General features: G+C 50.5%; 49 protein-coding genes, 1 tRNA gene, 1 rRNA gene and 1 pseudogene (1 of these 52 running past the window's edge). 27 read left to right on the top strand and 25 right to left on the bottom strand.

Features of this window, described 5'->3' with window-relative positions; translation table 11 throughout:
- Positions 1-28 precede the first annotated feature (28 nt).
- Positions 29-104: transfer RNA gene (locus D6029_RS10125), tRNA-Thr, on the top strand.
- Positions 105-143: 39 nt separating this feature from the next.
- A 5S ribosomal RNA gene (rrf, locus tag D6029_RS10120) occupies positions 144-259 on the top strand.
- Positions 260-356: 97 nt separating this feature from the next.
- On the opposite strand, the gene D6029_RS10115 is transcribed toward rrf, so the two are convergent.
- The 5 genes from D6029_RS10115 to D6029_RS10095 form a co-directional block, all read right to left on the bottom strand.
- Positions 357-1,115 (bottom strand): amino acid ABC transporter ATP-binding protein, encoded by a 759-nt coding sequence (locus tag D6029_RS10115; protein WP_120064640.1) that lies wholly within the window; start codon positions 1,113-1,115, stop codon positions 357-359.
- Positions 1,116-1,125: 10 nt separating this feature from the next.
- Positions 1,126-2,226 carry an amino acid ABC transporter permease gene (locus tag D6029_RS10110; RefSeq protein WP_120064639.1) on the bottom strand — a complete coding sequence of 367 codons (1,101 nt, stop codon included), beginning with the start codon at positions 2,224-2,226 and terminating at the stop codon, positions 1,126-1,128.
- Between the two features lie 9 nt (positions 2,227-2,235).
- Positions 2,236-3,417, bottom strand: a complete 1,182-nt coding sequence (locus tag D6029_RS10105) for an amino acid ABC transporter permease (protein ID WP_120064638.1) — start codon at positions 3,415-3,417, stop codon at positions 2,236-2,238.
- A gap of 69 nt (positions 3,418-3,486) precedes the next feature.
- Complete coding sequence (locus tag D6029_RS10100) at positions 3,487-4,512, bottom strand: amino acid ABC transporter substrate-binding protein (RefSeq protein WP_120064637.1); 1,026 nt, start codon at positions 4,510-4,512, stop codon at positions 3,487-3,489.
- Positions 4,513-5,007: 495 nt separating this feature from the next.
- Positions 5,008-5,229, bottom strand: a complete 222-nt coding sequence (locus D6029_RS10095; RefSeq protein WP_034498932.1) for a hypothetical protein — start codon at positions 5,227-5,229, stop codon at positions 5,008-5,010.
- Positions 5,230-5,651: 422 nt separating this feature from the next.
- On the opposite strand from D6029_RS10095, the gene D6029_RS10090 reads away from it, so the two are divergent.
- Complete coding sequence (locus tag D6029_RS10090; RefSeq protein WP_120064636.1) at positions 5,652-5,951, top strand: DUF1889 family protein; 300 nt, start codon at positions 5,652-5,654, stop codon at positions 5,949-5,951.
- 89 nt (positions 5,952-6,040) lie between these two features.
- Here the strand turns inward: D6029_RS10090 and fis are convergent, their stop codons facing one another.
- From fis to msrP, 11 genes and pseudogenes are all read right to left on the bottom strand, one after another.
- Positions 6,041-6,337, bottom strand: coding sequence for a DNA-binding transcriptional regulator Fis (gene fis, locus D6029_RS10085; RefSeq protein ID WP_003855228.1), 297 nt, complete (start codon positions 6,335-6,337; stop codon positions 6,041-6,043).
- Positions 6,338-6,362: 25 nt separating this feature from the next.
- Complete coding sequence (gene dusB / locus D6029_RS10080; protein WP_120064635.1) at positions 6,363-7,328, bottom strand: tRNA dihydrouridine synthase DusB; 966 nt, start codon at positions 7,326-7,328, stop codon at positions 6,363-6,365.
- Positions 7,329-7,701: 373 nt separating this feature from the next.
- Positions 7,702-7,842: pseudogene (locus D6029_RS10075) on the bottom strand (carbonic anhydrase family protein); the annotation flags it as partial.
- A 42-nt stretch (positions 7,843-7,884) separates the two neighbouring features.
- On the bottom strand, positions 7,885-8,766 hold the full coding sequence (gene prmA, locus D6029_RS10070; protein ID WP_120064634.1) for a 50S ribosomal protein L11 methyltransferase: 882 nt from the start codon (positions 8,764-8,766) through the stop codon (positions 7,885-7,887).
- An 11-nt stretch (positions 8,767-8,777) separates the two neighbouring features.
- Positions 8,778-10,232, bottom strand: coding sequence for a sodium/pantothenate symporter (gene panF, locus D6029_RS10065; protein WP_120064633.1), 1,455 nt, complete (start codon positions 10,230-10,232; stop codon positions 8,778-8,780).
- Entirely contained in the window at positions 10,222-10,464 is a 243-nt protein-coding gene (locus D6029_RS10060) for a YhdT family protein (RefSeq protein WP_120064632.1), read from the bottom strand. The genes panF and D6029_RS10060 overlap by 11 nt, the downstream gene beginning before the upstream one ends.
- A gap of 99 nt (positions 10,465-10,563) precedes the next feature.
- Positions 10,564-11,910 carry an acetyl-CoA carboxylase biotin carboxylase subunit gene (gene accC, locus D6029_RS10055; protein ID WP_120064631.1) on the bottom strand — a complete coding sequence of 449 codons (1,347 nt, stop codon included), beginning with the start codon at positions 11,908-11,910 and terminating at the stop codon, positions 10,564-10,566.
- A gap of 10 nt (positions 11,911-11,920) precedes the next feature.
- On the bottom strand, positions 11,921-12,394 hold the full coding sequence (accB, locus tag D6029_RS10050) for an acetyl-CoA carboxylase biotin carboxyl carrier protein (protein ID WP_120064630.1): 474 nt from the start codon (positions 12,392-12,394) through the stop codon (positions 11,921-11,923).
- A gap of 21 nt (positions 12,395-12,415) precedes the next feature.
- Positions 12,416-12,868 carry a type II 3-dehydroquinate dehydratase gene (gene aroQ, locus D6029_RS10045; RefSeq protein ID WP_034459855.1) on the bottom strand — a complete coding sequence of 151 codons (453 nt, stop codon included), beginning with the start codon at positions 12,866-12,868 and terminating at the stop codon, positions 12,416-12,418.
- 231 nt (positions 12,869-13,099) lie between these two features.
- Positions 13,100-13,699 carry a protein-methionine-sulfoxide reductase heme-binding subunit MsrQ gene (gene msrQ / locus D6029_RS10040; RefSeq protein ID WP_120064629.1) on the bottom strand — a complete coding sequence of 200 codons (600 nt, stop codon included), beginning with the start codon at positions 13,697-13,699 and terminating at the stop codon, positions 13,100-13,102.
- Position 13,700: 1 nt separating this feature from the next.
- Positions 13,701-14,705 carry a protein-methionine-sulfoxide reductase catalytic subunit MsrP gene (gene msrP, locus D6029_RS10035; protein WP_120064628.1) on the bottom strand — a complete coding sequence of 335 codons (1,005 nt, stop codon included), beginning with the start codon at positions 14,703-14,705 and terminating at the stop codon, positions 13,701-13,703.
- Positions 14,706-15,004: 299 nt separating this feature from the next.
- On the opposite strand from msrP, the gene csrD reads away from it, so the two are divergent.
- The 8 genes from csrD to tldD all read left to right on the top strand — a co-directional run bounded on the left by csrD (position 15,005) and on the right by tldD (position 27,328).
- Positions 15,005-16,945, top strand: coding sequence for an RNase E specificity factor CsrD (csrD, locus tag D6029_RS10030; RefSeq protein ID WP_120064627.1), 1,941 nt, complete (start codon positions 15,005-15,007; stop codon positions 16,943-16,945).
- A 306-nt stretch (positions 16,946-17,251) separates the two neighbouring features.
- Complete coding sequence (mreB, locus tag D6029_RS10025; protein WP_120064626.1) at positions 17,252-18,295, top strand: rod shape-determining protein MreB; 1,044 nt, start codon at positions 17,252-17,254, stop codon at positions 18,293-18,295.
- 66 nt (positions 18,296-18,361) lie between these two features.
- Positions 18,362-19,387 carry a rod shape-determining protein MreC gene (mreC, locus tag D6029_RS10020; protein ID WP_120064625.1) on the top strand — a complete coding sequence of 342 codons (1,026 nt, stop codon included), beginning with the start codon at positions 18,362-18,364 and terminating at the stop codon, positions 19,385-19,387.
- Positions 19,387-19,875: a rod shape-determining protein MreD gene (gene mreD, locus D6029_RS10015; protein WP_120064624.1), complete on the top strand. Its 489-nt coding sequence runs from the start codon at positions 19,387-19,389 to the stop codon at positions 19,873-19,875. Before mreC ends, mreD begins: the two co-directional genes overlap by 1 nt.
- Before the next feature lie 8 nt (positions 19,876-19,883).
- Complete coding sequence (locus D6029_RS10010; RefSeq protein ID WP_120064623.1) at positions 19,884-20,477, top strand: Maf family protein; 594 nt, start codon at positions 19,884-19,886, stop codon at positions 20,475-20,477.
- Positions 20,467-21,936: a ribonuclease G gene (gene rng / locus D6029_RS10005; RefSeq protein WP_120064622.1), complete on the top strand. Its 1,470-nt coding sequence runs from the start codon at positions 20,467-20,469 to the stop codon at positions 21,934-21,936. The genes D6029_RS10010 and rng overlap by 11 nt, the downstream gene beginning before the upstream one ends.
- A 71-nt stretch (positions 21,937-22,007) precedes the next feature.
- Complete coding sequence (gene yhdP, locus D6029_RS10000; RefSeq protein ID WP_120064621.1) at positions 22,008-25,808, top strand: AsmA2 domain-containing protein YhdP; 3,801 nt, start codon at positions 22,008-22,010, stop codon at positions 25,806-25,808.
- 74 nt (positions 25,809-25,882) lie between these two features.
- Positions 25,883-27,328 carry a metalloprotease TldD gene (gene tldD / locus D6029_RS09995; RefSeq protein ID WP_120064620.1) on the top strand — a complete coding sequence of 482 codons (1,446 nt, stop codon included), beginning with the start codon at positions 25,883-25,885 and terminating at the stop codon, positions 27,326-27,328.
- Between the two features lie 65 nt (positions 27,329-27,393).
- Here tldD and aaeR read toward each other — a convergent pair whose 3' ends face one another.
- Positions 27,394-28,335, bottom strand: a complete 942-nt coding sequence (aaeR, locus tag D6029_RS09990) for an HTH-type transcriptional activator AaeR (protein ID WP_120064619.1) — start codon at positions 28,333-28,335, stop codon at positions 27,394-27,396.
- 159 nt (positions 28,336-28,494) lie between these two features.
- On the opposite strand from aaeR, the gene aaeX reads away from it, so the two are divergent.
- From aaeX to D6029_RS09965, 5 genes are all read left to right on the top strand, one after another.
- The gene (aaeX, locus tag D6029_RS09985) at positions 28,495-28,698 is read left to right on the top strand and encodes a p-hydroxybenzoic acid efflux pump operon protein AaeX (RefSeq protein ID WP_034498893.1); all 204 of its coding nucleotides are present in this window, start codon (positions 28,495-28,497) and stop codon (positions 28,696-28,698) included.
- Between the two features lie 28 nt (positions 28,699-28,726).
- Positions 28,727-29,638, top strand: coding sequence for a p-hydroxybenzoic acid efflux pump subunit AaeA (gene aaeA / locus D6029_RS09980; protein ID WP_418230256.1), 912 nt, complete (start codon positions 28,727-28,729; stop codon positions 29,636-29,638).
- 12 nt (positions 29,639-29,650) lie between these two features.
- Positions 29,651-31,612, top strand: coding sequence for a p-hydroxybenzoic acid efflux pump subunit AaeB (gene aaeB / locus D6029_RS09975; protein WP_120064618.1), 1,962 nt, complete (start codon positions 29,651-29,653; stop codon positions 31,610-31,612).
- A 200-nt stretch (positions 31,613-31,812) separates the two neighbouring features.
- Positions 31,813-33,267, top strand: a complete 1,455-nt coding sequence (locus D6029_RS09970) for an NAD-dependent succinate-semialdehyde dehydrogenase (RefSeq protein ID WP_120064617.1) — start codon at positions 31,813-31,815, stop codon at positions 33,265-33,267.
- A 34-nt stretch (positions 33,268-33,301) separates the two neighbouring features.
- A complete protein-coding gene (locus tag D6029_RS09965) occupies positions 33,302-33,574 on the top strand; it encodes a barstar family protein (RefSeq protein ID WP_120064616.1) in 273 nt (90 codons plus the stop codon).
- Between the two features lie 67 nt (positions 33,575-33,641).
- Here D6029_RS09965 and yhcN (D6029_RS09960) read toward each other — a convergent pair whose 3' ends face one another.
- The 3 genes from yhcN (D6029_RS09960) to argR form a co-directional block, all read right to left on the bottom strand.
- A complete protein-coding gene (yhcN, locus tag D6029_RS09960) occupies positions 33,642-33,908 on the bottom strand; it encodes a peroxide/acid stress response protein YhcN (protein ID WP_120064615.1) in 267 nt (88 codons plus the stop codon).
- 116 nt (positions 33,909-34,024) lie between these two features.
- Entirely contained in the window at positions 34,025-34,288 is a 264-nt protein-coding gene (gene yhcN / locus D6029_RS09955; protein ID WP_120064614.1) for a peroxide/acid stress response protein YhcN, read from the bottom strand.
- Between the two features lie 384 nt (positions 34,289-34,672).
- Complete coding sequence (gene argR / locus D6029_RS09950; RefSeq protein ID WP_120064613.1) at positions 34,673-35,143, bottom strand: transcriptional regulator ArgR; 471 nt, start codon at positions 35,141-35,143, stop codon at positions 34,673-34,675.
- A gap of 433 nt (positions 35,144-35,576) precedes the next feature.
- On the opposite strand from argR, the gene mdh reads away from it, so the two are divergent.
- On the top strand, positions 35,577-36,515 hold the full coding sequence (mdh, locus tag D6029_RS09945; protein ID WP_120064612.1) for a malate dehydrogenase: 939 nt from the start codon (positions 35,577-35,579) through the stop codon (positions 36,513-36,515).
- 70 nt (positions 36,516-36,585) lie between these two features.
- On the opposite strand, the gene degS is transcribed toward mdh, so the two are convergent.
- The 3 genes from degS to zapG form a co-directional block, all read right to left on the bottom strand.
- Positions 36,586-37,653, bottom strand: coding sequence for an outer membrane-stress sensor serine endopeptidase DegS (gene degS / locus D6029_RS09940; protein ID WP_120064611.1), 1,068 nt, complete (start codon positions 37,651-37,653; stop codon positions 36,586-36,588).
- A gap of 86 nt (positions 37,654-37,739) precedes the next feature.
- The gene (gene degQ / locus D6029_RS09935; protein ID WP_120064610.1) at positions 37,740-39,110 is read right to left on the bottom strand and encodes a serine endoprotease DegQ; all 1,371 of its coding nucleotides are present in this window, start codon (positions 39,108-39,110) and stop codon (positions 37,740-37,742) included.
- Positions 39,111-39,286: 176 nt separating this feature from the next.
- Positions 39,287-39,688: a Z-ring associated protein ZapG gene (gene zapG, locus D6029_RS09930; protein WP_034459804.1), complete on the bottom strand. Its 402-nt coding sequence runs from the start codon at positions 39,686-39,688 to the stop codon at positions 39,287-39,289.
- A 180-nt stretch (positions 39,689-39,868) separates the two neighbouring features.
- On the opposite strand from zapG, the gene zapE reads away from it, so the two are divergent.
- The 8 genes from zapE (at position 39,869) to D6029_RS09885 (ending at position 47,167) form a co-directional block, all read left to right on the top strand.
- Positions 39,869-40,987: a cell division protein ZapE gene (gene zapE, locus D6029_RS09925; RefSeq protein WP_120064609.1), complete on the top strand. Its 1,119-nt coding sequence runs from the start codon at positions 39,869-39,871 to the stop codon at positions 40,985-40,987.
- Positions 40,988-41,236: 249 nt separating this feature from the next.
- Complete coding sequence (rplM, locus tag D6029_RS09915) at positions 41,237-41,665, top strand: 50S ribosomal protein L13 (protein ID WP_034459800.1); 429 nt, start codon at positions 41,237-41,239, stop codon at positions 41,663-41,665.
- A gap of 14 nt (positions 41,666-41,679) precedes the next feature.
- Positions 41,680-42,072 carry a 30S ribosomal protein S9 gene (gene rpsI, locus D6029_RS09910; protein WP_034459799.1) on the top strand — a complete coding sequence of 131 codons (393 nt, stop codon included), beginning with the start codon at positions 41,680-41,682 and terminating at the stop codon, positions 42,070-42,072.
- A gap of 323 nt (positions 42,073-42,395) precedes the next feature.
- Entirely contained in the window at positions 42,396-43,037 is a 642-nt protein-coding gene (gene sspA, locus D6029_RS09905; RefSeq protein ID WP_034498882.1) for a stringent starvation protein SspA, read from the top strand.
- Positions 43,038-43,040: 3 nt separating this feature from the next.
- Positions 43,041-43,538: a ClpXP protease specificity-enhancing factor gene (sspB, locus tag D6029_RS09900; protein WP_120064608.1), complete on the top strand. Its 498-nt coding sequence runs from the start codon at positions 43,041-43,043 to the stop codon at positions 43,536-43,538.
- 182 nt (positions 43,539-43,720) lie between these two features.
- Complete coding sequence (locus tag D6029_RS09895) at positions 43,721-44,503, top strand: transcriptional regulator NanR (RefSeq protein WP_120064607.1); 783 nt, start codon at positions 43,721-43,723, stop codon at positions 44,501-44,503.
- A gap of 180 nt (positions 44,504-44,683) precedes the next feature.
- Positions 44,684-45,583, top strand: coding sequence for an N-acetylneuraminate lyase (nanA, locus tag D6029_RS09890; RefSeq protein WP_120064606.1), 900 nt, complete (start codon positions 44,684-44,686; stop codon positions 45,581-45,583).
- 90 nt (positions 45,584-45,673) lie between these two features.
- Complete coding sequence (locus D6029_RS09885) at positions 45,674-47,167, top strand: MFS transporter (RefSeq protein WP_120064605.1); 1,494 nt, start codon at positions 45,674-45,676, stop codon at positions 47,165-47,167.
- A gap of 70 nt (positions 47,168-47,237) precedes the next feature.
- Here the strand turns inward: D6029_RS09885 and D6029_RS09880 are convergent, their stop codons facing one another.
- Together D6029_RS09880 and gltB are read right to left on the bottom strand one after the other, a co-directional pair.
- Complete coding sequence (locus tag D6029_RS09880) at positions 47,238-48,656, bottom strand: glutamate synthase small subunit (RefSeq protein WP_120064604.1); 1,419 nt, start codon at positions 48,654-48,656, stop codon at positions 47,238-47,240.
- Between the two features lie 9 nt (positions 48,657-48,665).
- Positions 48,666-53,123: a glutamate synthase large subunit gene (gene gltB / locus D6029_RS09875; RefSeq protein ID WP_120064603.1), complete on the bottom strand. Its 4,458-nt coding sequence runs from the start codon at positions 53,121-53,123 to the stop codon at positions 48,666-48,668.
- A gap of 680 nt (positions 53,124-53,803) precedes the next feature.
- Here gltB and mnmL point away from each other — a divergent pair.
- Both mnmL and arcB read left to right on the top strand, forming a co-directional pair.
- On the top strand, positions 53,804-54,736 hold the full coding sequence (mnmL, locus tag D6029_RS09870; RefSeq protein WP_120064602.1) for a tRNA modification radical SAM protein MnmL/YtqA: 933 nt from the start codon (positions 53,804-53,806) through the stop codon (positions 54,734-54,736).
- Positions 54,737-54,797: 61 nt separating this feature from the next.
- Positions 54,798-57,118, top strand: the 5' portion of a protein-coding gene (gene arcB, locus D6029_RS09865; RefSeq protein ID WP_120064601.1) for an aerobic respiration two-component sensor histidine kinase ArcB. Its footprint extends 28 nt past the window's final position; only the first 2,321 of its 2,349 coding nucleotides appear in the window; it begins with the start codon at positions 54,798-54,800; the stop codon falls past the right edge of the window.

Genomic DNA, 57,118 nt, shown 5'->3' with positions numbered 1-57,118 from the left:
GGAACTGCCAGGCTCCAAATTAAAGTGTGCTGATATGGCTCAGTTGGTAGAGCGCACCCTTGGTAAGGGTGAGGTCCCCAGTTCGACTCTGGGTATCAGCACCAGTTTTTAGGTTAATGTTCGGCGGCTTGATAAAGAATTTGCCTGGCGGCAGTAGCGCGGTGGTCCCACCTGACCCCATGCCGAACTCAGAAGTGAAACGCCGTAGCGCCGATGGTAGTGTGGGGTCTCCCCATGCGAGAGTAGGGAACTGCCAGGCTTCAAATAAACAAAAAGGCCATCCGCAAGGATGGCCTTTTTGTTATGGATTTTTGTCAGAAAAATAAGGCCACTCAAGTGGCCTTTAGCTTTTAATATCAATGAATAACCTGCGATAAGAAAGCTCGTGTACGTTCTGATTTCGGGTGAGCAAAGAACTCATCCGGTGGAGCTTGTTCAACAATTTCGCCACGATCCATAAAGATAACCCTGTCGGCCACGGTTCTAGCAAAGCCCATTTCGTGCGTGACGCACAACATCGTCATACCCGATTCAGCCAGCCCAATCATCGTATCCAGCACTTCTTTAACCATCTCTGGGTCAAGTGCCGAAGTCGGTTCGTCAAACAGCATGATCTTAGGTTTCATGCATAGGGAACGTGCAATCGCCACGCGTTGCTGTTGACCACCGGATATTTGCCCAGGGAATTTATGAGCATGCTCAGCAATACGTACTCTTTCCAGATAATGCATAGCTAACGCTTCAGCTTCTTTCTTAGGCATCTTTCGTACCCAAATCGGAGCCAATGTGCAGTTTTGCAAAACGGTCAGATGTGGGAAAAGATTAAAGTGCTGAAACACCATCCCAACTTCCGTCCGCACCTTTTCTATATTGCGTAAGTCATCGTTCAACTCGGTTCCATCAACGACAATACGTCCCTGTTGATGCTCTTCCAGATGGTTAATGCAGCGAATCGTTGTTGATTTACCTGAACCGGAAGGGCCGCACAGAACAATGCGTTCTCCTTGCTTGACCTTAAGATTGATATCTTTCAGTACGTGAAACTGCCCGTACCATTTATTCACATTCTCCAGCATGATCATCGCATCAGCGGGTTGCATAGTAATTTGACTCATTTATTCATCCTCAATGCGGTGTTCTTCCGGTGTTAAAACGTTTTTCAAGATGCTGGCTGTAGCGCGACATGCTGAAACAGAAAATCCAGTAGATAAGTGCGGCAAAAACATACCCTTCGGTCGACATGCCTAGCCATGCGGGATCCACGGTGGCTTGTTGCACGCTGCTGAATAGATCAAACAGGCCAATAATGATCACCAGGCTGGTGTCTTTAAAGAGAGCAATGATGGTGTTAACCAAACCTGGAATGACCATCTTTAATGCCTGCGGAAGGATCACCAATCCCTGAGTTTTCCAGTATCCCAGCGCCAGAGATTCAGCTGCTTCATATTGCCCTTTTGGAAGTGCCTGTAAGCCGCCACGTACCACTTCTGCGACATAAGCTGACTGGAACAAAATCACGCCAACCAATGCACGGATGAGTTTGTCGATGCTTGTTCCTTCTGATAGAAACAGCGGCAGCATGACGGATGACATAAACAACACGGTAATGAGCGGCACACCGCGCCAGAACTCAATAAATACGACTGACAAAATTCTGACGACGGGCATTGTTGAACGACGCCCTAATGCCAATAAGATCCCCAGCGGTAATGCTCCGGCTATCCCAACGGAGGCAATGATCAACGTTAGCGTTAACCCGCCCCACTGGCGTGTTTCGACACGATCCAGCCCCAAAAAACCACCGTACAATAATCCCCAGACAACCAACGGATAGACGACTGCCCATACCGCGATATATCGCCCCCTGCGTGGCATTGCATTCCAGAACATCGGAACAATGGAAGCCAGGCCAATCAGCAGCGCCAGATTAATGCGCCAGCGCTGATCGTGCGGATAAAGCCCATACATAAATTGCCCAAAACGTGCATGGATAAACACCCAGCAAGCGCCTTCTTTGGTGCAATCAGCTCGGCTATCACCGACCCAGTTTGCCTGGAAAATCGTCCAGTTTAACAATGGTGGGATCAGCTCCCACATCATCCACAAACAGAAAATGGTCAATAAGCTATTAGACCAGCTGGAAAATAGATTTTTACGAGCCCATTGCACTGCCCCAGAACGAACGGCTACTGGGCGCGTGTGATGTGACGTTAATGCTTTAGTCATCATGATTCCTTAGCGCTCAATCAGGGCAATTCGCCGGTTATAGATATTCATCAGAAGTGAAATCGTCAGGCTGATAATCAGGTAAACCGACATCGTTATAGCAATGGTTTCAATGGCCTGGCCAGTCTGGTTGAGCACCGTTCCGGCAAATAAAGAAACCATATCCGGATAGCCAATAGCGGCTGCCAGCGATGAGTTTTTCACGATGTTGAGATACTGGCTGGTCAGCGGTGGAATGATCACGCGCATTGCCTGAGGAATGATGACCTGGCGTAATGTGACCGGGTTTGGGATCCCTAACGAGCGTGCTGCTTCATGCTGGCCATATGGCACAGACTGAATCCCGGCACGAATGATCTCGGCAATAAACGCTGATGTATAAACAGATAATGCCAGGGTTAATGCTGCAAGCTCAGGAATGAGCACCATCCCGCCACGGAAATTAAAACCGCGCAAAGCCGGAACGTCCCAATGTAGCGCTGCGCCGAAGAGCCATTGAGCAATAAGCGGCAGCAGTACCAACAAACCCAAAGCAATAGGCCATGTACGGCGCAACTGCCCGGTTTTAATCTGGTGCATTTTGTTATAGCGATAGAGACATGCAGAAAGGATCAAGGCAGCCGCAATAGCAGCAATAAAGGCCAGAGCACCTTCACCAATTTGTGGCGACGGAATATAAAGCCCACGGTTACTCAGAAAGAGTAAATCGAATGCGTTAACCGCCTGACGAGGACCTGGTAAGTTACGCAGCACCGCAAAATACCAGAAGAAAATCTGCAACAATGGCGGGATATTACGGAACGTCTCGATATAAAAAGTCGAAAGCTTGCGCAGCAGCCAGTTATCGGAAAGCCTGGCTAACCCGAGAAAGAAACCGAGAAATGAAGCAAATACTATGCACAACGCGGAAACCAACAGCGTGTTCAGCAAGCCGACAACAAACACCCGTCCATAGGTATCACCCTGCTCATAATCAATAAGATGCTGAACGATACCGAAGCCTGCGCTGCGATCAAGAAATGCAAAACCGGAGGTAATGCCACGGTTGCTAAGGTTGGTGACGGTGTTGTGTACCAGATAAATAGCGATGCCCGCGACGATGATGACCGCGATAATCTGGTACAGCCACGCACGAACCGCAGGATTTGAAAAGGAGATATCCCCTTTTACGAGTGGGCGGCGATGGGACATAAGCGAACCTCAATAACATAAACTCAAACCCTGGGCACTACCGCAGTAGTGCCCATTTTGACGTCTCGCTTAGCGAACCGGTGGTGCGTACTGAATGCCACCTTTGTTCCACAGATTATTTTGCCCACGTTTGATCTTCAACGGGCTATCAGAACCCACGTTGTGTTCAAAGATTTCAGCGTAGTTACCCACCTGTTTAACGATGTTGTATGCCCATTTATTATCGAGCTTCAGGTCCTTACCGAAATCACCTTCTTTACCTAACAAGTGCGCCATATCCGGCGTTGTCGGGTTGGCAGCCATCTGATCGACGTTTTTAGAATCCACGCCCATTTCTTCGGCGTTCAGCATTGCAAACAGCGTCCAGCGCACAATTGAGAACCACTCTTCATCACCACGGCGCACGACCGGACCCAGCGGTTCTTTGGAAATCACTTCAGGAAGAACGATCCACTCGCCAGGCGTGCTTAATTTGATGCGCAGGGCATAAAGCTGGGACTGGTCAGAAGCCAGGGTATCGCAGCGGCCTGATTCCAGCGCTTTAGCGGATTCATCAGAGCGGTCAAATGTGACCGGGGTATACTTCATATTGTTCGCTTTGAAGTAGTCCGCGACGTTCAATTCAGTATCCGTACCTGCCTGAATACATACCGTTGCGCCATCGAGTTCTTTCGCGCTCTTCAGGCCTGCTTTATTGTGCGTCAGGAAGCCGATGCCGTCGTAATAAGTGACGCCAGTAAACATCATGCCCATGCCCGCATCACGCGAGGAGGTCCATGTGGTGTTACGCGACAGAATGTCCACTTCGCCAGATTGCAGTGCAGTAAAGCGCTCTTTGGCGGTCAGCGGGGTGTATTTAACTTTCGATGCATCACCAAATACCGCAGCCGCAACACCGCGACAAACGTCCACATCAATGCCGGTAAACTTGCCATTGGCATCAGCATAGGAAAACCCAGGCAGGCCATCGCTGATTCCGCATTGCACAAAACCTTTCTTTTTAACCGCTTCAAACGAGGTACCAGCGTGAGCTTGGCCGACGATCGCGAATAATGCACCGGCTGCGACCAGAGTGGAGAGTATTGTCTTTTTCATAATGCATCCTGTGTGGCGAAATTATCGTTATAAGTATTGGTGCTTGCGTGGCACCGTTTTCCTGTCTGTGGCATCTGCCAGTCTGGATAAAGCAAAGGGAGTGCCAAGATTGCGAGTCGTGATATGCGTGTACCACGCGTCGCAGTTAGCAGAGTGTAGACAGGAAAAATCGCTCGCAGCGCCCTGAAACGGTGCAAAAATGAAACCTACGCCACATTTCGGCACAAAAAAGTTTCAGTTTTAGATCATATGAAAATTAGTAATTTCTGACGTTAATATTAGCGAGGGTGCTATTGGTGCTGGGATGTGAGAAGCATCACGGCGCGTGATGCAATAAAACAAAAGAACATGAAACTGAGTGATTTGTTTCACGCTTCAAAAGCAGAGGGTGAGACTAAAAAATGAAGTGTTTGCACTCAAACGATGCAGCCAAATCATTCCCAATAAAAAAGCGCACCTTTCAAAGGCGCGCTTTTTCTAAATCGAATGGAATGCTTATTTGGTTAACGCAACGATACCCAGCGTCAAACCAGCAATCGCAGCGGCACCACCGGCGATTGCGCCTGCGGTTTCCCAGTTATCCTGCGTTGTCCCTTTCATGCAGGTATTAGTGTGCACCAGACGGCCCTGATCGTCATAAACAGGTACACAAGGTGACTCGGTTGCACAACCCGCCAGAAGTGTTGAAAGCAACGCAGCAGCAATTAACTTTTTCATTTGGAACCTCATTGAAGCAAACCCCGGTGAGGGATAACTCGCGCCCGAAGGCTACGGGATATCTACAAACCTGAACCAGAGTGAATGTGGTGATTTTATCACCGCTGCATGCTTTGCGAGGAGAAGGGAATAATTGCAATTCATGTGCTGTGTAAACAAAGTGGAGAAAAGGGAGCGAAAGCATCAAAAATATGGAGAGATAATGAAGTCAGGCGTTGATCATTTTCTGGAATTAAACGCTTAAAAAAAGCACATCCTTCGTATTCAAAGGCATCCAATACCTCAGGAAGTGTTCGGTACATCACAACTATGAAAAGGGTACTTTTCCAGGAATGGTAAGCTTTCAAATCACATGGTTAACTGAGGGTGTCAGTGTGTAGTACAGACTCGTTTAATACAGGGTTAATTTTAAGGATAAGAATATGCCAGCTGTTATTGAAAAAGCATTGGACTACATTAGCGGTATGAATACCTCCGCTTCAACGCCACAACCGATGGACGAAAGTACAGTTAAGGGAATGTTTAAGTATCTGAAAGAGTTAGGGGTACCAGCCAGCGCAACCTATGTTAAGGAAAGAGGGGCGCAGGAGGGATGGAGCCCTGAATTTACAGCAAAAGTTGCTGGGTGGGCTGAAAAAATTGAGTCCGGTAACCGTATAGTAATAAAAAACCCTGAATACTTTTCTTCTTACATGAAGGAACAGCTCCGAGAGCTGGTCTAAGTTTATCACTCGGTATATCACGAGCATTAAAAAAGGCGCTTCCCCATGCCGAGTAGCGCCTTTTTAAACAACAAGTTAACTGATTAGTATCAGTTCATGCCGTATTTTTTCAATTTTTTACGCAGCGTGCCACGGTTGATGCCCATCATCAGGGCAGCGCGGGTTTGGTTGCCACGGGTGTATTGCATCACCATGTCCAACAATGGCTGCTCTACTTCAGCCAATACCAGCTCATACAGATCACTAACATCTTGACCATTCAGTTGAGCAAAATAGTTCTTCAGTGCCTGTTTCACAGAGTCACGCAGAGGTTTTTGGGTAACCTGATCTTGTGAGTTAACGGTTGAAACGGTTAGTACGTCAGAATTTACGCGTTGTTCGAACATAGTTCTGTCAGCTCTTTATTTCTAATTACGCAAGATTTTCGAAGTATGCCTCCAACGCCTCAAGCTGTTCGCTTGCATCCTCAATGGCGTTGAATGTGCGCCGAAACTGGTCATTTGGAGCGTGTTCCTGTAAGTACCAGGAGACGTGTTTACGAGCAATTCGGTATCCCTTTGCATGACCATAAAAGTCATGAAGTTCGCGAATGTGCCCGCAAAGTAAGCGCTTCACCTCTGCCAGAGGCAGTGGAGGAAGCAGCTCTCCAGTGTCCAGATAATACTGGATTTCCCGAAAGATCCAGGGTCTTCCCTGAGCCGCGCGTCCTATCATAAGAGCATCAGCCCCTGTGTAGTCCAGCACAGCTCTGGCTTTAAGCGGGTCAGTAATGTCACCATTCGCGATTACCGGAATGGAAACTTTCTGCTTAACTGCCCGAATGCTGTCGTATTCAGCATCTCCCTGAAATAAACAGGCGCGGGTGCGTCCATGAATTGTCAGAGCCTGAATGCCACAGTCTTCAGCCAGTTGGGCAATCTCTTCACAGTTACGGTGCGCCGTATCCCAGCCAGTGCGAATCTTCAGTGTGACAGGAACATCAACTGCGTTAATAACCGTTGTCAGGATAGACTTCACCAGACTCGGGTATTGCAGAAGAGCGGAACCCGCAAGCTTACGATTCACTTTCTTTGCTGGGCATCCCATATTGATATCAATAATCTGGGCGCCATTAGCCACGTTAATGCGTGCGGCCTCTGCCATCTCGTCAGGGTCACTACCGGCAATTTGCACGGTGCGAATACCTGGTTCATTCACGTGAACCATCCGTAAACGTGACTTATCACTCGCCCAAACTTCAGGGTTAGAGGACATCATCTCGGAAACGGTTAGCCCGGCCCCCATCTCGTAACACAGCGTTCTGAATGGTCTGTCAGTGATGCCAGCCATAGGTGCTGCAATCAGTCGATTTCTGAGCTGGTGTTGTCCAATGCGCATGAGTTAAGAAATGACCATACTTGCCTGCAAGGCGGCGTATATTACGCATTTTTGACCTCAGATGAAAGGCCAAACTTTGAACAATCAGCTGTCGTAGATCAATGAATCCGCATACATAATAGTGACCAATTAAAATTAATTATAATTATCATTATGTTAGGTGGTTTTGGTTTATTTATGCTCTTTTTGAATTTTGTAAAACTGAGAAGCGAAGTGCACCAATTCAAGCGACTGTCACCCTATAAACTGCTGCTTTGTTCATCTATTTATGCATTTTTGTGTGAGTGGAATCTCATTTTTCTGCAACGAATAGCTAACATGTAATGGGCTGAGTCCAAATGAAAACGGGGTCGAAACCCCGTCAGTAGACTATTTATTCAACAACAACGCGGCCATGTAACGGCTGTACAGGGCGGTTATTATCGTGATGCATAACTGAGGTGAATTGTTTCAATTGTTGCTCAGACAGGGTTACAGGGTGTTTCATCACCAGCCAACGGACACCTTCCGAACAGCGTTTAGAAAAGTGGCCAGATGGCCACTTTAGAGGAAATATTTAACGTTTGAAGCCTGTGATGCGGCACCATTCTTCTTTTTCAGCGACCGGATCTAAAGTGAATTTGTCCTGATACGCTTCGCAAACGCTCTCAGCCTGGCTCGCCAGAATGCCAGAAAGCCCCAGGAAACCGCCCTGAACCGGCAGCACGCTGATTAATGGCGCTAACTCACGTAATGGGCCTGCCAGGATGTTAGCGACCACGACATCGGCGCTCATGGCTTCTGGCTGGTCTTGCGGTAAATACAGCTCCAGGCGGTCAGAAACACCGTTGCGCTCTGCATTATCACGGCTGGCTTGAATCGCTTGCGGGTCGATATCGATACCAATGGCATTAGCCGCACCCAATTTCAATGCAGCGATGGCGAGGATGCCGGAGCCGCAACCGAAATCAATGATGGTTTTGCCTGCCAAATCTAAACTATCAAGCCACTCAAGACACAGCGATGTGGTCGGATGCGTGCCAGTACCAAACGCCAGACCCGGGTCGAGCATCACGTTCACGGCGTTAGGGTCTGGCACATCGCGCCAGCTCGGGCAAATCCACAGACGCTGGCCAAAACGCATCGGGTGGAAGTTATCCATCCATTCACGTTCCCAGTCTTTGTCTTCAAGTTGCTCGATTTTATGTGGGAAACCGACACTCAGCAGCGGGCAGTTCTCTAGAATTGCCACCACTTCTTTCATGTCTGATTCAGCGTCGTACAGGCCAATCACATCGGTATCGCCCCACAAACGGGTTTCGCCTGGTAATGGCTCGAATACTGGCGTGTCATGAGTATCCTGAAAGGTCACGGAAACCGCGCCGCTTTCAATCAGCGCATCGCCGAGTTCTTCAGCGTTCCCGCCCGAGGTATTAATTTTCAGTTGAATCCATGGCATAGCGAAACTCTTTATTTATCAGTAGTTGAAACGAGTGCTGGAACAGGAACGGGCTGACCGAAACGGTTGCCCACCAGGAACGCCAGCAAACTTAGTAATAACGATGGCACAATCGGGTGGAAGCCAAATAGCTGGATTTTGAAGCTCGCCAGCACTGCGTACAGGCCGCCACCGACAATCATTGCGCTCAGTGCGCCTGCCGCATTGGCACGCTCCCAATACAAGCCCAATACTAACGGCCACAGGAACACGGCTTCGAGTCCACCGAACGCCAGTAAATTCAGCCAGATGATCATCTCTGGTGGACGCCATGCGGCAAGCAGCAACAGCGCACCCAGAATCAGCGTGATAACCGATGACATTCTTTTCAGGCGCGTCTCGTTGTGGATCTGTTCCGGATGCATATTCAAATACAGATCTTTAACGATCGTAGCCGATGATTGCAGCAATTGGGCGTTAATTGTCGACATGATCGCAGCCATCGGTGCAGCAAGGAAGATCCCGGCGGCGAAGGGTGGTAACACAGTCACCATCAACGTTGGGATAACCAGATCCGGCACTTTCAAATCGGGTATGACTGCGCGGCCTAAAGCGCCCGCCAGATGCATACCAAACATCAGAATCGCCACCACAATGGTGCCGAGAATAATGCCACGGTGTACGGCTTTGCTGTCTTTATAAGAGATGCAACGCACCGCCGTGTGCGGCAGGCCAATCACCCCGAAACAAACCAGAACCCAGAACGACGTCATAAACGTTGGTGAAAGAATGTCGTCTGCGCCCTGCGGTGAAACGAGTTTAGGGTCAATATGCTGGAGCGTATCTACCGCGTTGTGCAAACCACCCGCAGCGTGAACGATGCCCACTAACAGTAAAATCGTGCCGACCAGCATCACCATGCCTTGCATTGCGTCATTAAGCACGCTGGCACGGAAGCCGCCAAAAGCGGTGTAAAGCGCGATACTGATGCCAAAAATCAGCAAGCCTGTTTCGTAAGGAATACCGGCTGCGGTTTCCAGCAGGCGGGCACCGCCGATGAACTGCACGGTCATGGCACCGACAAAAGCCACTAACAGGCTAATACTGGCGAGCCAGACGAGCAGGCGGCTTTGATAACGCGCGTAAAGCATGTCGTTCAGGGTCACGGCGTTATAACGGCGAGCCAAAATAGCGAACTTCTTACCCAGAATTCCCAGTGACAACCACACCGCTGGAAGCTGGATCATCGCCAGCAAAACCCAGCCGAGGCCATATTTATAGGCCGCGCCAGGGCCGCCAATAAACGAACTGGCGCTAATGTAGGTCGCGGTGAGCGTCATCGCTAACACGAACCCGCCCATTGAACGACTGCCGAGGAAATATTCGTTGAGGAAGTTACCCGTGGTGCGTCGCTTCATGGCATACATCGAAATGCCAAAAACCACTAATAAATACGCCACCAGCGGCAAAATGACTTCAAGCTGCATGATCATCCTCCAGCGGAATATCACGGAAGATGAGTTTTACCATCGCCCAGCACAGCAGAATGAAAAGCAGAGGCACTAACAGGCACGCCATTTCAAACCAGTGCGGGAGACCGGTTAGGCCGATTTCGTTACCAGGTAAGTAAGCAGCCACTAACCATGCTGCAAGATAGAGAAGGGTGAGCCAAAGTGCCCAGCGGGCTTCTTTATGGGCCTGAACAAAACGCGCGTCCATTGTTGTCCCTTGAGTTGGCGGAAAGCGGCGATTGTAACGCATAGCCAAAAAAGAAAAAGGCCGGATATCCGGCCTTTTAGCGATGTTGACTGCGGAAACTTAGTCCTGAAGACCCAGTTTCTTCTCCAGATAGTGGATGTTAGTCCCACCGTGCTGGAAGTTTTCATCGTTCATGATGCGAGTCTGCAAATCAACGTTGGTTTTGATGCCATCGATGATCAGTTCCGCCAGGGCGTTCTTCATACGAGCGATTGCCACTTCACGAGTTTCACCGTAACAGATGAGCTTCGCGATCATTGAATCGTAGTATGGAGGAACGGTGTAGCCGGAATAAATATGCGATTCCCAACGTACACCAAAACCACCCGGCACATGGCAGCGAGTAATTTTACCAGGGCTTGGCAGGAAGGTATTCGGGTCTTCGGCGTTGATACGGCATTCAACCGCATGGCCACGAACCTGAACGTCTTCTTGCTTGATAGACAGTGGCTGCCCAGCTGCAATGCGAAGTTGTTCTTTGATCAAGTCAACGCCGGTGATCATTTCTGTTACCGGGTGCTCAACCTGAATACGGGTGTTCATCTCAATGAAGTAGAACTCACCGTTTTCGAACAGGAACTCGAAAGTACCCGCGCCGCGATAGTTGATGTCGATACACGCTTTAGAGCAGCGTTCACCGATGAATTTACGCAGTTCAGGCGTGATGCCTGGTGCTGGCGCTTCTTCAACAACTTTCTGGTGACGACGCTGCATAGAGCAGTCACGTTCCGCCAGATAAATCGCTTTACCCTGGCCATCAGCAAGAACTTGAATCTCGATGTGACGTGGGTTTTCGAGGTACTTCTCCATATAGACCATGTCGTTGTTGAAAGCAGCTTTTGCTTCCGCACGGGTCATATTAATGGATTGTTCCAGGTCTGCATCGCCACGTACAACGCGCATACCACGACCGCCGCCGCCGCCAGACGCTTTGATAATAACCGGATAACCGATGCGTTTCGCATGGGCACGGTTTTTATCCATATCGCCGTCCAGTGGGCCGTCAGAACCTGGTACGCAAGGTACGCCAGCTTTCTTCATGGCATTGATTGCAGAAACTTTATCGCCCATCAGGCGAATAGTTTCAGCACGTGGGCCGATGAAGATAAAGCCTGAACGCTCAACTTGCTCAGCAAAGTTGGCGTTTTCAGACAGGAAGCCGTAACCCGGGTGAATCGCCACCGCGCCAGTAATTTCTGCCGCAGAGATGATAGCCGGGATATTCAGATAGCTTTTTACGGACGGAGCAGGACCGATACAAACAGTCTCATCCGCCAGCAAAACGTGTTTTAAATCGCGGTCCGCGGTGGAGTGCACAGCGACAGTCTTGATGCCCAGTTCTTTACAGGCACGAAGAATACGCAGAGCAATCTCGCCACGGTTTGCGATGACAATTTTATCCAGCATGTTCGCCTCGTTACTCGATGACGACCAGCGGCTCGTCAAATTCAACCGGTTGACCGTTTTCAACCAGGATGGCTTTCACCACACCGGCTTTGTCAGCTTCGATCTGGTTCATCATTTTCATCGCTTCAACGATGCAAAGAGTGTCGCCAACGTTCACTTTCTGGCCAACTTCAACAAATGACTTAGCATCCGGGCTTGGTGTGCGGTAGAAAGTACCGACCATTGGGGAACGCACGATGTGACCACTGACTTCAGCAGCCGCTGGCGCTTCCATTACCGGTGATGCGGCAGGAGCAACAGCGCCAGCCAGGCTTGGCTGCGGCTGGTACATTGGAGCTGCATAAGCCTGTTGCATCATCGGGTAACCAGCGTTTGCCGGTGCACGACTGATACGAACAGACTCTTCGCCTTCAGAAATTTCCAGTTCGGAGATGCCTGATTCTTCAACCAGCTCGATCAGTTTTTTAATCTTACGAATATCCATGAGTGGGTTCCGTACTCTTGTTTAGATGGATTTTGACAAGCGTTTTACCGCCGTCTGTAGTGCATATGAATAGCCGTCAGCGCCTAATCCGCAGATGACACCAACCGCTTTATCAGAAAGATATGAATGATGGCGGAACGGCTCACGCGCATGAACATTGCTGAGGTGGATCTCGATAAACGGGATATCCACGGCCAACAAGGCGTCACGCAACGCAACACTGGTATGGGTAAACGCGGCCGGATTAATCAGAATAAAATCGACAGTGTCTTTAGCCTGATGAATTCGGTCGATCAACTCATATTCCGCATTTGATTGCAGGTGGCTGAACGAGACATTTAACGTTTTCGCTTCTTCTTCGAGCGAGTTAACAATTTGCGCTAAAGTCAGCGTGCCGTACTTCTCAGGCTCGCGTGTTCCCAGCATGTTAAGGTTCGGACCGTTCAAAAGCAAAATGTGAAAGTTAGCCGACATCGTGCTGCCATCTCCTGCAATTTGTAGGTATTTTACAAAATATACCTAAGTTGCTCGGTTGTCACCTTCAGAGCCAGAAAATGGCCTGTCAGAAAAACCAAAGTCGCACATTATAACGATTTCGTAGCATTTGGCAGCTAAATACTGGTCTTATCAGGGAAGATGATCAACTCATATCCTTTTTAAGCGGCGAGTTGATCACTTTTTGCAGGCAGGAGCACGTTTCAGTTATTAACGCAGCCACAGCTTAAATTTCTTGTAGCGCAAGGCCAGCAGGACGATAGCACCCAAAGTATAGAGCAGTGGCTGCGGGGAAATCACCTTCACCGACCAAAGATAATGAACAGGTGCGAGGATGGCGACAAGATAGACGAAGTTGTGCAGCTTTTGCCAACGCGGCCCCAATTTTCGTTGTAAAGCCTGGGTCGATGTTGCGGCCAATAATAACAGCACCAGCCAGCATATTATTCCTAAAGTTAAATAGGGACGCGTCACCAGCTCCCGGCCAAGCAGTCCAAGATTGTTGATGCCCAACTCGAGCATCGCGTAGCTGGTTAAATGAAGCGTCGCCCAGGCAAAGCACCATAATCCCAACAGACGGCGGGTACGAATCAGCAGCGGCTGTTTACCGTAGCGGGCCAGCGGTGTGACCAAAAGCGTTGCCAGCAATAATTTCAGCGCCATCCTGCCGGTAAAATGCTGAATGTCTTTTGCCGGGTCAGCGCTCAAAAGCCCCTGGCTCGCCGCATAAAAAAGCCACATGAAAGGCAAGAAGGCGGCGAGATGCAGCACCACTTTAAGCCACGTAATTTGCTTCGCCGTTAATCTCACCTTAGAAATTCTCCTTCAGATTTAAGCCGCGATACAATGAAGCGACCTGATCGGCATACCCGTTAAACAGCAGCGTTGGCTGGCGTTTAACGTCTAACACGCCACCTGAACCGATGAATCGTTCACTGGCCTGCGACCAGCGCGGGTGATCGACGTTTGGATTAACGTTGGCATAAAAACCATATTCGTTGGGCGCGATCATATTCCAGGTTGTCGGCGGTAACTCGCTCACCAGTTTGATACTGACAATCGACTTAATCCCTTTAAATCCATATTTCCACGGCACGGTGAGGCGAATCGGCGCCCCGTTTTGTGGCGGCAGCGCTTTGCCATACACGCCAACGGTCAATAGAGTCAGCGGATTCATCGCTTCATCCAGGCGCAGACCTTCGACATAGGGATATTTCAACCCGCCGCCAATAAAACGGTCTTTTTGCCCTGGCATTTGTTCCGGATCGTAAAGCGTTTCGAATGCGACATACTTCGCATTGCTGGTGGGTTCAACCATCGCCAGTAATTTGCTAAGTGGGAAACCAATCCACGGCACCACCATCGACCACGCTTCGACGCAGCGCATGCGATAGATGCGTTCCTCAAGGGTGAGTTTTTTGTAGAGATCGTCCAAATCCAGCGTCATGGGTTTGGCAACTTCACCACTAATCGTGACTTTCCACGGATCGGTTTTGAGGCTACCGGCGTTGGCCGCAGGGTCGGCTTTGTCGAGGCCGAACTCGTAGAAATTGTTGTATCCGGTGACTTTATCTTCCGGCGTCATGGCGAGCTTGGCCTGCCATTGCTCAGGTTGGCTGAATTGCAGCGGTTTTCCCGACAGAGCGGGTGGCCTGTCGTTTCCTTTAAACCAGGAGAGAATATCCGCATGTGCAGTTTGAGGAAGGGAGAGAGCCGCCGCACTTATGCCCAGTGCTTTGAGCACCTGGCGGCGTTTCATCATGAAAACGGATTCAGCTGTGACATCGGCTTCAGTTAAGCGCGTGACTTTTTTCATCTTATTCTCCAGCGTTTCTTTATTAAGTTAAGCATGACGGAGAACGCACGAGCCTGCGAATATGTCACAAAAAATTGAAAATTAGACATTCCCTGGAAGCGCTGAATCCGCATACATGGGAAAAAGAGGGTTGAAGGCTATACTTGAAATCTGATGTGTAAAGCATGCCGTGTGCAACAAAGGGTGAATATCTGTTCACTGCGTTTGCCAGGCTAGCGCTTTTACTATGTAATGCCGCATCAGGTCAGGCCTTAGGGTGTTATGGCGGGTTTTTTTCACCAGACGGAGTTAACACAAGGATGCGATTAACGACGAAACTTTCTGCTTTTATGACGCTGCTAACCGGCCTCGCGATTTTTGTGACGCTGGTGGGGTGCTCATTAAGCTTCTTTAATGCGATGCATTATAAAGTGCATCAACGCGTGGCTGCGGTTGCCACCATCATTGATAATGAACTGGTTTCAAATTCCCCAGAGGCTTTAATCAAACGCCTCAACGAAGTCATGGTTCCCATAGATATCACTGAAGTCGATTTTAAAATTGGCGATAAAACGGTTTATCAGCACCAACTGACTCAAACTTATCGCTTGTTGGGAAACAGCTACAGCTTTCGCACCGTCAGCGTTGAATTAATGAAGCATCCGGGGATGTTTCTGAGCCTGACGTATCGCGATCCGGTGGCGAATTACTACAACTCTTTATTTACGACGGTGCCGCTTTCAATCACGGTCGGCTTGATGCTTATCGTGCTGTTCTTTGCTATTCGCTGGATGAAAAAGCAACTTGCCGGGCAAGAATTACTTGAAGACAGAGCGCGCCGTATTCTCAATGGCGAGCGTGGCGTTGGGGCGCGTGGTTCGGTGCTGGAGTGGCCGCCTCAAGCCAGCAGCGCGCTTGATTTGCTGCTCTCCGACCTGCAAAACGCCAGCGATCAACGCAGCAGAATGGATACGCTTATTCGTGCCTTTGCTGCGCAAGATGCGAAAACTGGCCTCAATAATCGCCTGTTCTTTGATAACCAGTTAGCCACGTTACTTGATGAACAAGAACAAGTTGGCGCGCACGGCGTGGTGATGATCATTCGTCTGCCTGATTTCGACACCCTGCATGAAACATGGGGTAGAAGTGCCGTAGAAGAGTATCTGTTTACCATTATTAATATGTTATCGACATTCGTGATGCGCTATCCGGGGGCTTTACTGGCACGCTACTTCCGCAGCGATTTTGCCGTTCTGTTGCCGCATCGCACATTAAAAGAAGCCGACAGCATCGCAGGCCAGTTGTTAAAAGCCGTTGATTCATTGCCGCCAACGCGGATGCTCGACCGCAATGACATGATGCACATCGGGATTTGTGCCTGGCGTAGTGGGCAAACTAAAGAGCAAGTGATGGAGAATGCGGAGGTCGCGACTCGAAACGCTTCTTTGCAGGGAACCAACGCCTGGTCGGTATATGACGATAGTTTGCCGGAAAAAGGGCGCGGCAACGTTAAATGGCGTACGCTAATTGAGCAAGTCTTGCAGCGTGGCGGCCCGCGTTTTTACCAAAAACCGTCGGTGAAGCGTGATGGTTATGTGCACCATCGGGAAATAATGTGTCGGATTTTCGACGGTGAGCAAGAAGTGCTGGCGGCGGAATACTTGCCGATGGTGAAGCAGTTTGGTTTATCAGAGCAATACGACCGACAAACTATTGCGCGTTTGTTAGCGTTAGTTGGTTTCTGGCCAGAAGAAACGCTGGCAATTCAGGTATCTGTTGAATCATTAATCCGCGTGCCTTTTCAGCGTTGGCTGCGTGATGCACTGATGCAATCTGAAAAATCTTTGCGACGACGTATTCTTTTTGAACTTGCAGAGGCAGATGTTTGTCAACACATCAGCCGTTTACAACCTGTGGTTCGTTTGATTAAAGCGCTGGGTGCCAGAGTCGCGGTTTCCCAGGCGGGTTTGACTGTCGTAGGCACCTCTTATATTAAAGAGTTGGATGTCGAGTTGATAAAACTGCACCCAGGACTTGTGCGAAACATAGAGAAACGAACCGAAAATCAGCTGTTTGTTCAAAGCCTGGTTGAGGCATGTAACGGGACTCAAACACAAGTTTTTGCGGTCGGTGTTAGAACTCGCGGCGAATGGCAGACACTGGTGGAGAAAGGCGTGGCGGGTGCTCAGGGGGATTTTTTTGCGGCCTCTCAACCACTCGACAGCAACGTGAAAAAATATTCGCAAAGATACTCGGTTTAACCTGCCGTTTATAAATATTTCACGTAGAATAACGCGCGCTGCATCTCAAGGGGGCGAGTACGCCTGCTGACCAGATTGTTAAAGCACTAATGAACCCAGTTTGCTTCCTTGCACTGTTCGTTTAACCTACAGCGTTTGTTTATTTCCTCTGCGTTTGAGGATGAACGTGTCGAAAGTGTAACGGTCGTAGTAAACTGCACAATTTTTCACCATTGCAGAACATTTATGCGCCTTGTCGCTGCAATGAGTGGTTGGTAAAGTAAGCGGATTTTGTTTCCGCCCCAGCTTTCAGGATTATCCCTTAGTATGTTGAAAAAATTTCGTGGCATGTTTTCCAATGACCTGTCCATTGACCTGGGTACCGCGAATACCCTGATTTATGTAAAAGGACAAGGCATCGTACTGAATGAGCCATCGGTCGTGGCCATTCGCCAGGATCGTGCCGGTTCACCTAAAAGTGTTGCGGCCGTAGGTCATGACGCTAAACAGATGCTGGGTCGTACCCCTGGCAACATCGCAGCTATTCGTCCAATGAAAGACGGCGTTATCGCCGACTTCTTCGTGACCGAAAAAATGCTGCAGCACTTCATTAAGCAAGTGCATAGCAACAGCTTTATGCGCCCAAGCCCGCGCGTGCTGGTTTGTGTGCCGGTTGGCGCAACTCAGGTTGAACGTCGTGCCATCCGTGAATCTGCGCAAGGCGCAGGGGCTCGTGAAGTCTTCTTGATTGAAGAACCAATGGCTGCGGCTATCGGTGCTGGCCTGCCAGTTTCTGAAGCAACCGGTTCTATGGTTGTGGATATCGGCGGTGGTACCACTGAAGTTGCCGTTATCTCTCTGAATGGCGTGGTTTACTCTTCTTCTGTCCGTATCGGTGGTGACCGCTTCGATGAGGCCATCATTAATTATGTGCGCCGTAACTACGGTTCACTGATTGGTGAAGCAACGGCTGAACGTATCAAACACGGTATCGGTTCTGCTTACCCAGGCGACGAAGTGCTTGAAATCGAAGTGCGTGGCCGTAACCTGGCTGAAGGTGTTCCACGCGGCTTCACCCTGAACTCCAACGAAATCCTTGAAGCACTGCAAGAGCCATTAACTGGCATCGTGAGTGCGGTTATGGTTGCTCTGGAACAGTGCCCACCAGAACTGGCTTCTGATATTTCTGAGCGCGGTATGGTTCTGACCGGCGGTGGCGCATTGCTGCGTAACCTCGACCGTCTGCTGATGGAAGAAACAGGCATTCCGGTAGTAGTTGCAGAAGATCCATTGACTTGCGTAGCCCGTGGCGGTGGCAAGGCACTGGAAATGATCGACATGCACGGCGGCGACTTGTTCAGCGAAGAGTAATCAGCCACACGTAAAGGCAGTGTTCATCACTGCCTTTTCTTGATGGCCCTGGAATACGCATAGCCTATGAAGCCAATTTTTAGCCGTGGACCTTCGTTGCAGTTTCGCCTGATTCTGGCGGTGCTGGTGGCGATTGGTGTCATTATTGCCGATAGCCGTCTCGGTACGTTCAGCCAGGTCAGAACGTATATGGATACTGCCGTCAGCCCTTTCTATTTTGTCTCAAATGGTCCCCGTGAATTGCTCGACAGCGTCTCGCAAACACTGGCATCACGCGATCAGCTAGAACTCGAAAATCGTGCACTGCGTCAGGAACTGATCCTGAAAAACAGCGAATTACTGATGATGGGTCAATATCGTCAGGAAAACGCACGCCTGCGTGAACTGCTTGGCTCACCGTTGCGTCAGGATGAGCAAAAAATGGTGACCCAGGTTATCTCAACCGTTAACGATCCTTACAGTGACCAGGTGGTTATTGATAAAGGCAGCGTGAACGGGGTCTACGAAGGCCAGCCTGTCATTAGTGATAAAGGCGTTGTCGGTCAGGTTGTCGCGGTGGCGAAACTCACTAGCCGTGTTTTGCTGATTTGCGATGCGACCCATGCACTGCCGATTCAGGTTCTGCGTAACGATATTCGCATTATTGCGGCGGGTAACGGCTGCACTGACGATCTGCAACTGGAACACTTGCCTGCAAACACTGACATCCGCGTCGGCGATGTGTTGGTGACATCAGGTCTGGGTGGTCGCTTCCCGGAAGGTTATCCTGTTGGTGTCGTTTCTTCTGTGAAACTGGACACTCAGCGTGCCTACACCGTGATTCAGGCGCGTCCGACTGCTGGCTTACAACGTCTGCGTTATTTGCTGCTGTTGTGGGGAGCGGATCGCGAGGGTAAAACCCCGATGCCGCCGGAAGAAGTCCACCGTGTTGCCAATGAGCGTTTGATGCAAATGATGCCGCAGGTTTTACCGCCGGCTGATTCTGTTGGCCCGCCAGCCCCGGCTCCTGTTCCACCTCCGGCAACGGGAATGGTTCAGACTCCTGCGGTGAACTCCGGTTCTCCTGCCCCTGCGACCCAGGGAGGGCAGTAGTGGGAAGTTATCGTAGCCAGGGGCGTTGGGTAATCTGGCTTTCTTTCCTTATCGCCTTGTTATTACAAGTAATGCCCTGGCCTGACGATTTGAAAGTTTATCGTCCGGACTGGGTTTTACTGATCCTGTTGTACTGGATTCTGGCATTGCCACATCGCGTAAATGTGGGCACAGGTTTTATTGTGGGTGCCATACTGGATCTGATCAGCGGTTCAACCCTGGGTGTGCGGGCGTTGTCTCTGAGCATCGTGGCTTATCTGGTGGCGTTGAAATATCAGCTATTCCGTAATCTTGCGCTGTGGCAACAAGCTCTTGTTGTTATGCTGTTGTCACTGATGACGGATGTCATTGTTTTTTGGTCTGAATTTTTAGTCATCAACGTCTCTTTCCGTCCGGAAATCTTCTGGAGCAGCGTGGTTAATGGCGTGCTCTGGCCATGGATTTTCTTGTTGATGCGTAAAATTCGCCAACAATTTGCTGTGCAATAGGATTTAACATGACATCTTTGTATCTTGCATCGGGTTCCCCGCGTCGTCAGGAGCTTCTGACTCAGTTGGGCGTGTCGTTTGAGCGCATCATTACCGATGTTGAAGAACAGCGTCTTAGCCATGAAAGTGCACAGCAATATGTTGTGCGTCTGGCGCGTGATAAAGCCCGGGCTGGCGTTGCTGCCGCTCCACGGGATTTACCGGTTCTCGGTGCAGATACTATTGTTATCTACAACGGCAATGTGCTGGAAAAACCAAAAGATGAACAACATGCGGTTGAGATGCTGCGCATGTTGTCTGGCAACCAGCATCAGGTCATGACCGCAGTAGCGCTGGCAGATAGTGAATCGTTGCTGGATTGCCTGGTGACGACAGAAGTGACATTTCGTGCATTATCAGAACAAGATATCGCCGGTTACGTTGCCAGCGGTGAACCTATGGATAAAGCAGGTGCATACGGTATTCAAGGGCTTGGTGGCTGTTTTGTCAGGAAGATTAATGGCAGCTATCATGCAGTAGTCGGTTTACCACTAGTTGAAACCTATGAATTGCTGAGTAATTTTCACGCATTGCGTGATGGACGAGGAAAACATGACGGCTGAATTATTAGTCAATGTGACCCCATCGGAAACTCGGGTGGCTTACATTGATGGTGGAATACTGCAAGAGATTCATATTGAACGCGAGGCTCGTCGCGGGATCGTAGGAAATATCTACAAAGGTCGTGTTAGCCGGGTTCTTCCGGGGATGCAGGCGGCATTTGTAGATATTGGCCTTGATAAGGCAGCGTTTCTTCACGCTTCTGACATCATGCCGCATACCGAATGTGTGGCGGGTGAGGAGCGCAAAAACTTCACAGTACGCGATATTTCCGAACTGGTACGCCAGGGGCAAGACTTAATGGTGCAAGTGGTGAAAGACCCGCTCGGCACTAAAGGTGCGCGTCTGACGACAGATATCACGCTGCCATCCCGTTATTTGGTGTTTATGCCAGGCGCTTCGCATGTTGGTGTCTCTCAGCGTATTGAAAGTGAAGCCGAACGTGATCGCCTCAAACGCGTCGTTAACGCCTATTGCGACGAACAAGGTGGATTCATTATTCGTACCGCCGCTGAAGGCGTCTGCGAAGACGATTTAGCGTCAGATGCGGCCTATCTCAAACGCGTCTGGACGAAAGTCAGTGAGCGCAAAAAGCGTAATAAAACTCGCTGCCAACTGTACGGTGAATTAGCGCTGGCACAACGCGTGCTGCGTGATTTTGCCGATGCGGCACTCGACCGTATTCGTGTCGACTCCCGTCTGACTTACGACATGCTGCTGGAATTCACCGCAGAATACATGCCGGAAATGCATGAAAAAATCGAACACTACAGCGGTCGTCAGCCTATCTTCGATTTGTTCGACGTTGAGAACGAAATTCAGCGCGCGCTGGAACGCAAAGTTGAGCTGAAATCCGGCGGCTATTTAGTTATCGATCAAACTGAAGCGATGACGACCGTTGATATCAACACCGGTGCGTTTGTCGGCCACCGCAATCTTGACGATACAATTTTCAACACCAACATCGAAGCGACTCAAGCGATTGCCCGCCAGTTACGTTTGCGTAACCTGGGCGGCATTATCATTATTGATTTCATTGATATGAGTAATGAAGACCATCGCCGACGGGTGCTGCATTCCCTCGAGCAGGCGCTGAGTAAAGACCGTGTGAAAACCAGCATTAACGGTTTCTCGCAGCTCGGCTTAGTTGAAATGACGCGTAAACGCACCCGTGAAAGCGTGGAACATGTGCTTTGCAACGACTGTCCAACTTGCCATGGTCGTGGCACTGTCAAAACAGTCGAGACGGTGTGCTACGAAATCATGCGTGAAATCGTGCGCGTGCATCATGCTTATGATTCCGATCGTTTCCTGGTTTACGCCTCTCCAGCCGTAGGCGAAGCGCTGAAAAGCGAAGAGTCTCATTCTCTGGCGGAAGTGGAAATTTTTGTCGGTAAACAAGTCAAAGTGCAGATCGAGCCGCTCTATAATCAGGAGCAGTTCGACGTCGTTATGATGTAACTCGCTGCGCTGTTCACGGCACAGATAGTGCAGATTTGAGTTCCGCTCCAGCGGTAAACAAGGAGATATTCGTGAGGCGACTGCCCGGCATTCTGCTACTCACTGGCGCAACGCTTATCGTTATCGTCGCACTGCTGGTGAGTGGTTTGCGGCTGGTTTTGCCGCATCTCGATGCCTGGCGGCCAGCGCTGCTCGAAAAAATCGAAGCCATGACGGGCACGCCCGTCGATGCCAGCCAGATAAAAGCAAGCTGGGAAAATTACGGCCCGACGTTGGATGTCCGTGATATCAAAGCCGGTCTGAAAGACGGTGGCGAACTCAGCGTAAAACGCGTCACGCTCGCGCTCGATCTCTGGCAAAGCCTCTTACACGCTCGCTGGCAATTCCGCGATCTCACTTTTTATCAGTTGCAGTTGCACACCAACACGCCGCTGAGCCAGAACAAAAGCGACAGTAAATTCGAACCCGGCAAAATTAACGATCTCTTTTTACGCCAGTTCGATCACTTTGATCTGCGCGACAGCTCGCTGAGTTTCCTGACCCTTTCCGGCCAACGCGCCGAACTCGCTATTCCACAACTTACCTGGCTTAACACCAACAATCGCCACCGCGCAGAAGGGCTTGTCAGCTTGTCGAGCTTTACTGGCCAACACGGGCTGGCAAAAGTGCGTATGGACTTGCGTGACGAAAATGGTTTGCTGAATATTGGCAAAGTCTGGCTGCAGGCGGACAACGTTGACGTGAAACCGTGGCTAGGCCGCTGGATGAAAGATAATGTCGATTTGCAAACTGCTGAATTCACGCTTGAAGCCTGGATGGATGTCAAAGAGGGCGACATTTCCGGTGGCAACGTCTGGCTGAAACAAGGCGGCGCGAGCTGGGCGGGGAAAAGCACTTCGCATCAGTTGTCTGTTGATAATTTAATGGCCCACGTTAATCGTTCTGACGCGGGCTGGAACCTTGCTGTTCCCTCCACCAATATCACGCTTGATGGCAAAACCTGGCCAAAAGGTTCACTCGCCCTGGCGTGGATTGCTCCGCAGGATGTCGGCGGGAAAGAAAGTACCCGCAGTGACGAATTGCGCGTGCGCGCCACGAACATGGAACTGGAAAGTTTCACCGGCTTGCTGCCCATTGCCGAGAAAATTTCTCCTGACCTGGGCGAGATTTGGACCACTCTGAAACCGCGCGGGCATATTGACGTACTGGCGGTGGATATTCCTCTTCAGCAAACCGAAAACACCCGTATGCAAGGGCGCTGGAAAGATGTGACCTGGAATCAGTGGAAGATGTTACCAGGCGTTGAGCATTTCTCTGGTTCGGTGACAGGAAGCGTTGGGCACGGGCAACTGAATGTGCAAGTTCTTGATGCCAAAATGCCATACGAAGGCGTGTTCCGTGCTCCGCTGGAAGTCGAACGAGGCGTCGCAACCCTTGCATGGCAAAAGAATGCTCAGGGTTTCCAACTTGATGGCAAAAACCTGGATGTTAAAGCTCGCTCAGTTTGGGCGACGGGCGATTTCCGCTATTTCCAGCCGACTGACGGCGATCCATGGTTGGGCATTTTAGCCGGAATCAGTACCCATAACGGCGCTGATGCCTGGCGTTATTTCCCTGAAAACCTGATGGGCAAAGAGCTGGTGGATTATCTCAGCGGTGCGATTCAGGGCGGTGAAGCTGATAACGCAACTCTGGTTTATGGTGGTAATCCGCATCTTTTCCCATACCTGCACAACGAAGGCCAGTTTGAAGTCTACGTCCCGCTGCGAAATGCGAAATTTGCCTTCCAGCCAGACTGGCCAGCGTTAGAAAACCTGAACATTACTCTCGATTTCATCAATGACGGTCTGTGGATGAAATCTGATGCAGTGAAACTCGGCGGTGTGACGGCGAAAAATCTCACGGCAATTATTCCGGATTACTCAAAAGAAAAGCTGCTGATTGATTCTGATATAAGCGGCCCCGGCAGCGCGGTTGGCCCGTATTTCAAAGACACGCCGCTTAAAGATTCCTTGTCTGCGGCCCTTGATGAGCTCCAGATTGGCGGCGATGTGAATGCTCGCTTACATCTGGATATCCCGCTCGACGGCACGATGACGACAGCGAAAGGGGATGTTCAACTCAACAACAATACTTTGTTGATCAAACCGCTCTCCAGCACGCTGAGCAACCTGACGGGTAAGTTCAGCTTTGTAAATGGGGATTTGACCAGCGAACCGCTGAAAGCGACGTGGTTTAAGCAGCCTGTAACTATTGATTTCAATACCAAAACTGGCGAAAAGGATTACCAGATTGGTGTCAATTTACTGGGCGACTGGCAGCCGACAAAAATGGGTATTTTGCCTGAGCCAATCAATAAAGAGTTGAGCGGGAATATTCCGTGGAAAGGCGATGTGGCGATAAAACTGCCTTATCGTGGCCAGGCGACTTATCAGGTCAATGTGGATGCGGATCTGAAAAATGTAAGTAGTCACTTACCTGCACCTGTCGATAAAGCGGCTGGTCAGCCTCAGCCATTGAAAGTTGCAGTGAAAGGCGACCTGAACAGTTTCAATCTGACGGGCAGCGCGGGGGCGAAAAATCATTTCTCCAGCCGCTGGTTGCTGAATAAAAAGCTTACGCTCGATCGCGCTATCTGGGCTTCAAATAGCCAAACCACGCCACCGCTGCCTGATAACTCAGGGCTGGAACTCGATCTTCCGGCGATGAACGGTGCGCAGTGGCTGGCGCTGTTCAGTCAGGGCGCGGCTGATAGCGTGGGGAGTTCAACCTCATTCCCTTCAAATATCACATTGCGAACGCCTTCTCTGACGCTGGCCGGGCAGCAATGGAACAACCTGAGTCTGGTTTCCCACGCAATCCCCGGCGGCACGCGCGTTGAAGCGCAAGGGCGCGAAGTTAACGGCTCGCTGACGATGCAAGATAATGCCCCGTGGCGGGCGGCCATCAAGTATCTCTATTTAAACCCGGATTTGAGTAGCAACTCGACTCAATCAGCGAGTCGTCCTCTGCTTAATGAGCGCGGTTCTGTTGATTTCCGCTCCTGGCCTGATGTGCAACTACGTTGCGCTGAATGCTGGTTGATGGGGCAAAAATTTGGCCGAATGGAAGCTGATATTGCCTTCAAAGGCAACACGCTGGAATTAGAAAATGGCTTAGTGGACACCGGGTTTGCCAGGCTTACCGGTTCGGGGCAATGGGTTAACAGCCCAGCGGAAGAACGCACGTCCATAAAGGGTAAGCTTCACGGCAACAAGCTTGATGCAGCGACCAACTTCTTCGGGGTTAAAACGCCAATTCAAGGCTCGTCGTTTGACGTGGATTATGATTTGCACTGGCGCGATAAACCGTGGCAGCCGGATGTGGCTTCATTAAATGGCATCCTGCATACCAAGTTAGGCAAAGGCCAGATTTCTGACCTGGGCACCGGTCACGCCGGGCAATTACTGCGCCTGGTGAGTGTCGATGCGTTGATGCGTAAACTGCGATTCGACTTTAGCGATACCTTCGGCGAAGGCTTCTATTTTGACTCCATTCGCAGCACCGCGTGGATTAAAGACGGTCAGCTGCATAGCGACGATACGCTGGTGGATGGCCTGGAAGCCGATATCGGCTTGAAAGGTTCTGTCGATTTGGTTAAACGCCGCGTCGATGTTGAAGCGGTTATCGCCCCTGAAATTTCCGCGACTGTCGGTGTTGCCACCGCCTTTGTGGTTAACCCCATTATTGGTGCCGCTGTGTTTGCGGCCAGCAAAGTGTTAGGGCCGCTGTGGAGCAAAATCTCTGTATTGCGCTACCACATCACCGGGCCAGTCGATCAACCACAAATCAACGAAGTGCTTCGTCAGCCGAGAGTTAACGACGCTAAGTGATTTGACGGGAGTCTTGAATTACCTCAAGCTCAATAGATATCTCCAATCGATAGACAATTAAGAGTAGCGAAACGATGAGTCTGAACCTGGTAAGTGAGCAGTTGCTGTCTGCGAATGGCTTAACCCATCAAGATCTGTTTTCCATTTTGGGGCAATTATCCGAGCGCCGACTCGACTATGGGGATCTCTATTTCCAGTCCAGTTATCACGAATCCTGGGTGCTCGAAGACCGCATCATTAAAGATGGCTCTTATAACATCGATCAAGGTGTTGGCGTGCGTGCGGTCAGCGGTGAGAAAACCGGTTTTGCTTATGCCGACCAGGTCAGTTTGCTGGCGCTGGAACAAAGTGCTCATGCGGCGCGCAGCATTGTGCAGGAAAAAGGCAATGGCCGCGTTCAGACGTTAGGCGCGGTGCAGCATAGCGCGCTTTATACCAGTGCCGATCCGCTGCAAAGTATGACGCGTGAAGAGAAACTCGACATTCTGAAGCGCGTCGATAGCGTTGCCCGTGCGGCAGATAAGCGTGTTCAGGAAGTTAGCGCCAGCCTGACCGGTGTTTATGAATTGATTCTGGTGGCGGCGACTGACGGCACCCTGGCGGCAGATGTTCGCCCATTAGTTCGTCTTTCTGTCAGCGTTCAGGTTGAAGACAACGGCAAACGCGAGCGTGGCTCAAGCGGCGGCGGCGGTCGTTTTGGTTATGAATATTTCCTCGAAACCGTTGGCGGCGAAGTTCGCGCGGACGCCTGGGCAAAAGAAGCCGTGCGTATGGCGCTGGTAACGCTTTCTGCCGTTGCCGCTCCAGCCGGTACGTTCCCGGTGGTGCTGGGCGCGGGCTGGCCTGGCGTTCTGCTTCATGAAGCTGTCGGCCACGGTTTAGAAGGCGATTTTAACCGTCGCGGGACGTCGGTATTCAGTGGTCAGATGGGCCAGTTAGTCGCTTCTGAACTCTGTACGATTGTCGATGACGGCACCATGGCAAACCGCCGTGGCTCCATTTCCATCGATGATGAAGGCGTTCCGGGCCAATACAACGTGTTGATTGAAAACGGCGTGCTGAAAGGCTACATGCAGGACAAACTCAATGCTCGCCTGATGGGCGTTGCGCCAACGGGCAATGGCCGTCGCGAATCTTATGCGCACTTGCCAATGCCACGTATGACCAACACCTACATGCTGGCCGGTAAGTCTACGCCGCAAGAGATTATTGAATCTGTGGAATACGGTATTTACGCCCCGAACTTCGGCGGCGGGCAGGTTGATATCACATCCGGTAAGTTTGTGTTCTCAACATCCGAAGCGTATCTCATCGAAAATGGCAAAGTCACGACGCCAGTGAAAGGCGCAACGCTTATCGGTTCTGGCATCGAAACCATGCAGCAGGTTTCGATGGTGGGCAACGATCTGGCGCTGGATAACGGCGTAGGTGTTTGCGGCAAAGAAGGGCAGAGTTTGCCAGTCGGTGTCGGCCAGCCAACGCTTAAGGTCGACAATCTGACGGTTGGCGGCACAGCTTAATAGCTCATTTCTACATGCAAACAGCCGGGTTAATCCCGGCTGTTTTATTTTTTATCCCTCACTTTCTACCTCGCTTCTTTTCCACGTCCTTTGCTCTCGCGTACACCCTGATAAAGATGCGAAACCTTCACGAAATACTCGGTCAGGTAGTTAATACAAACCTGCACTTTCAACGGCAATTTGTCTTTTTCGGTATACAGCGCGTACACCGGGCGTGGATCGGATTGATAGCTCGGCATTAAGATCTCAAGCGTTCCATCGTTGATCTCATCGATCACCCACATCAGTGGCACATACGCGATCCCGGCGCCTACTTTTAACCAACGGCTTAATGTCATGGGATCGTTGGTGACGAAACGACCTTGCGGGATCATGCGCGTGGTAAGGCCTTCCGGGGCGATCAATTCAAATTCATTGTGCGGGCGAATGCTGTATTCAAGCCAGGAATGGCTGGCAAGATCGGCAGGTTTTTCTGGTGTCCCGTTTTGTTGCAGGTAACTTTTCGCAGCGCAAATCACCATCGGCATGGAACCGAGGCGCGTTGAGAACAGGCTGGAATCCTGCAAAGCGCCGACACGAATCACCACGTCCAGACCATCGGCAATCAAGTCCGGGGCCGGGATGCCTGTCACCAGGTTTACCGTCAACTCCGGGTATTCTTTGAGCATGTCAGCCGTCATGGACGCGAGGACATTTTGTGCCATAGTTGAAGAACTGCCGATTCGTAGTGTGCCAATGGGCGTGTTGTTAAAAGCATAAAGTTGCTCATGCACCTCTTTTGCTTCGTGCAGCATTTTGCGGCAGCCCAGATAGTAAATTTTACCGGCTTCAGTCAACCCAATGCTGCGTGTGCTGCGGTTTAGCAGCTTGACCTGTAACTCGTCTTCTAATTTGGAAACGGTTTGGCTGATCGACGACACGCTCATTTCTAGCTGTCTGGCAGCGGCGGTAAAGGAGCCAAGTTCGACAACTTTGGCAAAAACTGACATGCGTTTAAGTCTTTCCATTGTTCACTCTGGCTTAAAAGTGATTTAGATCACATATTATAGATAACCGGCTAACTATTGCGGTAATATATTATTAACAACACAACCCGTATCACTCGTTAGTTCAACGTTTCTGGCTGAACCAGGGTTTGTGTCTCCTGTATTTTCTGCAAGGTTAACATGAGTCTATTTCCCGTTATCGTGATATTCGGTCTTTCTTTTCCGCCGATATTCTTCGAGCTAATTTTATCGCTGGCGCTGTTCTGGTTGGTTCGCCGTCTGCTGACTCCGACGGGAATTTATGATTTTGTCTGGCACCCGGCATTATTTAACACAGCGCTTTATTGCTGCCTGTTTTATCTGATCTCGCGCCTGTTTGTTTGAGGTTGATGTGAAAGCACTTACAACAAAAATGATCCGCACTGCCATCACGCTAATTCTGGTGCTGCTGGCTTTCATCGCTATCTACCGTGCCTGGGTGTTTTATACCGAATCCCCGTGGACGCGTGACGCTCGCTTTACCGCTGATGTGGTTGCGATTGCGCCAGACGTGTCCGGTTTGATCACCGACGTGAAGGTGCATGACAACCAACTGGTGAAGAAAGATCAGATTCTATTCACCATCGACCAGCCTCGTTATCAAAAAGCGTTAGAACAAGCTCAGGCCGATGTCTCTTATTACCAGGCTTTAGCTGGGGAAAAACGTCGTGAAGCGGGTCGCCGTAATTCGTTAGGCACGCAGGCGATGTCGCGTGAAGAGATTGATCAGTCCAACAATGTGCTCCAGACCGTTTTGCATCAGTTAGCAAAAGCGGAAGCGACGCGTGATTTAGCTCAACTGGATCTGCAACGTACCGTTATTCGAGCCCCCGCAGAAGGTTGGGTGACTAACCTGAATGTCTATACCGGTGAATTTATTACCCGTGGCTCAACCGCCGTTGCGTTGGTCAAACGCGGTACGTTTTACATCCTGGCCTATATGGAAGAAACCAAGCTCGACGGTATTCGTCCAGGCTACCGGGTGCAAATCACGCCGCTTGGCAGCAATCGTGTCTTGCGTGGAACCGTCGACAGCCTTTCTGCAGGTGTGACGAACGCCAGCAGTACCCGAGACAGCAAAGGGATGGCGACCGTCGATTCCAATCTGGAATGGGTGCGTCTGGCGCAGCGTGTGCCGGTGCGAATTCATCTTGATGAACAACAAGCTAATCTTTATCCCGCCGGGACAACGGCAACCGTCGTGGTGACAGGGGAAAAAGACAGAGATACTGACCACGAATCGGTATTTATTAAACTCATGCATCGCCTGCGTGAGTTCGGTTAAGCGTAGGTCGATATGTATTATATTTCGCGGTTACATTTACGCTTCGCCTTCAAACTGGCTTTTGCCATTGTGTTGGCGCTGTGGGTCGGTTTCCATTTTGAGCTTGAAACCCCGCGCTGGGCGGTGCTGACTTCAGTGTTGGTCGCCGCTGGCCCTGCTTTTGCGGCAGGTGGCGAGCCGTATTCTGGCGCGATTCGTTATCGCGGCATGCTGCGAATTGTCGGGACATTTATTGGCTGTTTTGCCGCGTTATTCATTATCACCACGTTTATCCGTGCACCGGCCGTTATGCTGTTGGTGTGCTGTATCTGGGCGGGTTTTTGCACCTGGATTTCCTCGCTGGTTAAAGTCGAAAACTCTTACGCCTGGGGCCTTGCAGGTTATACGGCGCTGATTATTATCGTCACCATTCAGGCCAATCCGCTGGTTGCTCCTCAATTTGCCGTCGAGCGTTGTAGTGAAATTGTCATCGGTATTGTCTGCGCTATCATTGCTGACTTACTTTTCTCACCACGTTCCATCAAGAAAGAAATCGACAGGCAACTCGATAGCCTGTTGGTGGATCACTATCGCTTGATGCAGTTGTGTATTGCGCATGGTGATAAAGACGAGGTGGATAAAGCCTGGGCAAGCCTGGTGCAGCGCACCACGGTGCTGGAAGGCATGCGTAACAATCTGAAGATTGAATCAGCGCGTTGGAGCCGGGCGAACCGCCGTCTCAAAGGACTTAACACTGTTTCTCTGGCATTAATTACCCAGGCGTGCGAAACCTTCCTTATCCAAAACACGCGCCCTGAATTTGTCACGCCAGAATTTCGCGAGTTATTCGACGCTCCGGTAGAAACCGCTGCGGATGTGCATCAACAGCTAAAACTTATCCGAAAAGTGATGTCGTTTTCCGGTGAAAAATACACCCCGGTGACTATTCGTAGTTGGGTCAATGAAGCGACGCGCTATTTAGTTTTGAAACGTGGCGTGATCAGCAATACCCGTATTAGCGCGATTGAAGAAGAGATTTTAAACCAGGAAGTGGTGGTAAAAGTGCAATCTGCCGAAGGCCATCACGCGATGATTAACTTCTGGCGCACCACGATATCCTGCGCATTGGGAAGTTTATTTTGGTTATGGACGGGCTGGACTTCCGGCAGTGGCGCAATGGTGATGATTGCTGTTGTCACATCGCTTGCCATGCGTTTGCCAAACCCGCGTATGGTCGCGATTGATTTTCTCTATGGCATGATTGCCGCTTTGCCGATCGGCGCTTTCTATTTCCTGGTGATTCTGCCGAACACCCAACAAAGCATGGTGTTGCTCTCCATTAGCCTCGCGCTGCTGGCGTTCTTTATTGGTATTGAAGTGCAGAAACGGCGGTTGGGTTCAATGAGTGTCCTGGCGGGAACCATCAACGTCATCGTGCTAGACAACCCAATGACGTTCCACTTCAGCTCTTTCCTCGACAGCGCCCTCGGGCAGCTCGTGGGCTGCTTCCTGGCCATGATGGTGATATTGCTAATTCGCGATAATTCCAAAGAACGTACCGGGCGTACCTTACTGAACCAGTTTGTTTCCGCCGCAGTTTCCGCGCTGACAACCAATAAAGCGCGTCGCAAAGAAAACCATTTACCGGCCCTTTATCAGCAACTTTTCTTACTGCTGAACATGTTCCCTGGCGACATTCCGCGTTACCGCCTGGCGCTGACCTTAATTATTGCTCATCAGCGTCTGCGTGATGCACCCATACCGGTGAATGACGATCTCTCGGCATACCATCGCCAGCTGCGCAAAACCGCAGATAAAGTGACATCAGCGTCCAGTGACGATAAAAAGCGGCGTTACTTCAATCAATTACTGGAAGAGTTAGATGTTTACCAGGAGAAGTTGCGAATCTGGGAGGCGCCGCTGCAAGTCACCGAACCGGTGAAACGGCTAGCGGAGGTATTGCATAAATACCAGCAAGCTTTCATTACTGCCTGACCCGAGCCGACGCAATGCGTCGGCTTTTTTGTATCTATACTTATACCCTTCATACTTCAATTTGCAGATGCGTTGGCTGCGTTTGCTCACCCGAATCACTTACCAGAGTAAGCTCATCGGGATTCACTCGCTTGCCGCCTGTCTGCAACTCGAATTATTTTGGGTATATCAGATGCCCAATTCATAACAGGAGAAAAACTATGACAAATCAGGCACTCCAGGACAGTGAATTATTTAACACCGGTTATCTGGTTGATGGAGAATGGCGCAAACTCAGCGCAACTTTCGATGTGCTCAATCCAGCCACTGGCGAAGTAGTCGCTAAAGTGGCGAAGGCGGGTAAAAAGGAAACCGAAGAAGCGATTGCCGCCGCTGCCAAAGCATTCCCGGCGTGGCGTGCAAAAACCGCCAAAGAACGCTCAACCATTCTCTATCGCTGGTTCCAGTTAATTATTGAGAACAAAGCCTGGCTCGGGCGCTTAATGACCACCGAACAAGGCAAACCGTTGAAAGAGGCGGAAGGCGAAGTCGAATATGCCGCGAGTTTTATTCAGTGGTTTGCTGAGCAAGCTAAGCGGGCAAACGGTGAAATCATTCCTCCGGTAAAACCGGGTTCGCGCATTCTCGCCACCCGTGAGCCGATGGGCGTTGTCGCCGCTATCACGCCGTGGAATTTCCCGATGGCGATGCTGACTCGCAAACTCGGCCCGGCGCTTGCCGCGGGTTGTACTGGCGTGATTAAACCGGCGAATAACACGCCGCTCTCCGCATTTGCTTTGTTAGCGCTGGCGAAAAAAGCGGGAGTCCCTGATGGCGTACTCAATGCCGTGGCCGGGAATACGCAAGAAATTAGCGATGCGATTATGGCCAGCCACGATGTGCGCAAAATTTCATTCACTGGTTCCACTGCAGTCGGCAAAACGCTGGTGCGTAATGCGGCTGAAACCATGAAAAAGGTATCAATGGAACTGGGTGGGAACGCGCCGTATATCGTTTTTGACGATGCTGATATCGACGAAGCGGTAAAAGGGGCGATAGCGAATAAATTCCGTAATGCCGGGCAAGTGTGCGTCAGCGTGAACCGTTTCTTCATTCAGGAAAAGGTCTACGACCAGTTCGTGAATAAACTGGCGGACGCCGTCAAAGCCCTGAAAGTGGGTAATGGCCTGGAAGAGGGCGTGGTTGTCGGGCCATTAATTGAAAAATCAGCGGTCGATAAAGTGCGTGAACATGTGGAAGATGCGCAGGCGAAAGGCGGAAAAGTGCTGGTGGGCGGCAACAGCCATGAATTGGGTGGCAACTTCTGGCAGCCAACGGTGATTGTTGATGCTAACGACGACATGAAACTGGCGCAGGAAGAAACCTTTGGCCCGCTGGCGGCCTGCTTTAGCTTCAAGACGGAAGAGGAAGTCATTGAGCGGGCGAATAACACGCCATTTGGTTTGGCTGCTTACTTCTATACTCAGAATCTGGCGCGCGTGTTCCGTGTCTCTCAAGCGCTTGAAAGCGGGATGATTGGGATCAACGAGTGTGCCGTTTCGACTGAGTTGGGGCCGTTTGGCGGCGTGAAAGAGTCAGGCCTGGGACGTGAAGGTTCGGTGTTGGGTCTGGATGAGTTTCTGGAAGTGAAAACCCTGCATATTGGCGGGCTGTAGTCACCACATCGCGTACGGGTTAAGGTGACAATCGATGAAAAAATACACCTTTGATTTTAGTCAGATAGAAGATCAACCGGGATTCTATCGCCACTTTATCCAGGTTTTTCAACTCGATAAAAAGCAGGTTCACGATCTCGATAGTTTATGGGACGTGGTTGTCGGAGACATTTTACCGCTCCCTGTAGAGATTGAATTTGTTCATCTGCCAGAAATGCAAAGGCGGCGTTACGGCGCGTTGATTTTGCTTTTTGATGAGGCAGAAGAAGAGCTTGAAGGGCAACTGCGTTTTAACGTGCGTGGATAACCAAATTTGCAGGTATAAAAAAGCCCCCGCGAGCGGGGGCAAAGTCGCCATATTTGACGACGAGGGTTTATTTATACAGTTCAGCGGTGGCGTGCCAGGTATCGCCCGAACGTGCTTCGGTAATGCGATAGGCTGATGCCCCTTCCTGGGTCGCTTTCTGTGATAATTCATGACGCATATCCATTGGTGCACTACCCACCTGGCTGACTGAAATGCTACCCATGGATTGCAAGTTTTGAGCTTGTTCAGTTGTTACCTGATGCGCGGCTGCGTTGGCACCGAAAGAGATAACAGATAAAAGGCTAAGACCTGCGATGGTTAATTTGGTTTTCATGATGTCTACTCCTGAATGATTTTCTTAACGACCGGAAGGGCTTAACTGCATTTATTGTTCTTGGGGTCGTCACTTTAACTAAATGTTGTATCAATTTTGCTTATGGCTAACGGCTGTTATTTATACAGCTCAGCAGTCGCATGCCATGCATCGCCAGAACGTGCTTCGGTGATGCGATAAGAAGAAGCACCTTGTTCTTCAGCTTTTTTACTCAGCATCTGGTGCATATCCATTGGCGCACTGCCTACCTGGCTGACAGAAACTGAACCCATTGGTTGCAGGTTCTGCGCTTGTTCTGCGTTAATAGAAGTGGCGGCAAAAGCACCAAATGACAGCATTGAAAGCAGGCTAGCGGCTACTACAGTTGATTTCATGTTCATAATTTTTACCTCGTCGTATTCTTTTATTGGGGTCTTCGTTTCGTGACCCTCATCACAAAATCAAGTATACACTAGTCACGCGAAAAATTAATACCCTGCTAACTATTCCCTATGAAACTTTACAATAATAGAGGCTTTGGTTATTACGTAAAGTTATTAAAAAGGGATGTATATTGCTATTTTTGTGTTAAATATAAGTAAAAACAATGAGATGTCAGACTTTGATTTTTTGTGCGGTTTATCACATAACAAGCTGATGTCAGGGGGTTTAGGCGGGGTGAAGTGTTTGTGTTCGGTTTTAAAGATGAATTGTGGAACCAGCAGGAGTTGTTAAGGATGTGTTGCTCCCGTTGTGCAAAGACAACGGGACCAGGGGATTAGCGCTTACAGTTCTTGTTCAAACAAGATCAGAATGGCTTCATACAATTCTTTCACGGTGAAGTTTTTTGCAGGCGTAGTAAAGATAGTGTCATCCCCAGCAATCGTCCCCAGAATGCCTTCGGCTTTACCTAAAGAATCCAACAGACGCGCGATGAGCTGTGCTGCACCTGGGCTTGTGTGAATCACAACAACGGCATCGTTATAATCAATATCCAGCACCAGGTTCTTCAGCGGGCTGGATGTTGTTGGCACGCCAAGCTCTGCCGGTAAGCAGTACACCATTTCCATTTTCGCGTTACGAGTACGCACCGCACCAAACTTGGTCAGCATGCGAGAAACTTTGGACTGATTAATATTTTCAAAGCCGTCGTTTTGCAAAGCGTGAACGATCTCACCTTGAGAACTGAATTTTTCTTCTTTCAGTAGTGCTTTAAATGCTTTGACTAATTCTTCTTGTTTTGAGGAAACACGCATAGGTCACCCATTTACAGGTCAGCAAAGATAACATTATTATGCATTTAAATGAATTTTTATGCAAATCAATGGTGGGCTGTTAGCCTGAAATAATGTTATGAAAGAGGCGGATTTTATCAAATTTTGTTATCCAGGAACATGCCTCCGTCACGACTCGAAAATATGTGGGTAAGTAAATCAAATGTTATCAAAATGATGTTGTTTTGCTGCGTGGGGAGGGGTAATGTAACCGCCGTTGATGTGACAACATCAGGTTGTGACCGGGCGCTCAGGCGTCGTTTCCACCCGGCGAGTAAATGCAGCAGTAACGCTTCAGGAATGCGTAACTTCGCAAACCTTAAGCGAGAATATTGTAATTACCCCTTCTCTGGATTATGGTCGCCACCGCATGGAGTTACGGCACATTTTTGCTAACCATAATAAGGAGTTTAGGATGAAAGTTGCAGTCCTCGGCGCAGCAGGCGGAATCGGCCAGGCGCTTGCCCTTCTACTCAAGACCCAACTGCCTTCAGGTTCAGAACTCTCTCTGTATGATATTGCACCGGTAACCCCAGGTGTTGCAGTCGATCTGAGTCATATCCCTACTGATGTGAAAATTAAAGGTTTCTGCGGTGAAGATGCTACGCCAGCGCTGGTGGGTGCTGATGTGGTGTTGATCTCTGCCGGTGTCGCTCGTAAGCCAGGTATGGATCGTTCTGACCTGTTTAACGTCAACGCGGGAATTGTGAAAAATCTGGTTCAACAGATTGCGAAAACATGCCCGAAAGCCTGTATCGGTATTATCACGAACCCTGTGAATACCACTGTTGCTATCGCAGCAGAAGTGCTGAAAAAAGCCGGCGTGTACGACAAGAACAAACTGTTTGGCGTGACCACGCTGGACATCATCCGCTCCAACACCTTTGTTGCGGAACTGAAAGGCAAACAGCCAACTGATATCGAAGTCCCGGTCATCGGCGGCCACTCTGGCGTGACTATTCTGCCATTGCTGTCCCAGATCCCAGGCGTGAGCTTTACCGAGCAAGAAGTTGCTGACCTGACTAAGCGTATCCAGAATGCGGGTACTGAAGTTGTAGAAGCGAAGGCGGGTGGCGGATCTGCAACTCTTTCAATGGGCCAGGCTGCTGCGCGCTTTGGTCTGTCTCTGGTACGTGCACTGCAAGGCGAAAGCAATGTGGTTGAATGTGCGTATGTTGAAGGAAACGGCGAGCACACTCGTTTCTTCTCTCAGCCGCTGCTGCTGGGTAAAAACGGTATTGCAGAGATCAAATCCTACGGCAAACTGAGTGCCTTCGAGCACCAGGCGCTGGAAGGTATGCTGGATACTTTGCAGAAAGACATTACCCTTGGCGAAGAGTTTGTTAATAAATAAACCCTGCGTTTAAGCGAAAAAAAACCGGAACTTAGATTCCGGTTTTTTATTGCCTGCCATTCACGAGTGATTAGTTGGTTGCAGGATATTCCTGAATCGTCACTTGCAACGTCAGCTTCTTATCATCACGCATGACTTCAACCGGAATGACTGAACCTGGGCGAATTTCTGCCACCTGGTCCATGGTGCCCAATGCGGAAATAGCCGGTTTATGGTTCACCGAAATAATCACGTCATTAACCAGAAGGCCTGCTTTTGCTGCCGGGCCGTCAGGGGAAACTTCGTTAACGATGATCCCTTGAATCTGATCGATGCCCGTCGCCGGGCCATGCAATGGGGTAATCTCACGCCCGCCAATACCAATGTAACCACGAATCACACGTCCATCACGGATAAGCTTATCCATGATTTTTGTCGAAAGCTGAGTCGGGATCGCAAAGCCAATGCCTTCAGGCGTTTCACCATCGTTGCTTTTATCAAACGACAAGGTGTTGATGCCCATCAGTTCGCCAAGCGAGTTAACCAGCGCGCCACCGGAGTTGCCGTGGTTAATGGAGGCATCCGTTTGCAGGAATGACTGGCGGCCAGAAGGGCTAAGGCCGATGCGCCCCGTGGCACTGATAATCCCCTGGGTTATGGTTTGCCCAAGGTTATACGGGTTACCAATCGCCATCACGACATCACCAATATGTGGCATGCGCTTATTGTTGATTGGGATGACGGGAAGGTTTGTGGCATTAATTTTCAGCACGGCTAAATCAGTCAGGCTATCGGAACCAACCAACAGCGCTTCAAAAACTCGGCCATCCTGCAGGGCAACGATAATTTGCTCGGCATCATTAATAACGTGTTTGTTGGTAATGATGTAGCCGCGTTCGTCCATGATGACGCCGGAACCGAGGGTTTTAATTTCTAGCTGATTTTGCGTGTTATTGCCGACACTGCGGTTGTAAACGTTGACCACAGCAGGCGCAGCGCGTCGCACCGCGGTGTTATAGCTCAGCGGAGTTTCATCGGCACTGTCAAATTTCGAGGGGGCCAGAGGAATGATTTTCTGGCGAAGCGAAGGTAAGGATACCAACAATATGCCAGCCACAATCAGGCCAATCACCACCGAGCGTAATATCTTCAGAAACATGGATTTGTATTAGTTAATAATAAGCCGGAAGCAGAATAGCATGAGTTAATCGGACATCGTACAGAGATGTCCGATTACTAAGCAGATTATCGGACTAACAGATAGATACTTTCTTCGCCGCGAGCCACATGCAGTGCAATAACGTCTGGTTTGGACTCCAGCACCTTACGCATCTCAGCAATGGTGGAGATTTTTTCGCGGTTTACACCAATGATGAAATCGTCTTTGTGCAGCCCGGCCTGCGCCGCTGGTGTGCCTTTCTCAACGCTGTCGAGTTTCACCCCTTTGGTGCCATCTTTCATCTGACCATCGCTTAACGTCGCGCCCTGCAAGGCTGGCATAATCAGCTCAGCATTTGCAGATGAAGCGGTGCTCTTATCAAGCGTCACGCTCACTTCCAGTGGTTTGCCATCGCGCAGCAAGCCAAGCTTCACGACGGTTCCAGGTTCGGTGGTGGCAATTTTTGCGCGCAGTTCTGCAAAGCTGCTGATGGTTTTACCATTCAGGCTGGTAATCACATCACCTGCTTTTACGCCCGCTTTGGCTGAACCCGATTGCGGTAAGACTTCGCTGACAAACGCGCCGCGTTGTGTGGTCAGATTGAATGCTTTGGCGATATCAGCACTCATCTCCGTACCTTTAATACCAAGCAAACCACGTTTAATTTCACCAAACTGCATCAGCTGTTTGGCCAGGGTTTGCGCCATATTACTTGGGATCGCAAAGCCGATACCGACGCTGCCGCCGCTTGGCGCAAGAATCGCGGTGTTAATACCGATAAGCTCGCCGTTCAGGTTCAGCAATGCGCCACCGGAGTTGCCACGGTTAATGGAGGCATCGGTCTGGATAAAGTTTTCCAACCCTTCCAGATTCAGGCCGCTACGACCCAAAGCCGATACAATCCCAGACGTTGCCGTTTGCCCCAGGCCGAACGGGTTACCGACGGCAACCGCAAAATCGCCAACGCGAAGTTTGTCGGAATCAGCCACGGTGATTTGCGTCAAACCGGTCGCATTCTGGAGCTGAATCAGCGCGATATCACTCTGGTCATCGCCACCAATGAGTTTGGCATCAAATTCACGGCCGTCATTAAGCTGCACGCTGATTTTCTCGGCATGATTAATGACGTGATTGTTGGTCAGCACATAACCTTTCTCAGCATTAATGATGACGCCAGAACCTAAACCTTCAAAAGGTTGAGCTTCAGAAGGCGGCATATCATCGCCAAAGAACTTCTTAAATTCTTCCGGGACTTTCTGTGTTGGGGCGGCGGCGGTGCCTTCAACCTGCACACTCACCACGGCGGGTAATACTTTTTCCAGCATCGGTGCAAGGCTTGGCAAAGCCGGTTGACCCGGAATTTGTGCTGGCAATGCCGCATTCACCTGAGATGTCACACCGAACGTTAGTCCGACGCTTAACGCTAAGGCACTCAACAACAGTGTTTGTTTCTTCATTGATGGTTTGCTCTCGTAACCTGGAAAAGGAAAACCCGTAACACTCCGATGTTATTGAAATATCAGCCGGGTAACAATGTTGTTATAGAGTGAAGTGATACAAGTAAATGATAGCTGTGCTGGAGAGAGATTGGGGTACGAAAGCCGTACCCCGGAAAAATATTCTGGATTTGTGATTAATCGCGTTTTGCGCGTTCAGTACGCAGCAAACCGGATGCGCCATCAGAGTAGTCACGCGGCATCTGCACCGGTGCCTGATCGTTGCTGGCTTCTGACTCAGCAAGGCGATTACGGAACGGGTTCGCTTCGGCCGACATCTCAGGCAACAGGCTGCTGGAGCTTTTTGCCATGTGCTGATAAAGCTGGCGATAATCATGTGCCATGTTGTCCAGCAACTCTGCGCTACGCGCAAAATGGCTGACTAACTCTTCACGATACTCTTCAAGTTCTGCTTTGTTTTTCTCAATCTCATACTGCATTGCTTGCTGCTGACGCAGCTTGCGGTTGCCAAAACGCATAGCAACTGCACCAACGATGATGCCAACAACTAACCCAATTAGCGCATATTCCCAGGTCATGAACTTCTCCCGTTGTCTTGTGTTTCCGTAGGGTAATGTAGCCACTATAACCGTTAACCTAAGAGAAGTGGAATCCTGACGCAGCATCGCTTAGGGTAGAACGGCCTTTTTTTCGACAACCGTCCTGTTTTGAGCAATTAGTAAACGGCAATCCGATTTTTAAGGGAATACCATAATACCATGCAAAATCACTCCCCTGCATCGCGCTACCAACAAGCCCTCAGCGAGGGCAGCTACCAACCCGATGATGTCCAACTTCAGGCCGTAACCCGGCTGAATGCTATCTGGCAAGCGTTGAACAGCCAAACGCCGACTGTCGCAACCAGCCATAGTTTCTTTGGCAAACTCTTTGGTAAACGCAATGTGACTGCCAGCCAGGAACCTGTTCGCGGGCTGTATATGTGGGGCGGAGTGGGGCGCGGGAAAACCTGGTTGATGGATATGTTTTTTCAGAGTCTACCTGGCGAGCGCAAGTTAAGGCTGCACTTCCACCGTTTTATGCTGCGCGTCCACGAAGAACTGGCCGAATTGCAAGGGCAAACCGATCCTCTCGAAGTGATTGCTGACCGTTTCAAAGCTGAAACTGATGTGCTTTGTTTTGATGAATTTTTTGTCTCGGACATTACCGATGCCATGTTGCTCGGCACGCTGATGCAAGCTTTGTTCGCACGGGGAATCACATTGGTGGCAACATCCAACATTCCACCTGATGAACTGTATCGTAACGGCTTACAACGCCCTCGTTTCCTGCCCGCGATCGATGCGATAAAGCGACATTGCGAAGTCATGAACGTCGATGCGGGCATTGATTACCGCTTGCGAACGCTGACTCAGGCCCACTTGTGGCTTTCCCCGTTGAATAACGAAACTGCGCAGCAAATGGAAAAACTGTATACCGCGCTAGCTGGCACGGCGCGGACAGGGGAACCGGTGCTGGAAATTAACCATCGCCCGTTAGCCACGCTTGGGCTGGCGAACCAGACGCTGGCAGTAGATTTCAATACGTTGTGCGTTGACGCCCGCAGCCAGCATGATTACATCGCGCTTTCGCGCCTGTTTCATACCGTGATGCTGTTTAATGTGCCAGTAATGAACACGCGTAACGAAAATGAAGCGCGGCGCTTTATTGCGCTGGTGGATGAGTTTTACGAGCGTCACGTCAAGCTGGTGGTTTCAGCGCAGGTGCCGCTTTTTGAGATTTATCAGGGGGAAAGATTGCGCTTTGAATTCCAGCGATGCTTGTCGCGCCTGCAAGAAATGCAAAGTGAAGAGTATTTACGCTTGCCGCATATGCCGTGAACTTCATTTTGTATGCAGCGCTGGCTATAAACTGTGACAAAAACTACAAAAAGGTTCGACCTTTGGGGGCGACTTCCCTATAATCTTGCGACCCCACGTTACAACCATAGTTTTTTTCCCAAAACTTGGTCGTGCTGGCATTGGCTATTCGAAGGGGTAGGTTTGCCGGACTTTGTCGTGTGAACCTTGAACTGATTTTAAACGTTTGGGTGAACACCTACGTGTAACTATATATTGGGTAAGCTTTTAATGAAAACTTTTACAGCTAAACCAGAAACCGTACAGCGCGACTGGTTCGTTGTTGACGCTGACGGTAAGACCTTAGGTCGCCTGGCTACTGAATTGGCTCGCCGTCTGCGCGGTAAGCACAAAGCGGAATACACTCCGCACGTTGATACTGGTGATTACATCATCGTTCTGAACGCAGAAAAAGTTGCTGTAACCGGCAACAAGCGTACTGACAAAGTGTATTACCATCACACCGGCCACATCGGTGGTATCAAACAAGCGACCTTTGAAGAGATGATTGCCCGCCGTCCTGAGCGTGTGATTGAAATCGCGGTTAAAGGCATGCTGCCAAAGGGCCCGCTGGGCCGTGCTATGTTCCGTAAACTGAAAGTTTACGCGGGCACCGAGCACAACCACGCGGCACAGCAACCGCAAGTTCTGGACATTTAATCGGGATTATGGCAATGGCTGAAAATCAATACTACGGCACTGGTCGCCGCAAAAGTTCCGCAGCTCGCGTGTTTATCAAACCGGGCAGCGGCAAAATCATCATCAACCAACGTTCTCTGGAACAGTACTTCGGTCGTGAAACTGCCCGCATGGTAGTTCGTCAGCCGCTGGAACTGGTTGATATGGTTGAGAAATTCGATCTGTACATCACTGTTAAAGGTGGTGGTACTTCTGGTCAGGCTGGTGCGATCCGTCACGGTATCACCCGCGCTCTGATGGAGTACGACGAGTCCCTGCGTGGCGAACTGCGTAAAGCTGGCTTCGTTACTCGTGATGCTCGTGAAGTTGAACGTAAGAAAGTCGGTCTGCGTAAAGCACGTCGTCGTCCTCAGTTCTCCAAACGTTAATTGTCCTCTGCTTTTGCAGAATACAATTTGCGAAAAAGCCCGGTCTTGTACCGGGTTTTTTTATGCCTGAAAATTATATTTAGCGTCGCTAACATAATGATAAAACTAGCCTTTCAGGCAAATTCCAGATCCATTCCCCACAAAACCCGTAAAATCTGGTAAACTATCAACCAATTTTCTGCCCAAAGGTCGGCATCCGGTTGTTTTCGCCTCTTTTTTGGCGACTGGTGGTTCTCCGGCGTATCTGGGTATCAAACGGTCAGGTTAGTTGCCGCTTACTGCGGCTATTAGCAGTAATTTTCTGAATAAACTTGGAGGTTTTCATGGCTGTCGCTGCCAACAAACGTTCGGTGATGACGCTGTTTTCCGGTCCTACTGACATCTATAGCCACCAGGTACGTATCGTGCTGGCTGAAAAAGGTGTTAGCGTTGAAATTGAGCATGTGGAAACGGATAACCTGCCTCAGGATCTGATTGACCTCAACCCAAATCACAGCGTACCGACCCTGGTTGACCGCGAACTTACCCTGTGGGAATCCCGCATCATCATGGAATATCTTGATGAGCGTTTCCCGCACCCACCACTGATGCCGGTTTACCCGGTTGCACGTGGTGAAAGTCGCCTGTACATGCATCGTATCCAGAAAGACTGGTACTCCCTGATGCACATCGTGATGAACGGTTCTGCTCAAGAAGCTGATGCTGCTCGCAAGCAATTACGTGAAGAATTGCTGGCTATCGCACCTGTATTTACTCAGAAACCTTTCTTCCTGAGTGATGAGTTCAGCCTGGTAGATTGCTACCTGGCGCCATTGCTGTGGCGTTTGCCGCAGATGGGTATTGAGCTGACAGGCGCAGGTTCTAAAGAGATGAAAGGCTATATGACTCGCGTATTCGAGCGTGATTCATTCCTCGCTTCTCTGACCGAACCTGAGCGTGAAATGCGTCTGCAAACTCGGGGCTAATTGATGGATACGTCACAATTGTCACCACGTCGTCCTTATCTGCTCCGTGCTTTTTACGAGTGGCTATTGGATAACCAGCTCACTCCGCATCTGGTGGTGGATGTGACATTGCCTGGCGTACATGTTCCGATGGAATATGCGCGCGATGGGCAAATTGTGCTGAACATTGCACCACGTGCAGTAGGAAACCTGGAGTTGGCCAATGGCGATGTGCGTTTTAATGCGCGCTTCGGTGGTGTGCCTCGCCAGGTATTTGTTCCTATGGCCGCGGTTCTGGCTATTTATGCTCGTGAAAATGGTGCTGGTACGATGTTCGAGCCGGAAGCCAGTTATGACGAAGAAGGTGAAAGTCATAATGATAACGAGCCGTTGTCGTCTGAACCAGAAATGGTCATGCAAGTGATTGATGGCTCACGCCCCGATCACGACGAAGATGACAACGATCCGGACGATGAACCCCCTCCACGTGGTGGTCGTCCTGCGCTGCGCGTAGTGAAATAATTCACACAAATAATCGCGTAGCTTGCCGGTAAAAAAGCAAATCGAAGCCAGTCTCAGGACTGGCTTTTTCTTGTCTTAATTAACCTGCTGGCTCATCTTTACGTCAGCCAGGATTTGCTGTGTTATGATTCGACGATATTATTTGCGATGCTTCTTCCATAAAACGGCATGATTCTGACGCTATGAGCACATTTGACGAGCAACCCCCAGAGACGACTGAAACCATCGGGCATACGATGCGCCGTCGTCCGCTTGCACGTAAAAAGCTTTCGGAGATGGTGGAAGAAGAACTTGAGCAGATGATTCGCAGACGTGAGTTTGCCGAAGGCGAGCAGTTACCCTCCGAACGTGAATTGATGGCATTTTTCAATGTTGGACGCCCTTCGGTACGCGAAGCCCTGGCGGCCCTGAAACGAAAAGGTTTGGTGCAAATCAGTAATGGCGAGCGCGCTCGCGTATCACGCCCTTCCGCCGATACGATTATTGGCGAGTTATCTGGCGTGGCGAAGGATTTTCTCTCCCGCCCTGGTGGTATTGCTCATTTTGAGCAACTGCGACTGTTTTTTGAATCCAGCCTGGTTCGCTACGCTGCTGAATTTGCTACCGATGAGCAAATCGCCCGTCTTGGTAAAGCGCTGGAAATGAACAGCCAGACGCTGGATGATAACGACCTGTTTATTCGATCCGATATCGAATTCCACCGTGAACTGGCTGAGATCCCTGATAACCCAATCTTTATGGCTGTGCACGTTGCCTTGCTTGATTGGTTAATTGCCGCCCGCCCAACGGTTGCGCAGGATGTTTTGCATGCGCACAATAATGTGAGTTATCAGCAGCATATTGAAATTTACAATGCTATTCAGGCTCGCGATCCTGATGCGGCTGATGCGGCATTAAAGGCCCATCTGAAAAGTGTATTCGCCTCCTATTACTCCGAACCACGCAAGCGTCCAACGAAAAAGTAACCTGCATTTTCTGAGATCCTTCTCGCGCCTTCCTGGGTAATGCCCGATCAACCATCATAAATTCATATGAGCCAGATCGCATTCTGACTTCTTAGTGATGTGGTGTTTGTTTTTTGATCTGGTATAACAGGTATAAAGGTATATCGTTATATTTAGAAACCAGACCACAAAGAGGCGTTTATGAAACAGAATCTTCGCGGAGTCATGCCCGCACTGTTAACTCCATTTAATCAGCAGCAGCAGATCGACACCGACAGTTTGCGCCGTCTGGTTCGTTTCAATATTGAACAGGGTATCGAGGGTCTTTATGTCGGTGGCTCAACGGGCGAAGCATTTTTGCAGAGTGTGCAGGAGCGTGAGCAGGTTCTGGAAATTGTCGCTGAAGAAGCTAAAGGGAAGGTGACGTTAATTGCACATGTGGGCAGCATCAGCACTCATGAGAGCCAGACGCTGGCAAGTGCCGCGCATCGTTATGGGTTCGACGCCGTCTCCGCCGTTACGCCATTTTACTATCCGTTCAGCTTCAATGAGCATTGTGATCATTACCGTGCGGTGATTGATTCGTCTGGCGGCTTGCCAATGGTGGTTTACAACATTCCTGCACTCAGTGGTGTGAAACTCTCGCTTGAGCAGATTGATACGTTGATCAACTTACCGGGCGTCGGCGCGCTAAAACAAACCTCCGGCGATCTTTACCAGATGGAGCAGATCCGTCGCGCGCATCCGGATCTTGTGCTTTATAACGGTTATGACGAGATCTTCGCTTCAGGTTTGTTAGCGGGAGCTGATGGTGGCATTGGCAGTACGTACAACGTGATGGGCTGGCGTTATATGGCAATCAAACAAGCCGTGCAAGAAGGCAATACGCAACGTGCCAGCCAGCTGCAAAGTGAATGCAATAAGGTCATCGATTTGCTGATTAAAGTTGGCGTGTTCCGCGGCCTGAAAACCATTTTACATTACATGGATGTGCTGGCTGTTCCACTTTGCCGCAAACCCTTTGCGCCAGTTGAAGAGCAATATTTGCCTGAGCTTAAAGCCTTAGCCGCACAGCTTCAGAAAGAACGCGCCGCGCTCTGAAAAGCCTATACAAACCATGGTGCCGTAAACCATGTCTAATCAGACCTAACCAAAGGGCGAGTTTTCACGAACTCGCACCGGGAGTGCTTTATGAATAACACTGCCCAACAGATCCCGTGGTATCGCCATCTGACTAAGCCGCAATGGAAAGCATTTTCAGCCGCCTGGATTGGCTACTTGCTGGATGGTTTTGATTTTGTCCTGATAGCGTTAGTACTGACTGAAATTCAAAGTGAATTTGGCCTGACAACGGTGCAGGCTGCGAGCTTAATTTCCGCCGCGTTTATCTCGCGCTGGTTTGGTGGGCTGGTGTTAGGTGCAATGGGCGATCGGTATGGCCGCAAACTCGCCATGATCACCAGTATCGTTCTGTTCTCAGTCGGTACACTGGCGTGTGGTTTCGCCCCCGGTTTTACCACCATGTTCCTGGCACGATTGCTAATTGGCATGGGAATGGCAGGTGAATACGGTTCCAGCGCCACTTATGTCATCGAAAGCTGGCCTAAGCAACTGCGCAATAAAGCGAGTGGTTTTCTGATCTCAGGTTTTTCTGTCGGGGCAGTGATTGCGGCTCAGGTGTACAGCGTCGTGGTCCCAGAATGGGGTTGGCGTGCGCTGTTTTTCATCGGCATTTTACCGATTATTTTCGCGCTCTGGCTGCGTAAAAATATCCCCGAAGCGGAAGACTGGGAACAGAAGTTCGCCGATAAAAAACCAACCAAAACAATGGTGGATATTCTTTATCGTGGTGAACACCGTTTTATCAATATCGGCCTGACGATCGTCGTCGCCACGGCGCTGTACTTCTGTTTTGCGGGCAATTTGGGTAATGCGGTACTCATCGCAGTATTAGGTTTAATTTGCGCTGCGGTCTTCATCAGTTTCATGGTTCAAAGCAGTGGCAAACGCTGGCCGACGGGCGTTACGCTGATGGTCGTCGTGTTCTTCGCTTTCCTTTATTCCTGGCCAATCCAGGCGCTGTTGCCAACTTACCTGAAAACTGAATTGGCTTACGACCCTAAAATGGTTGCCCATATGCTGTTCTTTAGCGGCTTTGGTGCGGCGGTCGGTTGCTGTGTGGGCGGTTTCCTCGGCGACTGGTTAGGTACGCGCAAAGCCTATGTTTGTAGCCTGCTGGTTTCTCAATTACTGATCATTCCGGTGTTTGCGATCGGCGGTGGAAATATCTGGGTGCTGGGTTTCCTGTTGTTCTTCCAGCAAATGTTGGGGCAGGGGATTTCCGGGATTCTGCCAAAACTGATTGGCGGATACTTCGATACTGAACAGCGTGCCGCAGGGCTTGGTTTTACCTATAACGTTGGTGCATTGGGTGGCGCTCTCGCTCCGGTCATTGGCGCGACTATCGCTCAACGTCTTGATTTAGGGACCGCGCTAGCATCGCTCTCTTTCAGCCTGACCTTTGTCGTTATTTTGCTGATTGGTCTGGATATGCCATCCCGCGTTCAGCGCTGGATTCATCCGGGAGCGATACGTACGCATGATGCCATTGACGGTAAACCATTTAGCGGTGCGGTTAAGATGGGGTCTGCTAAGAGCCAGGTGATGCAAAAAGCGGTGAAATAGAGTCGTCAGTTATAAACATAAAAAAGCCCGGGGAGTTTAAACTCACCGGGCTTTTTAGCATTTCAGTCCGTTAGACTTCGAGGAAGTTCAGGATCCCGTCAGCGGCTTTACGGCCTTCGGCGATAGCGGTAACTACCAGGTCAGAACCACGAACGGCGTCGCCACCGGCAAAGATTTTCGGGTTGCTGGTCTGGAATGGATTATCGCTGCCTTCCGGTGCCAGAATGCGGCCCTGGCTGTCCAGCTCAACGCTGTGTTTTTCCAGCCACTGCATGGCATGCGGGCGGAAACCAAATGCCATAATCACTGCATCGGCAGGCACCACGTGCTCGGAACCGGCAACGATTTCTGGGCGACGACGGCCATTTGCATCCGGCGCGCCTAGCTCGGTACGCGCAACTTTCACGCCTGATACACGACCGTTGCCATTCACTTCCACACCCAGCGGCTGCACGTTGAACTGGAATTCCACACCTTCTTCGCGCGCGTTTTTAACTTCGCGCTTAGAACCCGGCATGTTCTCTTCATCACGACGATAAGCACAGATAACGTGCGTTGCGCCCTGGCGAATTGAGCTACGCACGCAGTCCATCGCGGTATCACCACCGCCAAGCACCACGACTCGTTTGCCTTCCATATTCACATACGGCTCTTCTGGTGAATCACCGAAGCCCATAATTTTCTTGGTATTAGCGATAAGGAACGGCAGGGCATCGAACACTCCCGTCGCATCTTCATTCTCTAAACCACCGCGCATTGACTGGTAAGTCCCGACGCCGAGGAATACGGAATCATATTCTTTCAGCAGGTCATCGATGTGAACGTCACGGCCAACTTCGGTATTCAGTTTGAACTCGATTCCCATGCCGCTGAAGATTTCACGGCGTTTGGTCATCACTTCTTTTTCCAGCTTAAAGGCCGGGATACCGAAGGTCAGCAGGCCACCGATTTCAGGGTGACGGTCATAAACTACCGCTTTCACGCCGTTACGCGCCAGGACATCGGCACACGCCAGGCCCGCAGGGCCAGCGCCGATAATCGCAACACGTTTGCCAGTTTGCTTCACGCCGGTCAGGTTGGGTTTCCAGCCCATCTCAATCGCTTTATCGTTGATATAGCGCTCGATGTTACCGATGGTGACAGCACCAAACTCATCGTTCAGCGTACAAGAACCTTCGCACAGACGGTCTTGCGGGCAAACGCGACCACACACTTCTGGCAGGCTGTTTGTCTGGTGAGACAATTCAGCCGCTTCAATAATGCGCCCTTCGTTAGCCAGCTTCAGCCAGTTTGGAATGTAGTTATGAACCGGGCATTTCCATTCGCAGTATGGGTTGCCGCAGGACAGGCAGCGGTCTGCCTGTGCTTTGGCCTGGCCTTCTGAGAACGGCTCGTAAATTTCCACAAATTCAATTTTACGGATCTTGAGCGGTTTCTTTGGCGGATCTACGCGCTGTAAGTCGATAAATTGATATACGTTTTGACTCATCGTGACCTCTTACTGCGCCTGCACCCGCAGCTCGGCTGCGGAACGACTACGGTGACCCAACAATGCTTTGACATCACTGGACTTCGGTTTAACCAACGTGAATTTCGATGCAAATACCGGCCAGTTAGCCAGAATCTCTTCGCCGCGCTGGGAACCCGTCAGTTGCACGTGCTCGGTAATCATACCGCGCAGGTGTTCTTCGTGAATCGCCAGCTCATCAACGTTGAGCAGTTCAACCAGCTCAGGGTTAACGCGTTTACGGAAATCGCCGTCTTCATCGAGCACGTAGGCGAAACCACCGGTCATACCTGCACCGAAGTTCACACCCGTTTTGCCGATAATGCAGACGATGCCGCCAGTCATGTATTCACAACCGTTATCGCCAATGCCTTCTACCACGGTGATAGCACCGGAGTTACGCACCGCGAAACGCTCGCCCGCACGGCCTGCGGCATAAAGCTTGCCGCCAGTTGCACCGTACAAACAGGTGTTACCGATGATGGTCGCTTCGTGGCTGCGGAAGGCTGAACCAACCGGAGGACGCAGGGAAATCAAACCGCCCGCCATGCCTTTGCCGACGTAATCGTTGGCATCGCCGGTCAGGTGCAGTTCAACGCCACCCGCATTCCACACACCGAAGCTCTGTCCAGCAGTACCGCTGAAGTGCGCTTTAATCGGATCGGCTGCCAGACCCTGGTCGCCGTTGTGCTGTGCGATATAACCGGACAACGTTGCACCCACTGAACGGTCAGTGTTGCGGATATCAAACCAGAACGTTTTGCTCTGCTTGTCGTCCACATATTGCTTCGCCTGAGCGAGCAGTTGGGCGTTAAGGTCGCCTTTATCAAATGGCGGGTTAGTTTCGGTGCAGAACACCGCTTTGCCCGGCATCGGTTCGGCTGTTTTCAGTAAGTTAGACAAGTCCAGGTTTTGCTGTTTGGCAGTGAAACCGTCCAGCTCTTTGAGCAGGTCAGTACGGCCAATCAGGTCTACCAGGCGCTTCACGCCTAACTGCGCCATCAACTCACGGGTTTCACGAGCGATGAATTCAAAGTAGTTAGTCACTTTGAACGGCAGGCCGTGATAGTGGTTCTTACGCAGTTTTTCGTCCTGAGTTGCCACACCCGTTGCGCAGTTGTTCAGGTGGCAAATACGCAGGTATTTACAACCCAGCGCCACCATTGGGCCAGTGCCGAAGCCAAAGCTTTCAGCGCCCAGAATCGCAGCTTTGATGATGTCGAGGCCAGTTTTCAGGCCGCCATCCACTTGCAGACGGATTTTATGACGCAGACCGTTAGCCACCAGCGCCTGTTGTGTTTCCACCAGGCCCAGTTCCCACGGGCAGCCAGCGTATTTCACAGAAGACAGCGGGCTTGCGCCTGTACCACCGTCATAACCGGCGATAGTAATCAGGTCGGCATAAGCTTTCGCCACACCGGTCGCGATAGTGCCAACGCCCGGTTCGGAAACCAGTTTGACGGAAATCATCGCTTTCGGGTTGACCTGCTTAAGGTCGAAAATCAGCTGCGCCAGGTCTTCGATAGAATAGATATCGTGGTGCGGCGGAGGTGAAATTAGCGTAACGCCAGGCACGGAATAACGCAGCTTGGCGATATACGGTGTGACTTTATCACCCGGTAACTGACCGCCTTCACCCGGTTTTGCACCCTGTGCGACTTTAATCTGGATAACATCAGCGTTAACCAGATAAGCCGGAGTCACACCAAAGCGACCCGAAGCGACCTGTTTGATACGAGACACTCTGTTGGTGCCGTAACGTGCAGGGTCTTCACCGCCTTCACCGGAGTTGGAATTGCCGCCGATGCTGTTCATCGCTTCAGCCAAAGATTCGTGCGCTTCCGGGCTTAACGCACCGATAGACATCGCCGCGGTATCAAAGCGTTTGTACAGTTCAGTGGCTGGCTCAACGTCTTCAATACGAACGGTTTCGCCTTGCGGATCGAGTGCGAGCATATCGCGCAGTGTTGCCACCGGGCGCTCGTTCACCAGCTTCGCGTACTCTTGATAATCTTTGTACTCGCCGCTGTTTACCGCTTTTTGCAGCGTCTGAACCACGTCAGGGTTGTAAGCGTGATATTCGCCACCGTGGACGTATTTCAGCTGACCACCTTGATCAAGCGGCTTGCGAGCTAACCATGCGCGCTTAGACAGGTTCAGCAAATCTTGCTGGAAGTCGTTAAAGCCTGCGCCACCGATGCGGCTGACAACGCCCTGGAAGCACAGCTCAGAAACTTCTTTATGCAGGCCGACCGCTTCAAACAGTTTCGAGCAACGATAAGAGGCGATAGTCGAGATGCCCATTTTGGACATGATCTTGTACAGGCCTTTGTTGATGCCGTTGCGGTAGTTCTGCATCACGGTACGGTAAGATTTTTCAATCGCGCCGGTATCCACCAGTTTCGCCAGCGTTTCGTAGGCGAGGTATGGATAGATTGCCGTTGCGCCAAAACCAAGCAGCACGGCGAAGTGATGCGGGTCACGCGCACTTGCCGTTTCAACGATGATGTTGGCGTCGCAGCGCAGGTTTTTCTCAACCAGGCGAGTCTGAATCGCACCCACAGCCATTGGTGCAGGAACTGGCAGGCGGTCTTTAGCAATGTTACGGTCAGACAGCACCAGCAGAACTGTGCCGTTGCGAACCATGCGTTCAGCTTCATCGCACAGCGCATTAACGGTTTCATGCAGCGAATGAGCGGAGGCATCGTAAGTGATGTCCAGCGTATCGGCGCGATAATGCTCTTCTTCGAGCGTGGTCAACTGCTGGAAATCAGACCACAACAGAATTGGTGATTTGAAGCTCAGGCGGTGCGCCTGGCCTTCTGCTTCACAGAAGACGTTCATTTCACGGCCAATGCTGGTGGCAAGTGACATCACGTGGGCTTCACGCAGCGGATCGATTGGCGGGTTTGTCACCTGCGCAAACTGCTGGCGGAAGTAGTCGTAAATAATACGTGGCTGGCTTGAAAGCACGGCAAATGGGGTATCGTCACCCATTGAACCGACCGCTTCCTGGCCATTCTCACCCAGCACACGAATCACTGAATCCAGTTCTTCGACGCTGTAGTTGAACTGCTTCTGGAAACTGGCGAGCGTGTCGTCATCCAGTTCGCGAGAGCCCACTTCTTCGTCTGGCAAATCTTCAAACGGCACCAGGCGACGAACGTTGTTTTCCATCCACTCTTTATACGGGTGGCGGCTTTTCAGGTCGGCATCCGTTTCAGCGGAATGCAAAATGCGGCCAATACGCGTGTCGATAACCATCAACTCGCCTGGGCCAACGCGGCCTTTCTCAACCACTTCATCAGGCTGGTAATCCCAGATCCCAACTTCAGAAGCGCAGGTGATCAGCTTGTCTTTAGTGATGACGTAGCGTGCCGGACGCAGACCGTTACGGTCCAGGTTACAGGCTGCATAGCGACCATCGGACATGACGATACCGGCCGGGCCATCCCACGGCTCCATGTGCATGGAGTTAAAGTCGAAGAAGGCGCGCAGTTCCGGGTCCATGTTCGGGTTGTTCTGCCAGGCTGGCGGAACCAGCAAACGCATCGCACGAACGATATCCATGCCGCCTGCCAACAGCAGCTCGAGCATGTTATCCATCGAGCTTGAGTCGGAACCGGTTTCGTTAACGAATGGCGCGGCATCATGCAAGTCAGGGATTAGCGGGGTCTGGAATTTATAAGTACGCGCTCGCGCCCACTGACGGTTACCGGTGATGGTGTTGATTTCACCGTTGTGTGCCAGATAGCGGAACGGCTGAGCCAGCGGCCAGCGCGGCACGGTGTTGGTGGAGAAACGCTGGTGGAACAGGCAAATTGCTGATTCCAGGCGTAAATCCGCCAGGTCCAGGTAAAAGCGCGGCAAATCTGCCGGCATACACAGACCTTTATAGATGTTGACCAGGTTGGAAAGACTGCAAACGTAGAAGTCTTTGTCCTGAATACGTTTCTCAATGCGACGACGGGCGATAAACAGGCGACGTTCCATATCACGTGGACGCCAGCCAGCCGGGGCATTAACAAAAATTTGTTCGATGCGAGGCTTTGAGGAGAGGGCGATTTCACCGAGTACGTCTTCATTGGTTGGCACTTCGCGCCAGCCCACAATCGACAGGGTCTCGTTCTGCAACTCTTCTTCAACGATGCGGCGGCTTGCTTTAGCCAGCGCGTCGTCTTTATTTAAGAAAATCATGCCGACGGCATAATTTTTTGCCAAACGCCAGCCACGTTCTTCCGCAACGATTCGGAAGAAACGATCGGGCTTTTGCAACAGCAGGCCACAACCGTCACCGGTTTTACCATCGGCGAGGATTGCTCCACGGTGTTGCATTCGGGCCAGTGCGTGAATAGCAGTACGCACTACCTTGTGGCTAGGTTCGCCTTCTATGTGGGCGATCAGGCCGAAACCACAGTTATCCTTCTCAAGGGATTTATCGTACAACATATCAGTGAACCTCCCCAGGCTCTACGTGATTCCCGATACCGATTGCGTCCAGACGCAGCAAGGGCATGGCGACGGGGTTTGCGTTTCTACGCTTACCTCGCGTGTCGCCCTCTTTTTGTCTAACGCATCCGATTGCACAAGTATTGAGGACTTGCTTTAGAGGGAATCTTAATTACTGCATAAATATGATGGGCACAGAACCCATCCAGAAAGCTTCCAGCGGATTTCCAAGTTATCGGGAAAGCGCACACAGGTCAAATGGCATTCTTATTTATACGATTATGTGCTAAATGACATTTAACATTATGAAATTAAACATTTTATTATCATTTTTATCGTATTTAAGCGGCAGGGGAATCCCCTGGGTTATGTGATCTCTCTCACTGAATGAGAGGCTGCAAAATTCCAGACCATGCTGGTAATGGTGTTAATGGCAGGATCTTATGCTAACAACGCGGTTTGGCGTGTTGTATGACACTGTTTTTCACAAGGTCACATATTCTTTAAAAATAGAGCGTCGACATAAGGAAAAGTAATCATCTTTTCGATGCGTAAAATTGCACTAATTGTGAATTTATATTCAATAGATAAAGCTGCGCCAGAGCGATTGATCCAGGTCATCGCTAAATTGGGCAGATAATGGCAGGCTACGTCCCTTTTACAGGGCGGCCCATCAGATTATGCAGTTACAAAAATTAGTCAATATGTTTGGTGGCGATCTTCAGCGTCGGCATGGTCATAAAGTCCATAAACTCACGCTGCACGGCGGGTTTAGCTGCCCTAACCGCGACGGTACGATTGGCCGTGGCGGCTGTACTTTCTGCAACGTCGCGTCATTTGCCGACGAGACACAGCAAAACCATTCTATTGCTGAGCAACTTGAGCGCCAGTCGCAACTGGTGAACCGTGCTCAACACTATCTGGCCTATTTCCAGGCGTACACCAGCACGTGGGCGGAAGTTCAGGTATTGCGTTCGATGTATCAACAAGCGGTCAGCCAGGCGAGCATTGTCGGCTTATGCGTTGGCACGCGCCCGGATTGCGTACCGGACAGCGTGCTGGATTTGCTTAGCGAATATCACGATAAAGGTTTTGAAGTCTGGTTAGAGCTCGGCTTGCAAACGGCTCATGACAAAACATTGCATCGCATCAACCGTGGGCATGATTTTGCCTGCTACCAGGAAACCACTCGTCGCGCCCGTGCGCGAGGCCTGAAAGTTTGCAGCCATTTGATTGTCGGGCTGCCGGGTGAAGAGCAATCACACTGCATGGAAACACTGGAGAAAGTCGTCGAGACGGGCGTGGACGGCCTCAAACTTCATCCGTTACATATCGTCAGCGGCAGCACGATGGCGAAAAGCTGGCAAGCGGGCCGTTTGCAAGCCATTGAGCTGGATGAATATATGACAACTGCAGGAGAGATGATTCGCCATACGCCGCTGGATGTCGTTTTCCACCGCATTTCTGCCAATGCGCGGCGTCCCACCTTATTGGCACCGTTATGGTGTGAGAATCGCTGGAGCGGAATGGGGGCGATTGACAAGTATCTGACTGAGCATGGAACGCAAGGTTCGGCCCTCGGTACTCCGTGGAACCCGACAATTCTGTTGTAATTCCTGAGCGTTAAATCATTTTGCGGTATATTTAGCAGATTGAAGGCGAGGGAAACGTTCCATGAAGCAAATCCGGTTACTGGCACAATATTACGTTGATTTGATGGTGAAGCTCGGATTAGTGCGCTTCTCTTTGTTGCTGGCCTCCGCCCTGGTGGTGTTGGCTATCGTGGTGCAAATGGCCGTGACGATGCTGTTACGTGGCCAGGTTGAAAGCATCGATGTGGTTCGTTCCATCTTCTTTGGCCTGTTAATTACTCCCTGGGCCGTCTATTTCCTTTCTGTCGTGGTTGAGCAACTCGAAGAGTCGCGCCAGCGGTTGTCAAAGCTGGTGCAAAAACTTGAAGAGATGCGTGAACGTGACCTGAAACTCAATGTGCAACTCAAAGACAATATTGCGCAGTTGAACCAGGAAATTGCCGATCGCGTAAAAGCAGAAGATGAACGCCAGACCATGCTTGAGCAGCTAAAAGTTGAGATGCAGGAGCGCGAAGAGACGCAAATCCAGCTCGAGCAACAATCGTCATTTTTACGTTCATTCCTCGATGCATCGCCAGATTTGGTTTTCTATCGCAACGAAGATAAAGAGTTTTCAGGCTGTAACCGTGCCATGGAACTGTTGACCGGCAAAAGCGAAAAGCAGCTGATAAGCCTGAAACCGGAAGATGTTTACTCGCCAGAAGCGGCGCAGAAGGTTATCGAAACCGACGAAAAAGTGTTCCGCCATAATGTGTCGCTGACTTATGAACAATGGCTGGATTACCCGGACGGGCGCAAAGCCTGCTTTGAAATTCGTAAAGTGCCGTACTACGACCGCGTCGGCAAGCGCCACGGTTTAATGGGCTTTGGCCGCGATATTACCGAACGTAAGCGTTATCAGGATGCACTTGAACGCGCCAGCCGTGACAAAACCACTTTCATTTCGACTATCAGCCATGAACTGCGTACGCCGCTCAATGGCATCGTTGGTTTAAGCCGTATTCTGCTGGATACCGAACTCAATCCTGAACAAACCAATTACCTTAAAACGATTCACGTTTCGGCGATTACGCTGGGGAATATTTTCAACGATATTATCGATATGGACAAGCTTGAGCGCCGCAAAGTTCAGCTTGATAACCAGCCGATTGATTTCACCAGTTTCCTGGCCGATCTAGAAAATCTTTCCGGTTTGCAGGCGCAGCAAAAAGGGCTGAGGCTGGAGATGGACCCGACGTTGCCGCTGCCGCATAAAGTGGTGACGGATGGCACGCGTCTGCGCCAAATCCTGTGGAATCTGATCAGCAACGCCGTGAAGTTCACGCCGAAGGGCGGGCTGGTTTCGGTGCGCGTGCATTATGAAGAAGAAAACACTTTGCGCTTTGAAGTGCAGGATTCCGGTATTGGCATCCCGCAAGACGAGCAGGACAAAATCTTCGCCATGTATTACCAGGTGAAAGGTAGCCACGGCGGTAAACCGGCAACGGGCACAGGCATCGGCCTTGCGGTATCGCGCCGTCTGGCTAAGAGTATGGGCGGCGATATCACCGTGAGTAGCAAGCCTGGTGAAGGTTCACTGTTTACTCTGACGATTCAGGCCCCTCGCGTCGCGGACGAAGTCGAAGATACTCTTGAAGATGACGAAATGCCGCTGCCAGCACTGCATGTTTTGCTGGTCGAAGATATCGAACTCAACGTCATTGTCGCACGCTCGGTGCTCGAGAAACTCGGCAACAGCGTCGATGTTGCGATGACGGGTAAAGAAGCGCTGGAGAAATTTACTCCGGGTGAATATGACCTGGTGCTGCTGGATATTCAGTTGCCTGATATGACGGGTCTGGATATTTCCCGGGAGCTGACGACACGTTATGCGCGTGAAGATTTACCACCGCTGGTGGCATTGACTGCTAACGTATTGAAAGATAAAAAAGAGTATCTGAATGCTGGCATGGACGATGTGCTGAGCAAACCCCTCTCTGTTCCGGCGTTGATGGCGATGATCCAAAAATTCTGGGACAACCAACAGTCTGAGTCGAAGAAGGAGTCTCAAGTGCCTCAAGTTAATAGTGAGAAGCAGCAAGCATTGCTCGATATCCCGATGCTTGAGCAGTATATGGATCTCGTTGGGCCAAAACTGATTACCGACGGGCTGGCAATGTTTGAGAAAATGATGCCGGGCTACCTGAGTGTGCTGGACTCCAATATGACGGCTCGCGACCAAAAAGGTGTGGTGGAAGAGGGTCATAAAATTAAAGGTGCTGCGGGTTCTGTTGGGCTGCGTCATTTGCAGCAAGTTGCTCAGCAAATTCAGTCGCCGGATTTACCTGCGTGGTCGGAAAATGTGGGTGAGTGGATTGAAGAATTGAAGCAAGAATGGCAACACGATGTTGATGTTCTGAAGGC

Origin of the sequence: Buttiauxella izardii, assembly GCF_003601925.1 — a bacterium.
Classification (GTDB): Bacteria; Pseudomonadota; Gammaproteobacteria; order Enterobacterales; family Enterobacteriaceae; genus Buttiauxella; species Buttiauxella izardii.
This window is presented reverse-complemented; position numbering and strand designations above follow the sequence as displayed.

What these genes read in the sequence shown, in the direction of transcription:
- mdh (WP_120064612.1), top strand. Translation starts at nt 35,577, where the DNA reads ATGAAAGTTGCAGTCCTCGGCGCAGCAGGCGGAATCGGCCAGGCGCTT.
- D6029_RS09970 (WP_120064617.1), top strand. Translation starts at nt 31,813, where the DNA reads ATGACAAATCAGGCACTCCAGGACAGTGAATTATTTAACACCGGTTAT.
- D6029_RS10110 (WP_120064639.1), bottom strand. Translation starts at nt 2,226, where the DNA reads ATGACTAAAGCATTAACGTCACATCACACGCGCCCAGTAGCCGTTCGT.
- msrP (WP_120064628.1), bottom strand. Translation starts at nt 14,705, where the DNA reads ATGAAAAAAGTCACGCGCTTAACTGAAGCCGATGTCACAGCTGAATCC.
- tldD (WP_120064620.1), top strand. Translation starts at nt 25,883, where the DNA reads ATGAGTCTGAACCTGGTAAGTGAGCAGTTGCTGTCTGCGAATGGCTTA.
- sspA (WP_034498882.1), top strand. Translation starts at nt 42,396, where the DNA reads ATGGCTGTCGCTGCCAACAAACGTTCGGTGATGACGCTGTTTTCCGGT.
- D6029_RS10115 (WP_120064640.1), bottom strand. Translation starts at nt 1,115, where the DNA reads ATGAGTCAAATTACTATGCAACCCGCTGATGCGATGATCATGCTGGAG.
- degQ (WP_120064610.1), bottom strand. Translation starts at nt 39,110, where the DNA reads ATGAAGAAACAAACACTGTTGTTGAGTGCCTTAGCGTTAAGCGTCGGA.
- yhcN (WP_120064614.1), bottom strand. Translation starts at nt 34,288, where the DNA reads ATGAACATGAAATCAACTGTAGTAGCCGCTAGCCTGCTTTCAATGCTG.
- argR (WP_120064613.1), bottom strand. Translation starts at nt 35,143, where the DNA reads ATGCGTGTTTCCTCAAAACAAGAAGAATTAGTCAAAGCATTTAAAGCA.
- aroQ (WP_034459855.1), bottom strand. Translation starts at nt 12,868, where the DNA reads ATGTCGGCTAACTTTCACATTTTGCTTTTGAACGGTCCGAACCTTAAC.
- prmA (WP_120064634.1), bottom strand. Translation starts at nt 8,766, where the DNA reads ATGCCATGGATTCAACTGAAAATTAATACCTCGGGCGGGAACGCTGAA.
- D6029_RS09965 (WP_120064616.1), top strand. Translation starts at nt 33,302, where the DNA reads ATGAAAAAATACACCTTTGATTTTAGTCAGATAGAAGATCAACCGGGA.
- sspB (WP_120064608.1), top strand. Translation starts at nt 43,041, where the DNA reads ATGGATACGTCACAATTGTCACCACGTCGTCCTTATCTGCTCCGTGCT.
- D6029_RS10095 (WP_034498932.1), bottom strand. Translation starts at nt 5,229, where the DNA reads ATGAAAAAGTTAATTGCTGCTGCGTTGCTTTCAACACTTCTGGCGGGT.
- D6029_RS09895 (WP_120064607.1), top strand. Translation starts at nt 43,721, where the DNA reads ATGAGCACATTTGACGAGCAACCCCCAGAGACGACTGAAACCATCGGG.
- fis (WP_003855228.1), bottom strand. Translation starts at nt 6,337, where the DNA reads ATGTTCGAACAACGCGTAAATTCTGACGTACTAACCGTTTCAACCGTT.
- rng (WP_120064622.1), top strand. Translation starts at nt 20,467, where the DNA reads ATGACGGCTGAATTATTAGTCAATGTGACCCCATCGGAAACTCGGGTG.
- accB (WP_120064630.1), bottom strand. Translation starts at nt 12,394, where the DNA reads ATGGATATTCGTAAGATTAAAAAACTGATCGAGCTGGTTGAAGAATCA.
- accC (WP_120064631.1), bottom strand. Translation starts at nt 11,910, where the DNA reads ATGCTGGATAAAATTGTCATCGCAAACCGTGGCGAGATTGCTCTGCGT.
- mreC (WP_120064625.1), top strand. Translation starts at nt 18,362, where the DNA reads ATGAAGCCAATTTTTAGCCGTGGACCTTCGTTGCAGTTTCGCCTGATT.
- aaeB (WP_120064618.1), top strand. Translation starts at nt 29,651, where the DNA reads ATGTATTATATTTCGCGGTTACATTTACGCTTCGCCTTCAAACTGGCT.
- aaeX (WP_034498893.1), top strand. Translation starts at nt 28,495, where the DNA reads ATGAGTCTATTTCCCGTTATCGTGATATTCGGTCTTTCTTTTCCGCCG.
- csrD (WP_120064627.1), top strand. Translation starts at nt 15,005, where the DNA reads ATGCGATTAACGACGAAACTTTCTGCTTTTATGACGCTGCTAACCGGC.
- aaeR (WP_120064619.1), bottom strand. Translation starts at nt 28,335, where the DNA reads ATGGAAAGACTTAAACGCATGTCAGTTTTTGCCAAAGTTGTCGAACTT.
- rpsI (WP_034459799.1), top strand. Translation starts at nt 41,680, where the DNA reads ATGGCTGAAAATCAATACTACGGCACTGGTCGCCGCAAAAGTTCCGCA.
- panF (WP_120064633.1), bottom strand. Translation starts at nt 10,232, where the DNA reads ATGCAGCTTGAAGTCATTTTGCCGCTGGTGGCGTATTTATTAGTGGTT.
- zapE (WP_120064609.1), top strand. Translation starts at nt 39,869, where the DNA reads ATGCAAAATCACTCCCCTGCATCGCGCTACCAACAAGCCCTCAGCGAG.
- D6029_RS10060 (WP_120064632.1), bottom strand. Translation starts at nt 10,464, where the DNA reads ATGGACGCGCGTTTTGTTCAGGCCCATAAAGAAGCCCGCTGGGCACTT.
- zapG (WP_034459804.1), bottom strand. Translation starts at nt 39,688, where the DNA reads ATGACCTGGGAATATGCGCTAATTGGGTTAGTTGTTGGCATCATCGTT.
- D6029_RS09885 (WP_120064605.1), top strand. Translation starts at nt 45,674, where the DNA reads ATGAATAACACTGCCCAACAGATCCCGTGGTATCGCCATCTGACTAAG.
- D6029_RS10105 (WP_120064638.1), bottom strand. Translation starts at nt 3,417, where the DNA reads ATGTCCCATCGCCGCCCACTCGTAAAAGGGGATATCTCCTTTTCAAAT.
- mnmL (WP_120064602.1), top strand. Translation starts at nt 53,804, where the DNA reads ATGCAGTTACAAAAATTAGTCAATATGTTTGGTGGCGATCTTCAGCGT.
- dusB (WP_120064635.1), bottom strand. Translation starts at nt 7,328, where the DNA reads ATGCGCATTGGACAACACCAGCTCAGAAATCGACTGATTGCAGCACCT.
- rplM (WP_034459800.1), top strand. Translation starts at nt 41,237, where the DNA reads ATGAAAACTTTTACAGCTAAACCAGAAACCGTACAGCGCGACTGGTTC.
- yhcN (WP_120064615.1), bottom strand. Translation starts at nt 33,908, where the DNA reads ATGAAAACCAAATTAACCATCGCAGGTCTTAGCCTTTTATCTGTTATC.
- D6029_RS09880 (WP_120064604.1), bottom strand. Translation starts at nt 48,656, where the DNA reads ATGAGTCAAAACGTATATCAATTTATCGACTTACAGCGCGTAGATCCG.
- degS (WP_120064611.1), bottom strand. Translation starts at nt 37,653, where the DNA reads ATGTTTCTGAAGATATTACGCTCGGTGGTGATTGGCCTGATTGTGGCT.
- D6029_RS10090 (WP_120064636.1), top strand. Translation starts at nt 5,652, where the DNA reads ATGCCAGCTGTTATTGAAAAAGCATTGGACTACATTAGCGGTATGAAT.
- D6029_RS10010 (WP_120064623.1), top strand. Translation starts at nt 19,884, where the DNA reads ATGACATCTTTGTATCTTGCATCGGGTTCCCCGCGTCGTCAGGAGCTT.
- mreB (WP_120064626.1), top strand. Translation starts at nt 17,252, where the DNA reads ATGTTGAAAAAATTTCGTGGCATGTTTTCCAATGACCTGTCCATTGAC.
- aaeA (WP_418230256.1), top strand. Translation starts at nt 28,727, where the DNA reads ATGATCCGCACTGCCATCACGCTAATTCTGGTGCTGCTGGCTTTCATC.
- D6029_RS10100 (WP_120064637.1), bottom strand. Translation starts at nt 4,512, where the DNA reads ATGAAAAAGACAATACTCTCCACTCTGGTCGCAGCCGGTGCATTATTC.
- nanA (WP_120064606.1), top strand. Translation starts at nt 44,684, where the DNA reads ATGAAACAGAATCTTCGCGGAGTCATGCCCGCACTGTTAACTCCATTT.
- gltB (WP_120064603.1), bottom strand. Translation starts at nt 53,123, where the DNA reads ATGTTGTACGATAAATCCCTTGAGAAGGATAACTGTGGTTTCGGCCTG.